This window comes from Candidatus Aminicenantes bacterium, from assembly GCA_026393855.1.
In the GTDB taxonomy this organism is placed as follows: domain Bacteria; phylum Acidobacteriota; class Aminicenantia; order Aminicenantales; family UBA4085; genus UBA4085.
The window spans coordinates 1-46,443 of record JAPKZJ010000100.1 but is presented as its reverse complement, the minus strand read 5'-3'; the positions used below and the strand labels follow the sequence as shown (position 1 = coordinate 46,443).

The 46,443-nt window shown below is 65.1% G+C and carries 34 protein-coding genes and 1 tRNA gene; 15 read left to right on the top strand and 20 right to left on the bottom strand.

Annotation, left to right across the window (positions count from 1 at the left end; genetic code table 11):
- Window positions 1-663: hypothetical protein (locus tag NTZ26_12520; protein MCX6561323.1), on the top strand; the 663-nt coding region annotated here is incomplete at its 5' end.
- Window positions 664-694: 31 nt separating this feature from the next.
- The gene (locus tag NTZ26_12515) at window positions 695-2,653 is read left to right on the top strand and encodes a RiPP maturation radical SAM C-methyltransferase (protein ID MCX6561322.1); all 1,959 of its coding nucleotides are present in this window, start codon (window positions 695-697) and stop codon (window positions 2,651-2,653) included.
- A 421-nt stretch (window positions 2,654-3,074) separates the two neighbouring features.
- Here the strand turns inward: NTZ26_12515 and NTZ26_12510 are convergent, their stop codons facing one another.
- The 8 genes from NTZ26_12510 to NTZ26_12475 form a co-directional block, all read right to left on the bottom strand.
- Entirely contained in the window at window positions 3,075-4,877 is a 1,803-nt protein-coding gene (locus tag NTZ26_12510) for a PAS domain S-box protein (GenBank protein MCX6561321.1), read from the bottom strand.
- Window positions 4,878-5,270: 393 nt separating this feature from the next.
- Window positions 5,271-6,626, bottom strand: a complete 1,356-nt coding sequence (locus NTZ26_12505; GenBank protein ID MCX6561320.1) for a serine hydrolase — start codon at window positions 6,624-6,626, stop codon at window positions 5,271-5,273.
- Window positions 6,627-6,718: 92 nt separating this feature from the next.
- Entirely contained in the window at window positions 6,719-9,460 is a 2,742-nt protein-coding gene (locus tag NTZ26_12500; GenBank protein MCX6561319.1) for a glycosyl hydrolase, read from the bottom strand.
- Between the two features lie 72 nt (window positions 9,461-9,532).
- Window positions 9,533-12,016: a zinc-dependent metalloprotease gene (locus NTZ26_12495; GenBank protein MCX6561318.1), complete on the bottom strand. Its 2,484-nt coding sequence runs from the start codon at window positions 12,014-12,016 to the stop codon at window positions 9,533-9,535.
- Window positions 12,017-12,143: 127 nt separating this feature from the next.
- Entirely contained in the window at window positions 12,144-13,118 is a 975-nt protein-coding gene (locus tag NTZ26_12490; GenBank protein ID MCX6561317.1) for an aldo/keto reductase, read from the bottom strand.
- A 16-nt stretch (window positions 13,119-13,134) separates the two neighbouring features.
- The gene (locus NTZ26_12485) at window positions 13,135-14,586 is read right to left on the bottom strand and encodes a C45 family autoproteolytic acyltransferase/hydrolase (protein ID MCX6561316.1); all 1,452 of its coding nucleotides are present in this window, start codon (window positions 14,584-14,586) and stop codon (window positions 13,135-13,137) included.
- Between the two features lie 169 nt (window positions 14,587-14,755).
- Window positions 14,756-14,926, bottom strand: coding sequence for a hypothetical protein (locus NTZ26_12480; GenBank protein ID MCX6561315.1), 171 nt, complete (start codon window positions 14,924-14,926; stop codon window positions 14,756-14,758).
- Window positions 14,923-15,801, bottom strand: coding sequence for an SPFH domain-containing protein (locus NTZ26_12475; GenBank protein MCX6561314.1), 879 nt, complete (start codon window positions 15,799-15,801; stop codon window positions 14,923-14,925). Before NTZ26_12475 ends, NTZ26_12480 begins: the two co-directional genes overlap by 4 nt.
- Window positions 15,802-15,934: 133 nt before the next feature.
- On the opposite strand from NTZ26_12475, the gene NTZ26_12470 reads away from it, so the two are divergent.
- The 3 genes from NTZ26_12470 to NTZ26_12460 all read left to right on the top strand — a co-directional run bounded on the left by NTZ26_12470 (window position 15,935) and on the right by NTZ26_12460 (window position 19,861).
- Window positions 15,935-16,025 (top strand) — tRNA-Ser (locus NTZ26_12470).
- Window positions 16,026-16,295: 270 nt separating this feature from the next.
- Entirely contained in the window at window positions 16,296-16,574 is a 279-nt protein-coding gene (locus NTZ26_12465) for a hypothetical protein (protein MCX6561313.1), read from the top strand.
- Window positions 16,575-16,681: 107 nt separating this feature from the next.
- The gene (locus NTZ26_12460; protein ID MCX6561312.1) at window positions 16,682-19,861 is read left to right on the top strand and encodes a glycosyl hydrolase; all 3,180 of its coding nucleotides are present in this window, start codon (window positions 16,682-16,684) and stop codon (window positions 19,859-19,861) included.
- Between the two features lie 105 nt (window positions 19,862-19,966).
- Here NTZ26_12460 and NTZ26_12455 read toward each other — a convergent pair whose 3' ends face one another.
- The 3 genes from NTZ26_12455 to NTZ26_12445 form a co-directional block, all read right to left on the bottom strand.
- Window positions 19,967-21,052, bottom strand: a complete 1,086-nt coding sequence (locus tag NTZ26_12455; protein MCX6561311.1) for a hypothetical protein — start codon at window positions 21,050-21,052, stop codon at window positions 19,967-19,969.
- 437 nt (window positions 21,053-21,489) lie between these two features.
- A complete protein-coding gene (locus tag NTZ26_12450) occupies window positions 21,490-24,087 on the bottom strand; it encodes a dienelactone hydrolase family protein (protein MCX6561310.1) in 2,598 nt (865 codons plus the stop codon).
- Between the two features lie 106 nt (window positions 24,088-24,193).
- The gene (locus NTZ26_12445; protein MCX6561309.1) at window positions 24,194-24,940 is read right to left on the bottom strand and encodes a thioesterase; all 747 of its coding nucleotides are present in this window, start codon (window positions 24,938-24,940) and stop codon (window positions 24,194-24,196) included.
- A gap of 271 nt (window positions 24,941-25,211) precedes the next feature.
- Here NTZ26_12445 and NTZ26_12440 point away from each other — a divergent pair, with 271 nt between their 5' ends.
- The 7 genes from NTZ26_12440 (at window position 25,212) to NTZ26_12410 (ending at window position 33,786) form a co-directional block, all read left to right on the top strand.
- Window positions 25,212-26,729, top strand: a complete 1,518-nt coding sequence (locus NTZ26_12440) for a DUF1846 domain-containing protein (GenBank protein MCX6561308.1) — start codon at window positions 25,212-25,214, stop codon at window positions 26,727-26,729.
- A gap of 4 nt (window positions 26,730-26,733) precedes the next feature.
- Entirely contained in the window at window positions 26,734-27,354 is a 621-nt protein-coding gene (locus tag NTZ26_12435; GenBank protein ID MCX6561307.1) for a YIP1 family protein, read from the top strand.
- 38 nt (window positions 27,355-27,392) lie between these two features.
- A complete protein-coding gene (locus tag NTZ26_12430) occupies window positions 27,393-29,408 on the top strand; it encodes a hypothetical protein (protein ID MCX6561306.1) in 2,016 nt (671 codons plus the stop codon).
- Window positions 29,409-29,411: 3 nt separating this feature from the next.
- Window positions 29,412-30,794: an MFS transporter gene (locus NTZ26_12425; GenBank protein ID MCX6561305.1), complete on the top strand. Its 1,383-nt coding sequence runs from the start codon at window positions 29,412-29,414 to the stop codon at window positions 30,792-30,794.
- Window positions 30,795-30,838: 44 nt separating this feature from the next.
- Entirely contained in the window at window positions 30,839-31,348 is a 510-nt protein-coding gene (locus NTZ26_12420; protein MCX6561304.1) for a cupin domain-containing protein, read from the top strand.
- Window positions 31,349-31,351: 3 nt separating this feature from the next.
- Window positions 31,352-32,515, top strand: coding sequence for an MBL fold metallo-hydrolase (locus NTZ26_12415; protein MCX6561303.1), 1,164 nt, complete (start codon window positions 31,352-31,354; stop codon window positions 32,513-32,515).
- 92 nt (window positions 32,516-32,607) lie between these two features.
- Window positions 32,608-33,786, top strand: coding sequence for an FprA family A-type flavoprotein (locus tag NTZ26_12410; protein ID MCX6561302.1), 1,179 nt, complete (start codon window positions 32,608-32,610; stop codon window positions 33,784-33,786).
- Window positions 33,787-33,792: 6 nt separating this feature from the next.
- On the opposite strand, the gene NTZ26_12405 is transcribed toward NTZ26_12410, so the two are convergent.
- Together NTZ26_12405 and NTZ26_12400 are read right to left on the bottom strand one after the other, a co-directional pair.
- Complete coding sequence (locus tag NTZ26_12405) at window positions 33,793-34,779, bottom strand: hypothetical protein (GenBank protein MCX6561301.1); 987 nt, start codon at window positions 34,777-34,779, stop codon at window positions 33,793-33,795.
- 19 nt (window positions 34,780-34,798) lie between these two features.
- The gene (locus NTZ26_12400) at window positions 34,799-35,854 is read right to left on the bottom strand and encodes a hypothetical protein (protein ID MCX6561300.1); all 1,056 of its coding nucleotides are present in this window, start codon (window positions 35,852-35,854) and stop codon (window positions 34,799-34,801) included.
- A gap of 132 nt (window positions 35,855-35,986) precedes the next feature.
- Here NTZ26_12400 and NTZ26_12395 point away from each other — a divergent pair, with 132 nt between their 5' ends.
- Window positions 35,987-36,844, top strand: a complete 858-nt coding sequence (locus tag NTZ26_12395) for a hypothetical protein (GenBank protein MCX6561299.1) — start codon at window positions 35,987-35,989, stop codon at window positions 36,842-36,844.
- An 8-nt stretch (window positions 36,845-36,852) separates the two neighbouring features.
- Window positions 36,853-38,031, top strand: a complete 1,179-nt coding sequence (locus NTZ26_12390) for a sialidase family protein (protein ID MCX6561298.1) — start codon at window positions 36,853-36,855, stop codon at window positions 38,029-38,031.
- Here the strand turns inward: NTZ26_12390 and mutY are convergent.
- Entirely contained in the window at window positions 37,964-39,073 is a 1,110-nt protein-coding gene (gene mutY / locus NTZ26_12385) for an A/G-specific adenine glycosylase (protein ID MCX6561297.1), read from the bottom strand. The two genes, NTZ26_12390 and mutY, sit on opposite strands and share 68 nt — an antisense overlap.
- A gap of 1 nt (window position 39,074) precedes the next feature.
- Complete coding sequence (locus tag NTZ26_12380) at window positions 39,075-39,959, bottom strand: hypothetical protein (protein ID MCX6561296.1); 885 nt, start codon at window positions 39,957-39,959, stop codon at window positions 39,075-39,077.
- Window positions 39,960-40,010: 51 nt separating this feature from the next.
- On the opposite strand from NTZ26_12380, the gene NTZ26_12375 reads away from it, so the two are divergent.
- On the top strand, window positions 40,011-40,895 hold the full coding sequence (locus tag NTZ26_12375; protein MCX6561295.1) for a hypothetical protein: 885 nt from the start codon (window positions 40,011-40,013) through the stop codon (window positions 40,893-40,895).
- A gap of 18 nt (window positions 40,896-40,913) precedes the next feature.
- Here NTZ26_12375 and NTZ26_12370 read toward each other — a convergent pair whose 3' ends face one another.
- The 5 genes from NTZ26_12370 to NTZ26_12350 form a co-directional block, all read right to left on the bottom strand.
- A complete protein-coding gene (locus NTZ26_12370) occupies window positions 40,914-41,807 on the bottom strand; it encodes a hypothetical protein (protein ID MCX6561294.1) in 894 nt (297 codons plus the stop codon).
- A 12-nt stretch (window positions 41,808-41,819) separates the two neighbouring features.
- Window positions 41,820-43,199, bottom strand: a complete 1,380-nt coding sequence (locus NTZ26_12365) for a DUF4340 domain-containing protein (protein ID MCX6561293.1) — start codon at window positions 43,197-43,199, stop codon at window positions 41,820-41,822.
- Entirely contained in the window at window positions 43,196-44,746 is a 1,551-nt protein-coding gene (locus NTZ26_12360) for a Gldg family protein (protein MCX6561292.1), read from the bottom strand. Before NTZ26_12360 ends, NTZ26_12365 begins: the two co-directional genes overlap by 4 nt.
- 3 nt (window positions 44,747-44,749) lie before the next feature.
- Complete coding sequence (locus NTZ26_12355) at window positions 44,750-45,517, bottom strand: ABC transporter permease (protein MCX6561291.1); 768 nt, start codon at window positions 45,515-45,517, stop codon at window positions 44,750-44,752.
- Window positions 45,514-46,443, bottom strand: a 930-nt coding sequence (locus NTZ26_12350) for an ABC transporter ATP-binding protein (protein ID MCX6561290.1), incomplete at its 5' end; no start/stop codon positions are given. The genes NTZ26_12350 and NTZ26_12355, both read right to left, overlap by 4 nt.

Below are 46,443 nucleotides of genomic sequence, written 5' to 3'. Positions count from 1 at the left end.
AAGGCCGGCGACTATCGGCGTCCGCTCCGTCTCATCCCCCTGATATCGCATCTTCAGCCGCCTTACGAAGCCAGGCCCATCCGCCTCGACCGCTTCAGCCCTCATCTCGCCCGCCCCGCGGACTTCGGTCTGCGCAACCTCCGCCCTTCGCCCTTCTATCGGCATGTCTACCCGGGCTTGGACGAACAGGCCCTCCAAGAGCTGGCCTATTATTTCGTCGGCGAATTCGCGGCGCAGGACGATCTCGAGGCCCGCTCCCGGGACCTCCTCCTGGCCGTTCGGGACTGGACCGAGCAGGCCGGGCGATCCGCCTTGTTTTCGCTGGAGGAAGGGGAACGGCTTTTGATCTGCGATTTCCGCCCCTGCGCCCGCAAGCCCCTCTTTATCCTGACCGGTTCCCAGCGCCGGATCTATGAGGCCTGTGATCAGATCCGGAGCGGCGCGTACCTGCGGAAGCTTCTGTCCGCCGATCGGGGACGGGAGGCGAAAGACGAGGACCTGGTCTCGCTCGCGGCCCCTCTGCTGGAGCACGGCTTGATGATCGAGGAGAACGGCCGGTATCTCAGCCTGGCCGTCCCGCTGGGCTTCGAGTATTTCCCCCCCGAGCCCGTCTGGCCCCGCATGGCGGAGGTCTCCGATCTCTTTCCCGTTCTCCAGCCTTGACTCCGTCCCTGCGATGGCATAATTTCCCGACATGCCCCGAGTGAACGACCCCATCGACAACTTCTTTCCCGATATCGCTCCCGCGCCCGTGGCCCTAGTCAACATGCCGCTCTTCGCTGTGGATCGCCCCGCGCTGGGCATCAGCCTGCTCAAGGCCGACCTCGCCAGGCATGACATCCCTTGCGCCAACCTCTATCTAAACATTCCTTTTGCCGAGAGAATCGGCCTGGAGACCTGCGGCGAGCTCGACCTCCTGGCGCGGGATGCCGCGGCGGGCGATTGGATGTTTGTGGAATCGCTGTGGGGGCGGGACGAGGCGAGGGACTCCGGCTATCTTCGCCGGATCGCCGAGAGCCGGGTTCAGGAGGATACGGGAGACTACCAGCGGAAGGACGGAATCGAAATCGAGCAGATGCTGGCGATGTGCCGCCGAGAGGCGACCCTATTCATCGAGGACTGCCTGGAAAGAGTCTCTTGGCAGGAGTATCGAATCGTCGGGTTTTCTTGCCAATGCCAACAGCTGATCTCTTCGCTCGGCTTGGCCCGGCGCCTAAAGGAAAAATACCCCGGAATCTTCGTCGCTTTCGGCGGGGGAAACTGCCGGGGCGATATGGGGGTGGCCTTATTCAAGGCTTTCCCGTTCATCGATGCGGTCTGCCTGGGAGAAGGGGAAGATGTGTTCGCGGCTCTCGCGACCGCCATCCTCGAGAAGCGATCTCCGGGAGATATTCCGGGCATCCTGCATCGGGAGACGGCCGATCCCGCGGCCGTGACGGCAGCCACGATCGCCGATCTCGACGGGCTTCCATACCCGGATGGCGACGATTTCTTCGCCCAGCGCGAGCATTATCCGAATCCCGAAATCGGCAAGCTCCATCTGGTTGTCGAAACCTCGCGCGGTTGCTGGTGGGGCCAGAAATCCCAGTGCGCTTTCTGCGGGCTCAACGTCAACGCCCTGGCTTATCGCCAGAAATCGGCGCCCCGGGCGCTCGAGGAGTTCGCCTCGATGCTCGACCGGTACGGCTTCCGAACCCGCAGCCTGCGGGCTGCCGACACCATTCTGCCCAAGAGCTTTCCGGAGACGTTCTTCCCCCTGCTCGAGCGGTCCGGATTGCAGCCGGAGATCTTCTACTATGTCCGATCCGACCTGACGAAGGACCAGGTCCGGGCGGCCCGGCGGGCGGGCCTGCGGGAGATCCAGCCCGGTATCGAGAGCCTCAGCCGGGCCGCGCTCAAGCGCATGAGGAAGGGCGTCACACCGCTCCAGAACGTCCGACTCCTGAAATGGTGCAAACAATTCGGGGTCTTCCCGATCTGGTACTATCTCTACGGCATGCCCGGCGAGCGGCCGGAGGAATACCTGGAAGGCCTCCGGATTCTCAAGGCGATTTCCCATCTGACCCCCCCGGCCAGGGTCAGCCGGGTTCGGATCGACCGCTACAGCCTCTTCCAGATGCGGCCAACCGACTTCGGGCTGCGCAACTTGCGGCCTTCCCCCCTCTATCGCTTCATCTATTCGGGTTTGGACGAGAGCGCGATCCGGAATCTGGCCTATTATTTCGACGCCGACGACGATACCGATCCGTCCATCGCCCCTCTGACGGCAAGGCTTCTCGAAGCCATCGGGCAATGGACTCAAGCCGCGGCCGGTTCCGCCCTCATCTCTCTCGACGAACCGGACCGGCTCGTCATCTGCGATTTCCGGCCCGGAGCCGCGACCTCGGTCCATGTCCTAACCGGCTTGCAGCGCCGGGCTTACGAAGCCTGCGAAGAGATCCGGACTCGATCCGATCTTCGGAGGCTGCTGGGCGCGGAAACCGGGGGAGAGATGGCTGAGGAAGCCCTGCCAGCGGTCCTTCAGCCGCTTCTGGACGCTGATCTCCTCATCGAGGAGAAGGACCAGATCCTCAGCCTGGCCGTTCCGCTGGGGTTCGAGTACTTCCCGCCGGAGGCGCTCTGGTCGCGTTTCTCCGAGATTCCGGAGACTTGATCAAGGTCTATACATGAAAATCCTTCGCGTCGTTTCAAAGGCCATAATTGGCTGATCAAGGACCCCAATAGCGGGCTGGACGTCTATCGATCCGACAATCTCGACACGTGGACTTATCAGGGGAAGATCCTGGATAAGTCCGGAACTCGGAACAGCGACGGGACCATCGGCAAGCATGCCGACGTCGTCGTCTGCGGGGAGAAGGCCTACATCATCTACTTCACGCACCCGTTCACGGAGAAGGCGCCCGAGCGCGACGGCGTTTCGCCTTTCTCGAACCGGCACACCGCCCTTCAGGCGGCGGAGTTGGAGGTCATCGACGGCCGGCTGGTCTGCGACCGCGACAAGCCGTTCCGGATGCGATTGACGCCCCCGGCGGTGCCGCGCTAGCCTCCGTTCTTTTCGTTGGGCACCGGAGCTTTCAGACTCTGCGGGAGTAGGCTTTATCGTTGAATACCAGCCGGAACCTCGCTCCCGGCTGGTTGGCGACGTCCAGGGCGCCGTCCAATTGGGCCGTGAGATCGCGGACGATCTGCATTCCCAAGGCCTCGACCGTCATGATGTCGAAGCCGTAGGGCAACCCGATACCGTCGTCGGCCACCGTGATCTCGACCGTGCGGTCGGGAGAGCGGCGCAGGCCGATCGTGATCGTCCCGGTGCGGCCGTCCGGAAAGGCATGGAGGAGCGCGTTGGTGAGCAGCTCGTTGACCAGGAGGCCGCACGGCCCGGCCGCGGTCGTGTCAATCAGGCATTCGTCGCCCTCTATGTTCAGGGCGATTCGCCGTTCGTCGATGTCCAGAGCCCGGAAGAGGGAGTGGGCCAGATCCAGGCAATAGGCCCGGAATTCGATGTCCGTCGCGTACTTCGACCGAGACAGCTTGTCGTGAACAATGGCCATGGCCCGAATCCGGGCCTGGCAATCCTGCAACACCTTGATCACTGCCGGGTCGGGAATGGATGCGGCGTGTCTGCCGACGAGGCTGGAGGCGACCTGCAGGCAGTTCTTGACCCGGTGATGGACTTCGCGGAGAAGGATCTCCTTCTCGAGGAGAGAGGCGTGGAGGTCGGTCTCCAAACTCTTTCGCGTGCCGACGTCGATGATCAGGCCAAGGGCGGCCGGCAAACCGTTCCATTCGTACCGGGCGCTGAAGACCTCGACCGGAAATATACGGCCGTCCACGGCCAGCGCGCGGAACTCGTACCGCCGTTGGTCCTCCTCGCCGGAGACGCGGGCGGCAAGGCTTGTGTCCACCAGGGCGTAGTCATCGGGGTGGACGAAGGACGATAGAGGGAGGGATCCGACGATCTGCTCCGGCGAGGCCCCGAACATGCGGCCGAACTCGGGATTGACATAGCGGAAAAACCCGTTTTGAAAAATATAGACGCCCGCCCGCATGTGCTCGGCCAGGTTTTTGAAAGCGCTTTCGGAATGGAGAAGCTTTTGCTCGATCTCTTTCCGCGCCGTGATGTCCCGGACGACCCCGAATGCGTAGTCCACCCGGCCGGGGGGCGAGATGACGGGGAAAAGCCGCAAGTCGAACCAGGCGAATCCGTTGTCCAGAAGATGGGGAAACTCGATCTGGAAAGGCATAGCGGACCGGAGCGCGACGTCGACCAAGTTCCGCTGCGAAGACTCGAGGGCCGGGAAGATCGCGGCGAGACTCGCGTCTTCAGCCGGAGGAATTTTGATTCCGAGGGACGCGGCGACATCGTTGAGAAAGGCGATCCGGCCGTCTAGGTCGAGCGTGAAGAGGATGTCGGGGATGGCCTCGGCCAGGACGCGGCATTGTTCTTCGCTCCGATGCCAAAGGCGATCGGCCTGCATATGGGCGTTGCGCTCCCGGACCAGGCGGGAACTGGAATCCAGATCGAGGCGCTGGTGGCGCTGTAAGGCGAGTCCGGCGAAAAAGCAGGGCAGCCAGCCGGCGATGAAGAGCGCGGTCGCGGAGGGCGCGGACGACAGGGGGAGGCGGGCGATAAGGATCGCTGCGTTGAGCACGAAGACGAGCGACAGAGCGAGGTGTACGGGGGGAGAGAGATAAAGGGCGGATAGGATCAGGGGACCGAGCAGGGCGATAAAGAGGACCGGCGTGTCGAGCGAGAAGGAGAGAATCGCGACGTCGACGAGGGCGATCGCGCCTATGTAAGGCAGCAGGCTGAGGAGGGGCCGATATCGCCTCTTGGCCTCGGCCTTGCCGAGCCAATAGAAAGACAGCTCGTTCATCATGAACCCTCCGCCGACCGGGAAAGGGATCCTTCCCGGCCCCTATCTACATGTTAGAGCCGTGATCCGCCTCGGTCTATCGCCTCTAGTGGTCAATCCGGGGGTGAGCGTGGAAGGGGGAAAGGGGATAGGGACTTGAAGGGGGAGCCCCCCTTTGGCTTCGCCGGATCGGCAGCCGTCTTGCCCGGCGTATCTGATAGACATTAAATAAGTTCAGACCTGTGCGACCGATTCTTGGATTCTCGCTTCCTCGAGACATTGTTCATGGAAAGGAGGAGGGAGGGGATAGGGGTGATGAATACTCCGCCGGCTTACGTTGGCCCGGTTGTTCCCGAGGATCAAGCGGTGTCTATCGCCAGGCGCAAGCCCGACTTCAAGGGGCGTTGAATCCGATCAGCGCCTGGGCAGCCAGGTCCGTATCTGGCGGGCGACATCCGCGGCGGCGGGGGGATCGAGGTTGGCCAGGACGACGATGATGTAGCCGCTTCGGGCGTCCCATTCGAGAGCCGCGTTGAGGCCGGGTGCACCGCCGGCGATCCCCATCCCGCCGCCCCGCTCGTTTCCGAGGCGGCCTTCCTTCAAGGCCGTCGCGTAATTCAGCATGTCGCGCAGGGTCGAATATCCGCCGCCGGCCGAACTGCCCCGGCCGGGCAGAGAGTCGTAATTGGATCGCAGCGGGCCGCCTTCCTTGGTGTAGCCGAGGGCTCGATCGGCGACGGTTTCGTCCTTGGCGAACGATCCGGAGTCGACCATGCCTGCCGGCTTGTAGATGCGCTCCCGGATGAAATCGTAATAGTCCATCCCCGCGGCCTTGGCGACGATCAGGCCCAGCACGACGAATCCCCCGTTGGAATACAGATTGCGCTCGCCGGGCTTGAAGGCCAGCGGCTGATCGGCGAAGAGGGGGAGATAATCGGCCAGCGTCAGAATCTTCTTTTTATCCACCTTCTCGTAGCGCTCGCCGAAAAAGTCACCGATGCCGGACGTCATAGCTAGGAGATGGCGGACCGTAACTTGGGCGGCCGCTTCTTTGTTCGGGTATTCGGGGAGGAATTTGCCGATCGTGTCGTCGAGGGACAGCTTGCCTTCCGCTACGAGCATCTTTACAGCGGTCTCGGTGAAGGATTTGTTGATCGATCCGATGTTGAATTTCGTGCCGGTTCGATTGGGGATTTTCTTCTCCCGATCGGCCAGGCCGACCGCGGATTCGAACAGCGTCTTGCCGTCATGGGCGATCAGGACGGCGCCGGAGAACTCGTCCCGGGCCGCCAGCCCCTCGAGATGCGCTTTGGCCGTGGCGACCAGGGCGGCGTCATCGGGCTTGGGATCGGCCGCGATCTCTTCTTCGCCCAGGTCCATGACCTTGATTCCCAATAATCCGAAGGGCTCCTTGGGGGCGAATTCAAAGTCCATCTGGACGAGCGGGCCGTTGGAACATTTGACCATGGCGCTGATCAAGTCGGGCTTGGCCTCGATGATCTTCTGAAGCTCGAGCTTCCCCAGCCGCTGGAGCATCTGCCGATAGCGGCCGAGGCGGGCGTCAAGAGGCGTCTCCTTGAGGCCGTCCGCGTCGGCGTGGGCAGTGAAGAACGCCTGCATAGCCGCCTCTCCGGCATTGAAGGCCTTGAAATAGGCCTCGACGTGGCGGCCGGCCGGCGTCGCCGGGATCGGCGGGGGCGTCTGCGCGGCGACGGCGATCGAGGCCGCGAGTATGAATAAGGCCGGGGCGATCAAGCGGATTCTGCTCATGGGTTGACCTCGCGATGGAGTTGGATGCCCATTCTAACCCGGAACGGGGCGAATCCGTTGCGTGGGCCGGATTCCCCCAAAAGGGCGAGTCGTCAGCGCTTGTCGTAGACGATCAGACGGACGGGACCGATCAACCCCGAAGGAGCCGGGCCGCCGGCGGATTTTTTCTCTTCCGGCGCGGCGAAACGGTTTCCATATTCCTTCCTCAAGGGCTCGAGGTCCTGATCGGGGAGCCCCAGAAACCGATTGAGGGGCAAGTTGGCTACAGTGACCTCGAGCCGATTACGGCCCGGTCGTAGCGCCGCGGTGATATCGACCTCGAGCGGCGGGTTGAAAAGAACTCCGAGCGGGATCCCGTTCAACCGGATCTCCGCCGCTTCCCGGATCTGGTCGAAGGCCAGCCGCGCGCGCTCCGGCAGCGGACCCTCCCAGATGAAATCCGCGGCGTAGGCCCCCAGCCCCGAGAAAAACTTTCCGGCCGGTATCTCTGTCCAGGAGACGAGGTCTGATAGCTGGATTGACGGAGGGGCCTCCGGCCCGTCGAATTGGAGAGTCCATTCGGTCTTGATCGGCACGATCCTGTCGGGAGGGGGCGGCTGGGCCGATCGGGGGGCCAGCGCATTCGAGGTCTTTCCTCCGGCGACGAGGAACAAAGAACCGCGTGCCGACAGGTGGATTTCCATGGCCTTGCCTTTCGGGTCGGTGCTGCGGATTTCGGAGCGAAACGCGTCCCATACTTCGATCGGACGCGTCTCGCCCGGCCAATCGACCGTAAAGGCGGCGTCCTCGGCTCCGACATTGGCCAGAAAATAGATATCCCGCTCCCCGGCTCGTCTGTGGACGAAGCCGACGTCAAGGGGCTTGTCGCTGAAGCGAATTTGGGGAACAATTGCGGTTGCCAGGATCTCTCCCGCTCCCTTATCTTCGGTCACCAGGACGGCGCGCCCGCGGCCGCAGGCGTGCCATACTCCCGGCTGGGGCGACTCGCCGAACAGATCGGACAGAAGCCGGCGCAGACGTGGCAGTCCCTGGACTCCCCGCAGGCCGGGGATCCGGCCGGGGAGTCTGCGGGTCGCCACTACGGTCCCCCCGGCGCGGCAGAAGGCGGCGACGCGTTCCAGAGCTTCGAGGTCGAGGCGTTCGAGATTCGGCAGGACGAGGGCTTCGAATTCGGCCCGGCCGACGACGAGGCGGCGGTCCTTGACCGCGCCCAGGCGCTCAACGGCCCAGAAATCGATCCCGTCGTATTCGAACCCCGCCGAGACGATGCCGTCCAGGAGGTCGGAATGGTGTCGAAGCGCGTTGCGCAGCCCGAATTCGCTGGTCGGGGCGCCGGTCACAAGCTTATCCTTGAGGGCGAAATCCAGCAGCATCCGGTCGGCCGAGCCGTCGGAAAGGATGTCTTCGATTGGGAGATAGACGGCGACCTTACGCACCGGCTCGCCCTGGCGGAGCAGCCATTGGCAGCGGTTGAGATAGTCCCCGAGCGCGGGAAAGAACGCCCATTGAGGATTTCCCGGGCCCAGCGTGGGGCCGTAGTAGGGCATCCAGCCGGGCGTTCCGGCGACAGCAGGAGAATAGGGGAAATCCACGCCCGTCAGATCGTTGGCCCCGGCGAGGAAGGTCATGTCGCTGACGACTTTGAGGTCGCTCAGACTGTCGCCCAGACGATTGGGTATCCCCGACCAAGTCCAGGCTTCGGCGCCGACTACGTTGTGCCCCGCGATCCTGGCCATCGAGGATACATAGCGCTGGACGCAATACCCGCGCCATTCGTAATGTTCCCCAGTCGGGAGGGAGATCGCCCCGCCGGCTGTCATGGGGTTGGGCGGCGTTCCGTAAGGCTCCATTTCGAGAACAGCCCCGCGCCGATCGCACCAGCGGCCCAACGGAACGATGAAGCGCTCTTCGACCAGCTCGGCCAGCGTCCGCCAGAAATCGTGACGCAGGTCCCGGCGGGCCGGCGCGGCCTCGTCGAATAGCTCGGGCAGCCGCGGAATCAGGTCGTAGCCCCGCCGTCGCTTGAATTCTTTGGGTAGATCGGGCGCCCAGTTCGAGCGGTAGACCTCGAGGCTGTCGCAACCGAAGCCGCGGATCAATCCGGGCGCGGCGTCGAACAGCGGCTGAGCGACTTTGGCCAGCCAGCGCTCCAGGGCGGCCTGGTCGTAATGGCTCAACACTTGGCCCTCGCCGCCGAAGGACGCCCGCTTGACCTGTTGGCCGGTCGGGCCGGAAATGAAAGCGATGATGTCGACGGTGAGCGGGTCAGGCAGGCGCTTCGCGCGGACGGCGGCAGTGATGTCCTTGCGGCCTTGGAACGCGGCGACGATCGATTCGCCGGGCGCGAGACTCACCAGCTCTTTTGGCGGCGGCGTGCCTTTCGTGCCGAGGACTCGGCGAAGGCGCAGCGCGGCGTCGCGCGGCTCGACGGCGGGGCCTCCGAAAGGCCAGCCCGTTCCGCCGTTGACGGAAAAAGTGAGGCCCAGCGCCGCGGCTTTTCGGGCGGCGTATCCGAAGGTCCGAAGGAATTCGGGCGAGCCGAATCTCTGGTTGAAGACGCCGCGGGCCGCGTCGTCCAATTCGACGGGGTAGAGAAAGTAGACGGTCACTCCGCCCACTCCGGAGCTCTTGATGAAAGCCAATTGGCGGTCGATCTCGGGTTCGGTCCAGGCCGGGCCAAAGACGCGCCAGTAGAGCCGCATCCGGGATTCGACCGGGACTTGGCGGAAGCCGGCTGCTAAATCGGGAGACTGGATCACGGCGGGAGTGGGGGCGGGTGCGGCGAGGCTGGTCGTCAGAAGGGCGAGCGCGGCCAGGATGGGAACAATTCGCATGACAGACCTCGCAAGGGAGCGAATCCCCCCGCCCGCGCGAGGCGGGCGGGGGGCAGTTGGACGGCAGTCGCGTTACTTTTTGGGATCGAGGGACTGGGTGATCAGATCCAGCAGGTCGGCTGCATGGATCTTGGTGGCGGCATCCGTCGACTTATTATTACGAAGGAGGTTCAGGATGGTCCGCAGCTCGGCCCGGAAGGCGCCGCGGCTGTCGTCTTTCAAGGCCGTGACGGCCGCTGCCGCCGCCGGGGGAGCCAGGCGGGCGCACAGCAGATCGACATAGGCTCTTTGGAGATTGCGCCGGTAGGGATCGACCTTGGCGGACATGTCGCCCATGAACTCGGTCAGAATGCCGCCTCGAAGGTCGGCCAGCATCTGGACCGTCGTGTAGGCCTGATCGCCGAGGATGGCCTCGTGCTCCTGGAGGCGCAGGAGGCGCGCCGAGCCGAGGATGCCGTTGAGCGCGGCCTGCTGGAGGGCCAGGACGCGGGCTTGTCCGCTCGTCGGCTCCAGCTTGCGCAGGACGTCGGTCGGCAAAAGCCAATCCGGGGTCTTGAAGACGTTGGCGTTCAGGAAGGCGACGGCCTCGGCCTGGCGGGCCTTGGCGATCGGCGTGAACCGCACGCCGGGGGCCGTGCCGGCCTTGGGCACGCTGTCGTAGCCGCCGATGATGTTGGCCACGTGGCCGACTTCGAGCCGGGCCTGGTCCCAGATGGCCTGGTACATATGGTCGAACTGCCGGTAATCCTCGAGCGGCTTGAGCGTCGCTCCCGGCAGCATGGCGATCACCCGCTGCAGGTTTTTGAACCCGAGAGTCGTGGCTTTGACGGCGTCGATATCGCCCACGGCCTCGGTTTCTTCGCCGGGGTCGGTACCGCGGGTGCCGGCCGTGCTGAAGCGCAGGTAGGGGGTCGTGTCCTGCACCTTGATCCATTCGTTTAAAGTCGGCTTTTCTGCGTCCGGGGTCTTAGCCGTCGGAATCGGCGTGTAGCCCCACTTGATGATGAAGTTGTCGTAGGGGCCGATCTTGGGGATGAGATCTTTGGGATCGATCTTGTCCTCGGGCTGGGCCACGTAGTTGAACCGGGCGTAGTCCATCAGGGTCGGCACATGGCTGTTCTTCTTGACCCAATTTTTGTCCCGGATCTGTTCGATGGTGTAAAGAGCCGAGGCCTTGAAGTTGTGGGGCAGGCCCAGCGAGTGGCCGACCTCATGGGTGATGATGTAGAGGAGGATGTCGCCCATCACTTCGTCGGGCATCGGCAGGGTCTTGACGCGGGGGTCGAGCGGGCCCGACTGGACCCAATACCAATCGCGGGCCAGCTGCTGGACGTTGTGGTAAATCTCGACGTCGGCCTCGAGGATCTCGCCGCTCCGGGGGTCGGAAACGTGCGGGCCCATGGCGTTGGCCGTGGTCGAGGGCACCCAGCGGACGACCGAATAGCGGGCGTCGTCGGCCGACCAGTCGGGGTCTTCCTGCGGCGTCGGCGCTTCCTTGGCTACGATGGCCTTCAGGAAACCGGCTTCCTCAAAGGCGGGCTGCCAGGCTTCGATGCCCTTCTTGACGTAAGGGACCCACTTCTTGGGCGTGGCCGGGTCGACATAAAAGACGATCGGCTTGACCGGTTCGCTCTTGGCCGCGGCCGGGTTCTTCTTCTCCAGCCGCCAGCGGGCGATGTAATCCACGACCGTGGTCTCGTGGTCGGGACGGCTGTAATCGGTGTGGCTCTGGGAGAAATAAGGGGCCCGGTTATCGAGCAGTCGGCCCATCATCTGCTTTTCGGGCAGCTTGACGAAGGAGTAGTGCACGACCGCCGTCGGACTGGGAGGAGACGGCATCATGTCGGCGAACTGGGGCGGGAACCCGGCCGGAAGCTGGGCCGGCTTGGGGTTGAACGTTTGGAGGGCTTCGACGTTCAGGTTTAGCGGGAAGACCCGGACTTTATCCAGGAAGGTGCGGGAGGCGTCGATGTTCAGGCCGCCCAGCGTCTTCTTGACCGGGATTTCGTTGACGTCGGAGGTGAAGAGCTTCGTGGCGTCGATGACCGGGGAGCCGTCCGCGGCCAGGGCCTCGACATTGAAAGCCATCATGATCGTGGCCGTGTTCATGGCGTCGACGGCCTTCTTGATCGGGTCGTTGGGGTCGGCGATGTTGGCGTAGGAAACAACTCGCAGCAGAACCTTGTTCTCTCGCAGCTCCCAGCGGACAACCATGTCGTCGACTTCCTGGCCGGGGTAGCTCGAGGCGGCGGGGCTCTTCTTGATCTGGACGACCAGCAGGAAGTCCTTGCCCAGCTCGCCCGTGGGGATCTCGAGCAGGAGTTTGCCCTTGGACGTGTGGGCCTTGAAAACGCCGATTTGGGTCTTGAACTCCGGAGTGACGACCTTGTCGTAGGGCTTGGGCTCGCTATCCTGGGGCTTGGCCGGAGGCGTCTCCGGCTTGACCGGAGCGGCCTGCGCCTGCGGCTTGGCCGGGTCTTCTTTTTGCGGCTTTTCCTGGGCCATGGCGGGTATGATGAGGGCCAGGGAAAGCAGGACGATAAAACATCGTTTCATCCGAAACCTCCTTGAAAACGATCGAAGGAAGAATATACCATTTTCGGGCGACAGGCCCAATCGAGAGAGGACGGCGCGGGCCGAGGGGCGATCCGGTCAGCCGGCCGGGCCGCCCGGGCGGCGTCGCTTATTCGTCCCGCAGCGGCCGCGAGATCTCGTCCAGGCAGGCCAGCTCGGCCGAGCCGAGAGTGAAAGTCATCGACTTAGTGTTGGACTCGGCCTGGGTTCTTTTCGTGGCGCCCGGGATGACGACCACGGCGTCGCCGCTGAAGCTGAACAGCCAGTTCAAGGCGACCTGGGCCGGTGTGGCCCCGTGCCGCGAGGCGACGTCCTTCAGGGCATCGATCAGCTCGCGGCTCTTCGCCAGGGCTTTGTGACGATAGAAGCCCCGCCACTTGCGCATGCCGGCGAGGGCCTTGAGCTGGCCGGGGTCGTCGTGGAAGCGGCCGGTCAGGACACCCTGCTCGAGCGGGGAATAGGCGATGATCGAGATGCCCAGCTCCTTGGCTGCGTCGAGCACGCCGCTTGTCTCGATCTTGCGGTGCATCAGGCTGTAATGGACTTGATTCGAGACGAGGGGGATGCCTTCTTCGGCCAGGACGCGGTGAGCCTCCCGCATTCGCCCGGCGCCGAAGTTGGAGACGCCGACATAGCGGATCTTCTTCGCCTTGACCAGGGCGGCCATGGCCCGGACCTGCTTTTCGGTCGAGGACAGCGAGGTCGGGTTGTGGATCTGGTAGAGATCGATCGGGAAGGGGGCCAGGCACTCGATACGCTCCGCGATCGTCTCGCCGATGCTCTTGGCCCGGCGCAGAACCGGCATCCACTTGGTGGCCACGATCACGTCGCTCGGGAGCCGCCCCGCTTTCTGCAGAACTCTTGAGAGCTGTTTCTCGGAGGCGCCGTTGCCGTAGGCCTCCGCCGTATCGAACCAGTTGATGCCCCCGTCGAGCGAGGCGGCGACGATGGCTTCGATCTCCTCCTCGGGCAGGGCGGGCCAATACTTCATCAGGCCTCGGCCCTGGCTGAACTGCCAGCAGCCCAGCCCGACCGGGGTGACCATCAGATCGGATTTTCCGAGCCGGCGCAGAGGGATCGTCATGGGGTTTTCCTCGGGCTTACTTCTTGGCTTCAAACAGCGTCCAGGGATTGGCCTTCATGTCCTTGAGATAAGGAATCTGCCAGGCCCACTCGGGCCGCGCCTTGACGAATTCGGCGGCGACGAAATCGCGGCCGCAGGGATGGCCCATCCGGCCCCAGAGCTTGAGCCCCTTGGCCAGGGCTCCCGTCGTGACCTTGCCCTGCACCGCGCCGCCGGGGTAGTGGGGCGCCCAGGAGAATTCCGGCAAGCCCTTGGCGTCTCCCTCGACGTGTCCGCAGAGGACGTTGGCGTTGTCGGCTGCGGCCCCCGTCGAGGCGTCGATGTGATCGCCCATAAAGGCCATGGCCTTGTCGGCGTCGATCGTCCCCTTGTTCTCCTTCATCAATTGTTCCCAACGGGTCCGCCGGACGCAGACCGACTGCTTGGTGTTCTTGGGGTCGAACGTCGTCTCTTCGGCAATAACCTGCTCACCGACCGGGAAGTTGGCCCCGACATAATAGCCGTCCTTCGTCCGCCAGACGCGATGGCTCTTAAGGCCGACCTCGACCCGGGCGATCTCGCCGGCGTTGAGGTCGCCGACCAGCCAGTCGTTGGCGTAGGCGCCGTTGCTGTCCGTTGTCATGAATTTGACGAAATCATCGATCGAAGCCCCGTATTGGGCGGCCTTGCGGGCTCGAGCGAATTCGGGGGTGCCATCCTCGCGAAAGCCCTTATACTGGGCCATGGTCGTCTCGGTGTAGAGCAGGCCGGCCCCGTTGACGACGAAATCGTCGCCGCTGTGGATATAGCCGGGCATGGCGTCCATAAGTATGCGTTGACCTTGAGATGGAACGATGTCCAGAACGACGTTCCAGCGCTGGCCCAGGATATACTCGGTCCAATTGTTGTGGGCCATCACGACGCCGCCGTCCTTGGTGTAGCCGCCGACGGCCACGAAGGCGCTGCAGTAGGCCGGGGCCTTGTTGTCGCCCGCCCCGGGCTTGGCCTTTTCGTCCAGCCAAGGGATGTAATACCAGGCCAGCTCGATCCAGCCGTTGAGGGCTGTGATGTCGATCCGGTCGTAGCCGAGCTCGGGCCGGCGGGCTTTCAAGCCTTCGGCGATACCTTCGATCTCGTCCTTGTATTCCTGGTCCAGCTTGGGCCAGAACATCCGCTCGGCCGCCTCCCGGAAGAAGGCCCAGTCCCGGTTGGCCGCCTTGGGGAAGTAGAAGGCCATGGTCTTTAGCAAATCGTCGATTTCCGCGGCCAAGTGCCAGCCGTGCTGGAACCCGATCTCGCGGGGCGTTCCCCGAAGATGGACGAAGACCCAGCCGCCGAGGTCCTCGCGCGAGGAGGCTTGCAGCCGGGGATCGGCGGCGCCGGCGGCGGCCGGAGCGGGCGGGGCGGCTTTCGGTCCGCAGGCCGCGAACGACAGGGCGGCGGCGAGCAGGATGGCGACGATTACGAAGCGGCGGCGGGTTAGCGGCATGGCGTCCTCCGGTCGGAAGTGTCGGCAATGGAAAAAACTATATCCCACTGCCGGGTGGGAGACAACCCCTCAAACGTGGGATGAATCGACCGTCACAGAAAAGCCCATAGGACGATCAGAGCGGCGAAAGCCGCCACGACGGCGGCGATGAGGACGAACAGCTTGGCGATCATTTCGGCGCGACCTCCTCGCGCTTGAGACGGCCCGTTTTCCGGACCGCCTCTTTCAGGACGAACTCCATCTGGGCGTTGACGCTGCGCAGCTCGTCCGCGGCCCATTTCTCCAGGGCCGCGTGGACGTCGGCGTCAAGCCGCAGAAGGAACTTCTTCTTCTCGATCAAGAATACAGCGTCCCCGTGTTGATGATCGGCTGGACCTCGGACTCCGAGACCAGGGCCACCAGCAGGTTGTTGACCATGGCGGCCTTCTTCTCATCGTCCAGGTGGACGACATTCTTGGCTTCCAGATGCTCCAGGGCCATCTCGACCATGCCGACGGCGCCGTCGACGATCTGGCGGCGGGCGGCGATGATGGCCTCGGCCGCCTGGCGGCGGAGCATGACCTGGGCGATCTCGGGCGCATAGGCCAGGTGGGAGATGCGGGCTTCGACCACGCGGACGCCGGAGATGTCGAGCCGCTCCTGGACCTGCTCGCGGAGCTTGGCGGCGATCTCCTCGGTGTTGGCCCGCAGCGACTCCTGGTCCTTCTCGTGCGAGTCGTAGGCGTAGTGGGTGGCCAGCTGGCGCACGGCCGTCTCGCTCTGGATGGCCACGAAGTTCTTGTAGTTGTCGACGTTGAAGACGGCCTTGGCCGTGTCGACGACGTGCCAGACGATGACGGCCGCGATCTCGATCGGGTTGCCGCGGGCGTCGTTGACCTTGATCTTCTGGCTGTCGAGGTTGACGATCCGCAAAGTCACCCGCTTCTTGATGGTGAATGGGTTGGCCCAGTGGAATCCTGGCCGGTGCGCCGTGCCGACGTACTTGCCGACGAAGGTGAAGACCTTGGATTCGTTGGGGTGGATGATGAAAAAGCCCGGGATGAGCAGGCCGCCGGTCAACAACAGCAAGATGGCCGCTCCCAGCGTAGGTGTAAAAGTCTGATCGGGCTTGACGCCGATGAGGATCGAAAACGCGCCCGCGAACAGGGCGACGATGACGACCACCATCGCCCAGCCGTTGACCTGGAAGACGCTCTTTTCCTGGATGTTGATCATGGCTCACTCCTTGTATATCAAAGTGATATCACTATGATATTGTTATTGTCAAGCGATTTATTTCCGCGCGGCCGGCGGCCGGGCTTTGGAGGCGGAATGAAAAATGGTAGAATAACCCGGCCAACCGTACCGCGGAGAGGTGCTGGAGTGGTCTAACAGGAGCGCCTGCTAAGCGCTTGTCCTGGTTTACCCCGGGACCGCGGGTTCGAATCCCGCCCTCTCCGTTCCTTTCCCAGAGCGCTGTCCACTCCCCCCTATTTTCATAGGGGGGCAGGGGGGTAAATACCAATAAAAATAGATTGGGAGCGCTCTGGGCAATGAGGGCAACGACAATCAGAACGCATTGCTGCGTGCGATAATCATCGTTCTTTCGTCTACGGGGAGCAGGGGGGTAGATTCCAATGATTCTTTGGCGGGGAACGCGCGGGGCAATCTTCCTGTTCGAACAGCCGGGGGGATTCTCTCTTCCCTCTAGAAAATGCTATCCTAATCCCATGAAAGAGAGCTACTTCAAAAACGGCCCAAAGGCGACTTCGCAGAAGGGTGATCGGCTGACCTACTTCTACAAGTCGGGCCCCATCAAGGCCCAAGGCAAGTTCGTCGACGGCATGATGCAGGGGAAGTGGGTCTTCAACCACGAGGACGGCAGCCTCTGGCAGATCGGACATTTCAAGGACAACCTGAAACACGGCGAGTGGATCCGATACGGCAAGAACGGAAAGGTCGAGTACCGGGAGCGCTTCGTCCTGGGCAAGATCGTCAAGAAGAAGTAAGCCTGGGCTGGAGCCGCGATCGGATGCTCGCGCCGACATCAAAGCCCCCTTGCGCCGGGCGCAGTTTGTTATAAGATACTCCCAATGTCCCAACGAGGAGTCCGTCCATGACGCTTCGCCGCCCGTCCCTTCCCGGTCTGATCCTGCTCTCGATCGCCGCCGCCCTGATCGCCTTGGCGGCTTGCGCCGAAAAGCCTGCGCCCCTGCCGGCCGGCCTGCCCAAGCCGCCCACACGCCTGGCCGACCTGCAGCCGCTCTTCGCCGACCCCCCGGCCGAATACCGCAGCGCCCCGCTGTGGGTCTGGAACGATCGCGTGACCGAGGCGGAGATCGACGAGCAATTGGCCGACTTCAAAGCCAAAGGCATCGGCGGCGTGTTCGTCCACCCGCGCCCCGGCCTGATCACTCCTTACCTCACGCCGGAATGGATCGGCCTCTTCCAGCACGCGGTCGAGAAGGGCAAGTCCCTGGGGATGAAGATCTGGATCTACGACGAGAACTCCTATCCCTCCGGATTCGCCGGCGGGCACGTTCCCGCGGCCATGCCCGACGCCGCCCGGTCCGGGCTGCGGATGACCAAGATGGAGGCGCTTCCGGCCGCTTTCGAGAGCGAGCCGGTCGTCGTCCTGCGCCGCACGGACGCGGGCTTCGAGGACATCACGGCCCGGCTGAAGACCGAGAAGTTCGGCCCGGGCGCCTACATCGTCTATGACATCAACGCCCAGAAACCCAGCCCCTGGTTCGGCGGATATACCTATGTCGATATCATGCGGCCTGACGTCACGGCCAAGTTTCTCGAGCTGACCCTCGACCCTTATAAGGCCGCCTTCGGGGCCGAGTTCGGGGCCGCGGTGCCCGGCTCCTTCCAGGACGAGGCCGAGATCAGCCCGGCCGGCGGCCAGGGCATGACCGTCCTCAACTGGACGCCGCGGCTCTTCGCCGCCTTCCAGGCCAAGTTCGGCTACGACTTGCGGCCGAGCCTACCTTCGCTGACGGACGACGTCGGCGATTTCAAGGCCGTCCGCCACGACTTCTACGCCCTGCTCCTGGACCTCTTCATCGAGGGCTGGGCCAAGCCCTACTTCGAGTATGCCCAGAAGAACAACCTGGCTTTCACCGGCCATTATTGGGAGCACGAATGGCCGCGGCCGGTCAGCAGCCCGGACAACCTGGCTATGGCCGCCTGGTCCCACATGCCCGGCATCGACATCCTGATGAACGACTTCCAGCGCGACACCCACGCCCAATTCGGCAACGCCCGGGCCGTCAAGGAAATCCGCAGCGCCGCCAACCAGATGGGTCTGCCGCGGACGATGTCCGAAACCTACGGCGCCGGCGGTTGGGATCTGACCTTCTTCGACCAGAAGCGGATCGCCGACTGGGAGCTGGCCCTAGGCGTCAACTTCATCAATCAGCATCTTTCCTACGTCACCATCATGGGCGCCCGCAAGCGCGATCACCCGCAGTCGTTCTCCTACCACGAGCCTTGGTGGGGCGACTATAAGATGATGGGGGATTACTTGGGCCGACTGTCGCTGGTTGTCTCCTCCGGCCGGCAGGACAACCGGATCCTGGTCCTGGAGCCGACTACAACCGCCTGGATGCATCATAAGCCCGGCGGGGATACCGACGCCATCAAGGCCATCGGCAAGGACTTCCAGGCCTTCGTTGACGAGCTCGAAGCGGCCCAGGTCGAATACGACCTGGGGAGCGAGGATACTCTGCGGGCTCACGGCCGGGTCGACGGCAAGACCCTGCGGATCGGGCCGCAAACCTATGATGTCGTCGTCCTCCCACCCGGGTTGGAAAACCTGGAAAGGCCCTCCGTCGATCTGCTCGGGAAGCTCCTGGCCAAGGGCGGACGCGTTCTGGCTCTTGTCCCGGCGCCTGCTTTTGTCGCCGGCCGTCCCGACAAGGCCGTGGCCGACCTGGCTGCCAAGCATGCCGAACAATGGATGACGGCGACACCCGCCGAGGCGCCGGCCAAGCTGGCCGAAATCCTGGCCCCGGCCCTGCGTTTCACCGTCGCAGGCGCGCCTGCCGCCATGCCCAACATGCTCTTCCACCACCGTCGGACCTTCGCCGACGGGGAGCTCGTCTTCCTGGCCAACATCGATCCGGCGGCGGGAATCGCCGGCGAGCTTGCGGGGCCCGGCAAGTCCGTGAGCCGCTGGGACCCTCTGACCGGCAAGATCGAACCGTATCCCAGCCAAGCAGCGGACAATAGCCTAAAGGCGGCTTTTAACCTTCCCCCGGGCGGCAGCTTGGTCCTGGTGCTCTCGCCCGAACCCGCAACGCCCGTGCCGGCTCCCGCCAACCTGGAATGGGCGGACGCCGCTCCCGGCGCCAAGACCGTGATCGCCCGGGCGGGCGGCAACATTCTGACCCTGGATTACTGCGACCTGACCGTGGGCGGCAAGACTGAGAAGGATCTCTACTTCTACGACGCCCAGCTTAAAACCTACCGAGCCCACGGCCTGGACCGCAACCCCTGGGACAGCGCCGTCCAGTACAAGACCAACATCCTGGACAAGGACAAGTTCGCGGCCGATTCGGGCTTCGAGGCGACGTTCCATTTCCGGGTAGCGCCCGGCGTCGCTCCGGCCGCGCTTGTCGCCGTGATCGAACGGCCCGGCCTCTTCCATGTCTCCTGCAACGGCAAGCCCGTCGAGCCCAAGCCCGGCGAGTGGTGGCTGGACAAGGCCTTCGGGGTCTTCCCCCTGACCGTCAAGCCGGGTGATAACACGATCACGCTCAAGGCGGCGCCGTTCACCATTCACAGCGAGCTCGAACCGATCTATTTGGTGGGCGATTTCGCCGTCAAGGGCGAAGCCAAGGGATTCCAGGTCGTGCCGCCGGCAGCCCTGTCGTTGGGGCCCTGGAGCGGGCAGGGGATGCCCATGGAAAGCGGCCGGGTGGATTACTCCAAAACGATCGACGTGCCGGCCGAGGGACCGGGGGCCGCCCGCTACCGCGTGGCCCTGGGCGCCTGGCTGGGCGCGGAAGCTGAAATTCGGGTCAACGGCAAGAAGGCCGGCCTGATCGCCTTCGCCCCCTTCGAGCTGGACATCACCGGATCGCTTCAGCCGGGGCGAAACGAAGTCACCGTGGCCGTCATCGGGACGCTCAAGAACACCCTGGGACCCTTCCACAACAATCCCCAGCTCGGCCGGGCCTGGCCGGGATCGTTCCAGCAGGGCGCTAAAGGCGGCCGTCCGGCCGGCAAGGACTACTCCGTCGTCGGCTACGGGCTGTTTGAGGATTTCAAGGTCCAGAAGACGCGCTGAGCGCCCGGGCAGAAGGGATCGCCAAAATCCCTTCGGATTGTCGTCCCGAGTCCCGCCGAAGGCGGGGCGTGGGGATCTCTCTTCGGCGAATCGTAAACGATGGGTTTAAAAGCGCGCCGCGAAACGAAGCCGTAGATCGAAAACGGTCTCGAATATCGCCCGCACCTGTGCGTCCGTGACCCGGTCGTCCATGTTGATGCAGCAAACTCCGGTCCGCCGCGGATCCCCCGCCGCCTCCATGCGTTCTTCGATCGCCCGCCGGATCTCGGTCTCGCTCCACCCGACGATCTCGACCGGGCTTAGCCGGATGTTGAGGAAGGTGTCCGGCAGCCGCTCGCGCAGGAGCTTCAGATCCCCGCCCCACCCCACGTCTAGAAAATCCAGATGGGGCAGGGCGACGAACGAGCCCGCGAAGCGATGCGGATCGGCGCCGCAGTAATGGACGCCGAAGGGCCGCTTCCGTCTGCTCCAATCCTCGTCGAGCGGGAAGAGGAAGTCCCGGTAATGAGCGACGGAGATCATCGTCAGGGCGCATTCGGAATGCAGAAAGACCGGCGCCGCGAGATGGCGCACCGTCCGGTTGACGGAGATCGAGGTCGTTCCTGATTCCCGTTCCAGAAGAGCCGTGAATCGTTCGATGACCTGCCCGATGCGGCGGAAATACCCGTGAACTTCTGCGGGGCGATCGACCATATCCAGGAAGATCGCCTGGCCGCGCAGGTCCAAGGCGAGATTGAGAACGCCGGCCCAGTTGACGTCGCCCGAAACATAGCCGAAGCGGGCTTTGAGCTCCCGGATAAGCCTCTCGAACCGCAAGTAGGCCGGGCTCGCGAAAGCGGCTTCGACATCGAGGGTCAGGTCCGGTTGTTCCGCCGGGACGACCAGCGGAGGGCCGTCTTCGGGATATACGACCCGGCAGCCCAACATCTCGGATAGCAGGAATCCGGCCGCATTGTGGACGGCCCCGATCGACGGGACGTCGCGGCGGTGATCTTCGCCCAGCCCGAGGTCTCCGAAGCGCTCGAACAAGACCATTTCCATCCGCCGTTCGTCTTCCACCCGGCGGACGGGGTGATAGTAGAAATCCGGGTCGAACGAAAGGCCCGCGTACCTGTGCCACCACGAAGGATGGAAGACGACCTCGACGGGCAGGAGCCCGTCCTTCGGGCTCCTCCTTTTTATTTGGTTCATCTCCCATCTCCGGGAAACGCGGCCAGGGGTATCGGCCCGGCGGCTTCGGCCTCGCCTCGCCACATGCAGCCGAAGGCGCTGACCGACTCCCTCCTTTGAAGGAGGGGATGGGGAGGTGATATCAATAAAATTAAAAGTGTCAGGTGCCTTCGGAAGATAAGAATTCCATCGGCGCCTCCGCGCTTCGCAGTCCTCGTCGGGACGTCGCTTCGACGGTCCCCGCGAGGGCGGAACTGCGCATTCCAGATCGCCCGGTCTTGGCGGCATCCCCACTCCATTTCGATTCCGATAGATGGTCGCGTGCTCAATCAGCCCTCGGCGCCCGGCTAGAGCCAGGTTCCCTCAGAGAGTTGTGGAAAAAGGCGCCGGCCTCGCGATTTCGCCGTTGGCCGATACCCCTGTCCACGCATTTTTCCCGGAGATAGGAGATGATCCTTTTATTTCCCGGCCCAATCGAGCAGGGAGGAAAGCCAGTCCGGCTCGGGCCGGCCCAGGAAGCTCCAGACGGTCTCGGCCCGGATCGCCTTCCGCAGCGATTTGAGCGGCGGAGCGTAATTGGCCCGGGGCTGGATAGCCAGCGGGGGGACGTCGTCGCGGAAGGCGTCGGCGTAGGTTTCCAGCGTGGCCAATCCCGCCGCAAAACCGATGCGCGGCTCGATCAGGGCGGCGGCCATCGCGGCTTGGCCGGCCGCGGGGCCGCGCCCGACCACGGCGACCGGAATCCCCGCCGGCGCGAAGGCGGCCGCGGCCCGGGCGATGTCCCAGCCCATGCCGAACGCCGGCGCCTGGCCGAGGTAGGTCGTGTAGCGCAGCTCGATCCCCTTGACCTCCCCGATGCCGCGCGGATCGACGGCCAGGCAGGAGATCCCCGCTTTGATCAGGCGGCCGATCGGAAATTCGTCGACCGCGGCGGCTTTGCCTTTCTCCCCGACCAGGACGACGAGAGCCTTCGGCCTTCCCTCGGCCGGCCAAAGAAGGGCCGGGAGCGTAAGCCCCGGCTCGGAGTCGAAGACGGCTCGGATCTTGCCCCCGTTTTCATCCAGCCGCTTGGGTTCGGTTGGTACAGCCGTTGGAAGGCCGCCGTTCAATCGGATATAGGCCATGGGCGACTTGTCTTTGGGGGAGCGGTCGAACATGCCCCTGGCGATATCCCGCATGGTCGTGGCTTTGGCGGGCGGAACGGCCAGGACGAACAGCTCGGGCGAATTCGGGGGCTCGGTCTCAAAAGCCGGTTCAGGGACCGGGGCGCCGTCGCCGACGCCGCGGAGATATTTGTCGAAGAAGCCGAGCGCAGTCTCGCGCATCGGCCGGCTGTAGTCGTGGCCGCCCGGAAACATCCGCAGCCAGGCGTCCTCGGACTTGCCGAAAAGCCCCCATAGCCGGCGAAGCTTCTCGTCGGTGAGCCGCATGCCGGCCGCCGGGAATTCGACATCCTCCTCGGCCCCGATGATCAGGATGGGCGCGGGAGCTCGCACGGCGATGACGTCGGCCCGGTCGCCCAGCCCGAGTGAGCCGGGGACGTGGTTGCAGAGGCAGCCGTTGTTGGGGTTGATCTCGAGGCTGCTGGCATAGACGACACTGGCGGCGCAGGTGAAGCGCGGCTCGGCGGCGAAGGCCCACATCGTGGCCAGGCCTCCGCCCGACGCCCCGGTCAGCCCGATCCGGGTCATGTCCGCCTCGGGCCGGGTGGCCAGATAGTCCAGCGTCCGGACGAGGTCCCAGACGTAGACGCTGGTCGCGTTCTGGGAGCCAAGGATCAGGCGCAGATCATCGTGCGTGCCGGCCTCGCGGCGCTCGATGCGCTTGTCGCCCTCGAAGCTGAATCCGGGCGAATCGACGACGATGGCCAGGTAGCCGTGGAGGACCTGGCCGATCAGCCGCGATTGCACCGTCGGCTCGTTCTTCTTATAGCCCCAGTGCCCATGCGGGTTGACGATGACGGGCAGCTTGCGCCCGGCGGCGCCGTCGGGGACATAGAGGTGGGCGGTGACGGAAAATCCGGGCCGGCTTTCGAAGACGACCTTCTCGATGCGATAGCCCCGCCGCGGCAGGACGCCGGTGACCCGGGCCTTGAGCGGGGTGCGCTTGGGCAGGGGATCGAGGCCGAGATCCTTCAAGAGCTCGGGCCGGGCGGCCGCCCGCCTCTTCTCGAATTCCTCTCTCGTGGCCGGCGCGGGTAAAGCCGCCGCCGCCTTGACCTTCTTTTCCAGGAAGGCGTTGGCCATCTGATCGCCGCGCAAGCCCAGCGAGCCCAGAAGGTCGTCGTCGTCCAATCGGGCCGGGAAGGGCTTGTCGGCGCTTTCGCCCTGTTTGGCCGCGATGACCTGGCCCAGGGTCAGGAAGGGGATGCCGCGGGCGGCCATGAAATCGGTCACGGCCGTCGAGGCCTCGTCGGCGCCTCCCGTCCCGGCGTCGACGACCACGACCGGCTTGTCCCGTCCCCCCGAGGTCAGGACGATCTCGAGGGCGGCGGAAGCCGCTGGAATCTGCAGGCGGTCAAGAAGCCTGGCTTGAAGAAGAATGACCCGGCCGCGGCTTAGGGTCAGTTCGGCCGCCGCGCCGTTCGCCGCGATATCCCAGCCCGAGCTCGGCAGGAAGCTCTGCTGCAGGATTTCGGCATCCTCGATCTTCGGCAGGCAAAGGAATCCGGCCGGGTCGAACATCCTCTCGCGGCGGTTTTCGACGCGCAGCGGCGCGGGCAGCCAATCCAAGCCGGAACGATCCAGGGCGTATTCCTGGTCGAGGACAACAAGGGTCATGCCCCGGCGCACGGGGTCGAGGAGCTTCCGCAGGACCGGGACGTTGAAACGCCCGCGGAGGCTCCCGGCGTGCGAAGAGACGAGAAGAAGTCCATGCTCGTCGGGCGAGAGGATGGCCGGATCGAGATAGGACAGGGCTTCGCCGAGAGCCGGTGCGGCGGGTGGGGCGGGGACGACGGCGGGGGAGGCCTGGGCCTGCCCGGCGGACATCCCGACGGCGCCGATCGCGGCGAGGACGAGGAGCGGGAGGGCGAGGAATCGTCCGGCTTTGGTCATGGGATCAGTCCTCCATGGCGGACAGGGTTTATTCGAGCCGGGGCAATTATATGCGGCCGGAGGCCCCAGGGCAACGGCAGGTCTTCGAAAGGTCGGCCGGGCGCGCTTAAAGCTCGGACCAGGAAGTCCGCAGGAGAGTCAGCTCCTTGTCGTCGGCGGCCCGGGACAGCCGATGCAGGAAGCGGACGGGCTCGCCGCCCTCGAGCTGTTCGATCCGGCTCAGGAGGCGGTCGCCGTAAAAGGCCTCGCCGCGGAAGTTGACCTCGAGCGAGGCCGGGCGGCGATGGAACAGGATCTCGTCGGGGACCGTCTCCATGGCCCGGTGCATGTAGACGGACGCCGTGACATGGCGGTTGAGGTCGATGTCGGAGAAAAAGACGGGAAATTCCTTGCGCCCGTCCTCCCGGCCCAAGGCGGGGAGGGCGGCGAAGTCGTCGTCCAGGGCGCGCTTTTCGAGTAAAGGGAATCCTTCCAGGTGCTCGGCCGTCCTGGCCGGGCGCCGGGTCTTGAGGTCGACGATGAGCCAGGATGACGTGGCCAGGGCCAGGGGACCGTCCGCGTCGGTGATGACGTAATCGCGGACCGCGTAGAGGGGCTGGCGGCCCGACGGCCAGGTCTCGATCACAACGTCCCTGCCCCATACCGGGTAGCGCCGAAACTCGATATGGAAACGCGATAGGACCCAGGTCAAGCCCTTGCGGAACAGGTCGGTCACGGCCAAGCCCCCCAGCCCGGCATGTTCGCCGGCGGCCTCCAGGATATAGTCGATGAACGAAATGGGGTGGATGAGGCCGCTGCCGTCGATGTCGATGTTCCGAACGTTGAATGTTTTTCGGTGAATCGTCTCGACCATCACTTGCCTCCCGAATTTGGGGTGCCGATCCCGCTCGATTTTGGGCGCCGGGCCAACTCGTGGAGAGAGGGGTTGCCGCGCTCCCGGGAGTCGCTCGCAACGACGGAGAGGGAATCCCAACCGTTCCGGCGACGAGGCCACAGTATACGGGATGGCGACGCGGCGGGCAATCGGCCGCGGCGCCGTCGGGCGGCGTTGACCCCTTCTCCCGCCTCGGCTAGAATGGGTCCGCTTCAAGCCGGCTTTTACCGGCCGGAAGCAGGAGGCTAATTTGCCGGCACGCATCGGGTTCGACAACGACAAGTATCTCCGTGAACAGACCGCCGCCATCCTCGAGCGCGTGGCCCAATTCGAAAACAAGCTCTACCTCGAATTCGGCGGCAAAGTTCTGTTCGATATGCATGCCTCCCGGGTCCTGCCCGGCTTCGATCCCAACGTCAAGATGCGCCTCCTGCAGAAGCTGAAAGACCAGGCCGACATCCTGCTCTGCATCTTTGCCGGCGATATCGAGCGCAAGAAGATCCGGGCCGACTTCGGGATCACCTACGACGTCGACGCCCTCAAGCTCATCGACGACCTGGCCGAGTGGGGGGTGGAAGTCAACGGGGTGGTCATCACCCGCTTCGAGAACCAGCCTTCGGCCCGCGTCTTCAAGAACAAGCTGGAGCGGCGCGGCCTGCGGGTCTACACCCACGGCTTCACCAAGGGCTACCCGACCGACGTGGACATGATCGTCAGCGACGCGGGCTACGGCGCCAACGAGCCCATCGAGACGCATAAGCCGCTGGTCGTCGTCACCGGCCCCGGGCCCGGCAGCGGCAAGCTGGCCACCTGCCTGTCCCAGCTCTACCACGACTGGCGGCGGGGGATGAAGTCGGGCTACGCCAAGTTCGAGACATTCCCGATCTGGAACCTGCCCCTCAAGCATCCCGTCAACGTGGCCTACGAGGCGGCCACCGCCGACCTGCGCGACTTCAACCTGGTCGATCCGTTCCACCTGGAGGCCCACGGCCAGGTGGCCATCAACTACAATCGCGACGTCGAGGTCTTCCCCGTCCTGCGCCGCATCCTGGAGAAGATCACCGGCGGCGAGGCGATGTACAAGTCGCCCACCGACATGGGGGTCAACCGGGCCGGGTTCGGCATCATCGACGACGCGGCGGTCCGCGAGGCCGCCCTGCAGGAGCTCATCCGGCGGTTCTTCCGTTACCAGTGCGAATACGCCATGGGCCTGTGCGACAAGGAGACGGTCGAGCGGGCCGAGCTGATCATGCGGGAGATGAAGACCCGGCCCGAGGACCGCAAGGTCGTGGAGCCGGCCCGGCGGGCGGCCGCGGAAGCCCAGGCTTCGGGCAAGGGCCACAAGGGCGTGTTCGTCGGAGCGGCCCTGGAGCTCCCCGACGGCTCGATCGTCACGGGCAAGAACTCGCCCCTCATGCACGCCGGGTCGAGCCTGGTCCTGAACGCCATCAAGCGGCTGGCCGGCGTCCCCGACGCCATGCCCCTGATCTCGACATCCGTCCTGGACGCCGTATCCCGGCTCAAGGAAAACATTCTCGGGGCCAAGAACGCCAACCTTGACGTCGAGGAGGTCCTGATCGGGCTGAGCATCACCGCCGCCGCCAACCCCACGGCCCAGATGGCCCTGGAAAAGCTCAAGGATCTGCGCGGCGCGGATGTCCACATGACCCACATCCCGACGCCCGGCGACGAGTCCGGGCTGCGCCGGCTCGGCTTGAGCCTGACCAGCGACCCGAACTTCGCGGGCAAGAATCTGTTCACGGCCTGACGCCATGACCACCGGAGCCATGATCATCGGCATCGCCGCCCGGCCCGGGCGGACTTTTCGGACCCTGGCGACCGAGCCTCGCGGCTTGGCTTCGGGCGCCCGGACTCTCCTCGCCGTCGGCGCTCTCTATGCCCTGACCTCAGCCGGACTGGCAGCTGCCGGGGCCTTGATCACCGCTCCGCCTTGCCTCGTATTCTCGCCCGACAACTATTACGCCCTGCAAGCTTTTTTCGCTCTGCCCGTGTTCTTTTTGGCCTGGCTGGCCGCCGCCGGCGCCGCCTATTTGCTCAGCCGGCGCCGCAGCCAGGGGACATTCGAGGGGATGCTGGCGGTCCTAGCTCCGGCTCTGGCCGTTCCGCTGATCGTAATCTGGTTCTTCGCCGCCGCCTTGGCCGTCTTTCTGGCCTTGGGCGGTTCCCAGGAGGAGATCATGGCTCTCACGACCGGGCCCGGGATCGAGCAGGCCGTCGCCTTCGGATACCCGATCTTGGCCGCCGCCTGGCTGATCGTCTTGAGCGTCCTGGCCGTGCGATCGGCCCGGCGGGTGGGATGGATCCGCGCCGCCGGCGCCGGCCTGGCCGCCGGATTCATTTTTCTGGGCTTCCTCATCGTCTTCATACGCTGAACGGCGAACGCGCCGACGCCGCTTCGATCGGGGAGAACATGATCGACGTCAAAGAACACTATTACGACGACGACCCCGCCATCGGGCCCGCCGATGTCCGTACCCGGCTTCGGGAGGCCGGCTATTTTTTCCTGGGCAACGGCCGCATTCAGGCGGCTGTCCAGTTCTCTCCGGCCGGGGAGGGATCTGCGCTGGGGCTTCTGATCATGGACCCCGAACGCCTCGGGAAGAAGCGCGAAGCGTTGACCATGGATCCGGAGGCGGGCTTGACGGGGACGATGCTGGAAATCGAGGCCGACGGCAAGCGCTTTCGCCCGGCTGCGGCGGGGCTGCGAGTCGCCTGGGAGGATCGCGACGGGATCCCGGCCGTGCGCGCGGTCTGGAAGACCGGCGGCTTGCAGGCGGTCGAGTCGTTCTTTTGCCCCGATCCCGAAGCTCCCATGCTGATCCGCGAAATCTCCGTCCGGGGGCTGTCCCGCCGCCGCGGCGTGCCCCGGATTCGGACCGGCGTCCCCGGCTCGATGATCGTCGCGGTCCCCACGCTTCGGGCCGACGGCACGGCCCGCGCGGTTTTGAGCTACAGCCTGGATGAGGCCCGGACCGGCATCCGGATGGCCGTCCTGGACGATCCTCCGGATGAAGCGCCCGCCCGGGCTTATTGGAAATCCCTGGCCTCCATCTCGTTCGGCGAGGCGCGGCTGGACCGGTTCTTCCGGGCCGCCAAGCATCAGCTCCCCGCCCTGGTTTCCGCTTCGGGCCGGGTGGACGGCAGCCTCTGGCAGTACAACCGCGAGTGGCTTCGCGACCAGGCGGTCGTCGCCGCGGCCTTGGCCATGATCGGCGAGCGCCGGCGGGCTCGGACTATGTTTGCCCGGCTGTTGGACCGCTTCGTGACGCCGGAAGGCGATACGGTCGATTCCAGCGTTCGCCGCGATCCCGACGAGGTCGAGCTCGACCAGAACGGCTTTCTGTTGCTGGGCTTGAAACAGTACGCCCTCTGGACCGGGGACCTGGATCTCATCCGGAGCCGCTGGGCCAAGATCAAGGCCGCGGCCGAGTTCCCGCTCCTCCCGGTCTTTCGCCACGCCCCGTCGGGCCTGCTTACAAATCGGCGGGAGTTCTGGGAGCGGCACCGCGCTCACGGGATCGAGCCGGGCATCGAGCTCATCCACCAGGCCGCCACAGCGGCCGGGCTGGAAGCGGGTGCCGTCCTGGCCCGGCTGACCGGCCGGGGCGAGGAGGCCGCCCGCTGGATGGCCGAAAGCGCCCGCCTTCGCAAGGCCATGCTCGAAGACCGCGTCTTCCGGATGGTCGACAATCGCGGCTTCATCAAGCGGCGCGGACTGGATGGGAAAACTCAGGAGACGATCGTCCCCTTGCCGGACGCGGGACTGCCTGCCGCCGTCCCGCTGGCCGCCGAACCGGTCCACTATCTCAACCCGGACACTTCGGCCGCCCTGCCGATCGTCTTCGGCCTGGTGCCTCCGGAATCCCCGCTGGCCGCGCTGACTCTCGCCTCGCTGGAAACTCTTTGGGATCAGGCCTGGACGGGGGGCGGCTACGGCCGTTACCATTTCACTTCCGAGCCCGACTCCGCGGGGCCGTGGCCGTTCCCGTCGCTGTTCATCGCCCGGGCCTCGGTCGAGACCGGCGATTTCGCGACCGTCCAGCGCGTCCTGGCCTGGATGGACTCGGTCCCCGGCGCCGCCGCCGGATCGTGGTTCGAGTTCTACGGCCGCCGGTTGTCGCCGCCTTTCCCCCAGGTCGGCATCATTCCCTGGACCTGGGCCGAGCTCATCCACTTGTTCGTCCATCATATGCTCGGAGTGCGGCCCGAAGAGGACGGCTTGACGGTCCGGCCGCGCCTGTGGCCTGGCCTGGGGCCGGTGCGGGCCGACTTGGGCTTCCGGGGCGCCCGTTTGGAGCTGGAGATGGCCCCCCAACCCGAAGACCGGCCGACTCATATCGAAACGGACGGCACGATCATCCGCCGGACCGGCGGCGAAGCCCGGCTGGCCTATCCCGAATCGAACCTCCGGATCAAATCTTATTAATCGATGAAGAAAGACATCCGGCCCTCGATCGTCCTGATCGCTTCCGTCCTGGCCGCGTTCCTGGCTCCGTTCCTTTCGGCCGCCCTGAACATCGCCCTGCCCGCGATCGGCCGGGATTTCAGCATCGACGCCGTCCTCCTGGGCTGGACTGCGACCTCCTATATACTGGCGGCGGCCGTCTTCCTGATCCCCTTCGGCAAGATCGCCGATATCGGCGGGCGCAAAAGGATTTTTCTGGCCGGCGCCGTCTTGAACGCCCTCTCCTCGGGACTTTGCGCGGCGGCGGGTTCGGCCGGTGTCCTGATCGCGGCCCGGGTCCTGCAGGGCGTGGGGGCGGCGATGATCTTCTGCACCGGGGTGGCCATCCTGACGGCCGCCTACCCGCCGCATCTGCGCGGCCGGGTCCTGGGGATCAACGTCGCATTCACTTACACCGGACTTTCGATGGGGCCGGTCCTGGGCGGAATCCTGACCCAGCAGCTCGGCTGGCGGTCGATCTTCGCCGTCTCCGGATTGTTGTCTCTCATCCTCGTCCTCGTCGCCGTCCGTCTGCCCGACGACCGGAAGAAGGCCGAAGGCCCGGCCTTCGACACGGCCGGTTCGGTCCTGCTGGGCGCATCGCTCGTGGCGATGATGCTGGGCTTCTCCCGCCTGCCGCGGGCCGAGGGCGCAGTCCTACTGCTGGCCGCCGCGGCCGGGATGGCCGGTTTCCTGGCTTGGGAGCGGCGGGCCGCATCGCCCGTTCTCGATCTGAGTCTGTTTCGCGGCCGCCCCGTCTTTGCTTTTTCCAATCTGGCGGCGTTGATCCATTATTGCGCCACCTCCGCGGCGGGCTTTCTGCTTAGCCTGTACCTGCAGTATCTCAAGGGGCTGACGCCCCAGCAGGCGGGCTTGATCCTCATCGCCCAGCCGGCGGTCATGGCCCTCTTCTCGCCGCTCGCCGGCCGCTTGTCCGACCGGATCGAGCCGCGGCTTCTGGCCTCGGCCGGGATGAGCATTTCGGCGGCGGGCCTGTTCTCGCTGGCCTTCCTGTCGGCTTCCACCGCCGTCGTATTCGTCGGCGGAGTGCTGGTCGTTCTGGGGGCCGGCTTCGCTCTCTTTTCTTCGCCCAACACCAACGCGGTCATGAGTGCCGTGGGCCCCAAGGATTACGGCCTGGCTTCGGCCATGCTGGGGACGATGCGTTTAACCGGGCAGATGTTGAGCATGGCGGCGGCGATGCTTTTGTTCGTTCTCTTCATCGGCCGGATCGCGATCACCCCGCCCGTCTACGGGCGCTTCCTGTCCGCCGCCCGGACCGGGTTCTTCCTGTTCGGCCTGTTGTGCGTGGGGGGGATTTTCGCTTCCCTGGCCCGCGGCCGGATGCACGGCCGAGCCGGGGACTGATTTTCCGGCCGGGCCGGGGTACAATGGCGGCAAGGAGTCCTATCATGAACGACGACGGCGCGGAAGCTTGGGCCAGGCGGCTCGACCTGGAGCCCCATCCCGAGGGAGGTTTTTACCGCGAGATCTACCGATCCGACGAGATCATCGCCCGGCCGGCGCTGCCTTCGCGCTTTCCCGGGGCTCGGCCCTTTTCAACCTCGATCTATTTCCTTCTCTCGGCCGGCCAGGTGTCCCGCCTGCACCGGCTGCGTTCCGACGAGATCTGGCATCTCTACGAAGGGGGACCGGCCGTCCTTCACATCCTGGACCCGGAGTGGGGCTACCGCCGGCTGGTCCTGGGCCGGGACCCGGAGAAGCAGGAAGCCCACCAGCACGTCCTGCGGATGGGCTGGTGGTTCGGGGCCGAGCTGGCCCCGGAGGCGCCGTTCGTCCTGGCCGGTTGCACGCTGGCGCCGGGCTTCGAATTCGCCGACTTCGAGCTGGGCCGTCGCGAAGTCCTGCGGGCCGCGTTTCCGGCCCAGGCCGCGATCATCGATCGTCTGGCTTTGGCGTAGGGGATGATGGCGTCCCGATACCTCCGTTTGAGCGGCCGGGCCGTCAGCGCGGCCGTTCTGGGCGTTTCGGCCATCCTTGCGAGCCCGCCGGCCATGGGATCTTTTTCGGCGGCCGTGATCGATCAGAAGCCGATCCCGTCTTCGTTCGCGCTCCGGCGGCTCAGCCCGCGCGTCTTGACGCTTTTCGGCGGGCCGGGCTCGGTCAAGGTCCACTCGGTCGTCGTCGCTTCGCGGCGCGGGCTGGTCGTCGTCGACGCCAATATCTCGCCGCGGCTGGCGGAGGAGATGAAAGCCATCGCGGCCCGGGAGCTGGGCCGGTCGGATTTCCGTTATGTCATCCTGACCCACGCCGACGGGGATCACGCCTGGGGCGGGGCGGCCTTTCCGGGCGCGGAGATCATCGCCCAGCGCGGCGCCCGGGAGAGGCTGAAGGCGGTCGCGGCCGATCCGGCTAAGGCCTTGGCCGAAGAGCTGGCCTATTCCTGCGAGAGGATCGCCGAATGGAGGCGAAGCCTGGCGGCTCTGCCCGCAGGGGCTTCCGATGCGGCGACCTATCGGACGATCATCGCCCGGGAGGAAGCCCTGGTCCGCGACTACGAGACGGGATTCTCCGTCGTCCCGCCGACAATCGGCTTCGATGATCGCCTGACCCTCGATCTCGGCGACCTGACGGCCGAGCTCGTGTTTTTCGGAGCGGCCCACAGCGGCGACGACATCCTAGTCTATTTCCCGGAAGAGAAGCTCCTCCTGACCGGTGACCTGGGCTTCGACTTCTCGCTCGGCTCGCCGCGCGAGGACGCCCCGCAGCCCGACCGGGTTTTCGACGTCCCCCGTTGGCTGCGGGCGCTGGACACCGTGCTCTCCGATCCCCACGGCTTGGAATACGTGATTTCGGCCCATCGCCGGGAGATCGGGTCGGGGAAGGACCTGGCCCGGCGACGGGCCTACCTGGGGGCGTCTTGGGACAGGGTTCTCGAAGCCCGGGCCAAGGGCGAGACGCTGGAGAGCGTCCTCGAGCGATCGGGCTTGGATGCGTTTTTCCCCGAAGCGATGGCCTGGCCGCTGACCTGGAGCGGGATGCCCACGGACGAGGAGCGCCGGGCCCGGCATCGCAGCCTGCTGCGCCTGTTCTGGCGCGAGGCCGGCCGGGCGGCCCGACTTGACTAAAGCCGTATGACCCCATATATTAAGTAGGAAATGGGCCGGACGGGACGGGCCGCCTCCCGCCGAAGGATTCGGATAAAAAGGAGTTTCCCGCGATGAAGCCTCGCTCCCTGATCGATCGAGTTTATGCCGTCGGCGCCGTGGATTGGGATCGCCGCCTGTTCGACGCCCTGATCCCGCTGCCCGACGGGACGAGCTATAACGCCTACTATGTCCAGGGGTCCGAGAAGACCGCCCTACTCGATTCCGTCGATCCGGCTAAAGCCGGCGTGTTGATGGGTTATCTGGACCGGCTTCCACCCGTCGACATCATCGTGGCCCATCACGCCGAGCAGGACCATTCGGGCACGCTTCCGGCCTTGCTGGCCCGCTTTCCGCAGGCCAAGCTGGTCTGTTCACCCAAAGCCAAAGGCCTCCTCATCGACCACCTCGGATTGCCCGAGGATCGGATCACGACCGTCGAGGACGGAGCGACCCTGTCGCTGGGCGACAAGACCCTCGAATTCATCCATACGCCCTGGGTTCACTGGCCCGAGACGATGTGCACCTATCTGCGCGAGAACAAGATTCTTTTTTCCTGCGATTTCTTCGGCTCCCACCTGGCCCAGTCGGGCCTCTTCGTCGACGACGAGGAGAAGCTCTATGAGTCGGCCAAGAGATACTTCGCCGAGATCATGATGCCCTTCCGGACGGCCATCCAGAAGAACCTCGACCGCCTGCGGGATATCCCGATCGACATGATCGCTCCCAGCCACGGCCCCGTTCACAAGCGGCCGCAGACGATCCTCCTGGCCTATCGCGACTGGGTCAAGGATACGCCCAAGAACGGCGTCGCCATCGCCTATGTCTCGATGCATGGGAGCACCGAGACGATGGTCGAGCGCCTGGTCGAAGGACTGGATGCCCGCGGCGTCTCGGCCTGCCGATTCAACATGGCCGACGCCGACATCGGCCAGCTCGCCGTGCGGCTGGTGGATGCGGCGACCATCGTCCTGGCCGGCCCGGCTGTCCATGTCGGGCTCCACCCCCGCCTGGCTTTTGCCGCCATCCTGGCCAACGCCCTCCGGCCCAAGGCCAAGCTGGCCGCCTTCATCGGGAGTTATGGCTGGGGACAGAAAATGGTCGAGCAGTTGACCGGCTTTCTGCCCAACCTGAAAGTCGAGATGCTGCCCCCAATTCTTTTTAAGGGGCGGCCGCGCGAAGAAGACCTGAAAGCGGTCGATGCCTTGGCCGAGACGATCGCGGCCAAGCACAAGGAATGGGGCTTATTCTGATCCCGGCTAGTTATGGCCGGGCCTCTCCGCGACGGCGCGGAAAAACGCCCAGATGGCGGCCGTGGCGTCGAGCGTCTCGACGCGCGGGCCGATGAACCGCTCCGGCAGCAGGGTTTCCCGGCCGCCGGGCCAGCCGTGGCCCTGGCCCTCGATGAAAATCACCTCCAGAAAAGCGGCGGCGGTCGGATCTCCGTAAACCACCCGCCGCAGTCCGTTTCCTTCCGAAAGCGTCTGCGGGACCGGCGTCACGCCCAGGGCGGAAGCCCACGTCTCGAGGGTACGGGCGATCGGCGGATTGACCTTCTTGCCCCACGGAGTGCTCATCTCTCCGCCTTCGATCCGGACCAGGGGGTCATCCATGCCGACGATATAAAGGGTGGGCATCGGTTTGGCCGGGTGCGGCGACTCGATCCAGCAATGGCCGGCAACCGCGGCGAAAGCCGCCAGCCGGTCCGCCATCTCCGCTCCCAGCCGGAAGACCAGGCCGGCTCCGTTGGAATGTCCGGCGGCGAAGATACGGCTCGCGTCGATTTTGTAATGGCGCCCGATTTCGTTGATCGCCGCTCGCACGAAGGCTACGTCGTCCACCGCCGCGCGCGGAGTCCCGGCGCGTAATTGGCCGTCGTTCCAGAGTCGCGGATTGAGCAGAAACTGGGCCGGGCGGTTGGGGCGGGCCGGCAGCCCGTCCGGAGCGGCGGCCAGGAAGCCCTCCCGCTCGGCTGCCGCCGCCCAGCCGTTGCCGTCGAGATATCGATCGCCCGATCCGCCCGCACCGTGGAAAATCATGACCAGCGGCCACCCGCGGCCGGGGTCATAGGCGGACGGGATGTGGAGGTGGAGGACGCGCTCAAATCCGCCAACGCGCAACCGGATTTCGACCCGGCCTTTGGCGGGAGCCGGAGGAGGAGCGGAGTCGATGCTCCCTGGTCCAGCGGGTCGGATCATTCCGAGCGTCATCGCCAGTGCTGCTGCCGCGAACAATCTTCCGGGCATGATCGCTTCCTCGCGGGGCTCATGTGGAAAAATCCTCGACCCGGCCGAACGCCTTGACGGCCTCGAACACGACGGCCGGCGCCAGGACTGATTCGTCCCGGGGCGAGTCCACGATCCGGTACTCGAAGAAGGCGCCGGCCCCTTCGTACCAGGGCGGTCCCGCGGGCCGGCCGAGCTCGGCCCGGCGGGCCTGCTCCAGGGCGTTTAGCATCCCGCCCAGCCCGCGCAGGTTGACGCCCGCGGCCGGGTCAACGCCGATGATGAAGCGGGAATCGCCGTACAGGCTCATGACGAAGCTGAAGCCCTTGCCGCCCGGGGCATATGCGCGGTCCCGGCGGGCCCACTCTTTGAGCAGGAAACAATGCGGGCGGGCCACGCTCAAGCCGTCGACCGTCCGCCGGCCGGAGCCATCCGGGAGCGGCAGCGAGATGCCGAACTTGGGGGATCGGGCGGCGTCGGCCAGGTAGTTCTGAAAATCCTCCCCGATTTTGCGGACGGCCCGCTCGTAGCGGTCGATGCCCTGGAACAGGCGGGGGTTTTCCATGAGCTCGGCCCCTTCCTCGGCCCGGGCGTGGAGGTGGCGCATGAACTTGAGCCCTTCCTCAGTCCGTTCCCGGTTGATCGTCTCCTCGCTCTTGCCGGCTCCGGCAAAGAGCCCCCGCAAGACCGCATAGGGCGTCGCCGCGAGGTCGAGAGCCGGCGGCAGGGCCGAGGAATCCACGATCATGGTGTAGGCGGCCAGCGCCCGCATGGCCGGGTCGATCTCGCCTCGCTCGATCAGCCGGCGGGCCAGGAAGATAGCGGCCAGGGCGTCGAAATCAGGCAGCTTGTGGGTAACGAAGGTCAGCGTCCCCTCCGGCTCGCGCCCTCCGGGGCGGATGTGATCGAGGACGAGCTCGGGATGCTTGACGACGAGCGAGGCGGCGCATTCGGCTTCGGCCTCGGGATGGTGGTGGTCGAGCACGCCGGGGGCCAAGCGCATGCCCACGTCGACGACGACCCGGCCGGGTGTGGTCTCAAAGGGTGTGCCGTAGTCGGCGAACTGGTATTCTATATTCAGCCCGGGGTCATTCATGGCGGATTGCAACCCACCTGAATAACTTATTCCCGCCAAGCCGTCAAGGCCCGCGGCGGCCGACACTTGTGATTCACCGGCTGAGGGCGTTATACTATGCGGGTTCTTTCAGCAATCATTAGGAGGTAACTCATGAAAAACGCAAAATTCCTGGTCTTGATCCTGGCCGTCTTCGCCCTGGCGGCGCTGGCCGCGGACAAGCCGGCCGCCCAGGGGCCCGTGACCCTGGCCTATCAATTCGCGTCCGGGAAGATCCTCTCCTACCAGGAGACGGGCAGCCAGACCCAGGCCATGGACATCATGGGCCAGACCATGACGACGACCGTCACTTCCAGCCTGGACTTCACCCTCACGCCCAAGGGCGCCAAGGGCCAGGACTTCGAAATCGGCGTCGTCATCGACGCCGCCAAGTCCGACGTCCAGTCGCCGCAGGGTCCCATGTCCCCCGACATGACCCCGACCATCGGCAAGGGCTTCGCCATGATCCTTTCCCCGCTGGGCAAGGAGATCGACGTCGCCGGGGCCAAGGCGCTCAAGTTCGACTCCCCGAACGGCGGCCAGCGCGATGTGAGCTCGTCGTTCCAGGCTTTCTTCCCCGATCTGCCCGACAAGCCGGTCAAGGTCGGCGACACCTGGCCGAGCGAGGACACGGTCGTCCAGCAGGAAGGCGCCGGCGAGACCACGATGCATGTGGTCCACACCAATACCCTGGATGGGTTCGAGACGGTGGACGGCTATGAGTGCGCCCGCATCAAGGTCTCCTCGACCGGTACCATCGGGGGCACCCTCGAACAGCAGGGCATGAGCCTGACCCTGGCCATCAAGTCCGTTGGCCAGAGCACCTGGTACTTTGCGGTCAAGGAAGGCGTTTACGTCAAGTCCGAAAATAAAGGCAGCCTGAACGGCAACATCGAAGTCGGCGCCCCCGCCAACATGAGCATCGGCATGACGGGGGAGACTGGCGGAACGACCCGCCTGATCAAGAAATAACCGCCCCCATGAGCGGGCGAACGGCGCGGTTTAGGTTGACGGGCGCCGCGCTGCTGGCGATGTTCGTCGCGGCGGCCGGGGGCGGCGCCGCTGGCCGGCCTGAGGCGTCCGTCCGTCTGATCGATCTTGACAAGGACGCCAGCCGCCAGGTCGTGGTGGACATCGAAAAAGGCCAGTATCTCGGGCATCCCACGACCTGCCTCCTCGAGGATGGGCGGACCATCCTCTGCGTCTACCCTAAGGGGCACGGCAAAGGTCCGATCGTCTACAAAAAGAGCTTCGACGGCGGCCGGACCTGGAGCGACCGCCAACCCACGCCGGATAGCTGGGCGACGAGCCTGGAAACACCCACGATTCACCGTGTCGTCCGGCCCGACGGGGCCAGGCGTCTGATCCTGTTCTCGGGCCTCTATCCCGCTCGGATGGCCCGTTCGGAGGACGACGGCCGGACCTGGTCCGAGCTGGCGCCGATCGGCGAGTGGGGCGGCATCGTCGTCATGGGCAGTGTTGCGGCCGTTGGGCCCCAGCGCGGGCGCTATATGGCCCTCTTCCACGATGATGGACGATTCCTGGCCAAGGAGGCGGCCGTCGAGAAGCCGCCCGTCATGACCCTGCTCAAGACCTTTTCCGAAGACGGCGGCCTGTCCTGGTCGCGGCCGGAGACGATCTTCCGTTCGAGCGAAATCCATCTTTGCGAGCCCGGCTTGGTCCGTTCCCCGGACGGGAAGCGGCTGGCCGTTCTGCTGCGGGAGAATCTGCGGCGCCGGAACTCCCAGATCATCTTCTCGGAAGACGAAGGCAGGACTTGGAGCGCGCCGCGCGACCTGCCCGACGCTTTAAACGGCGACCGGCACACCGGCAAGTATGCGCCGGACGGGCGGCTGGTCGTGTCCTTCCGGTCCATCTCGCCCCAAGGCAAGACCTCTCCCTACGAAGGCGATTGGGCGGCCTGGGTCGGGACCTTCGACGATCTCGTCGCCGGCCGTCCCGGCCAATACCTTGTCCGGTTGAAAGACAACCTCGTCTTGGCCGACTGCGCTTATCCCGGCGTCGAGATTCTGCCCGACGGCACTTTTGTCGCTACGACCTACGGCCACTGGCGGCCGGATGAGGAGCCGTTCATTCTGAGCGTCCGGTTCCGGCTGGCCGAGCTCGACGAGCTGGGCCGGACCGCCGGCTCTCGATAATCTTTTCCACGATGCGGGCGCTGCCGGAGGGGACCGGGTATTTCCGCAGATCGGCCGGCCGGACCCATCGCCAGCTCCGATCGGGCGCCGGATCGGTCCGCAAGCCGCATGTGAACGCGTGGAGGGTCACCCGAAACCGAGTGTAAGAGTGGTCGACCGTCATGAACGGCCGGACCGCCTTTGGCCCGGCCCCGATCTCCTCCGCGAGCTCGCGGGCCAGGGCGGCCGGAAGCGATTCGCCCGGGCGCACCTTGCCGCCGGGAAATTCCCAGAGCCCCCCCAAGAGCCCCTCGGACGGCCTCTGTTGGATGAGGATCCTGCCGTCCCGCTCGATGATTCCAACTACCGCCGTGAGCTTTCTGGTGCTGCGCCGGACGGGCGCCGGGATGACTTCCTGCCGGCCGGCGGCGAAGGCCAGGCAATCGAGTCGGACCGGGCAGCGCAGGCAGGCCGGATTCATCGGACGGCAGATCAGGGCGCCCAGCTCCATCAAAGCCTGATTGAAGTCGCCGGGCCGCCGGGCCGGGACGAGCGGCGCCAGACGCTCGAGCAGGGCGGGATCGTTGCGGGCCGCGGCGGACCCCGCCAGCTCGAAGATCCGCATCAGGACGCGGCGGACATTGGCGTCGACCAGGGGAATCCGGCGGCCGAAAGCGATGCTGGCCACAGCGGCGGTCGTGTATTGGCCGAATCCGGGCAGGGCCCGAAGATCCGCCTCGGTTTCCGGAAGGCGTCCCCCGTGGCGCTCGACCACAATCTTGGCGGCGGCGCGGAGATTGCGGGCCCGCTGGTAATAGCCCAATCCTTGCCAGGCTTTCAGGATTCGGCTCAAAGGCGCCCGGGCCAGAGATTCGATGTCCGGGAATCTCTTGAGCCAGCGCTGGTAATAGGGGATAACGGCGCCGACCGTCGTCTGCTGAAGCATGATCTCGGAAACCCAGACGGCATAGGGGTCCGTAGCGCCGCGCCAAGGCAGGTCGCGCTTGTTGCGGCCATACCAGCCGAGGAGCCCGCGGACGAATCCCTGCTCAGCCGCAGCCATGTCAAAGGCCTAAGGCGAGGCCGCAGGCCAGCTCGAAACGCCCTAGCGGGAGGGTCAAGGCGGGAAGGGCCACGGCCCGGCGGATGGCGGCGAGCGTCTGCTCGTCGGCCGGGATCAGCCCATAATACTCGTCGGCCGCTGCGATCTCCGGCACGGCTTCGTAGGCGCCGGCGGAGGCGAATCCCGCCCGCAGAAGAAGCGAGAGCGCGGTCGAAAGCCGCACTTCGGCTTCCACACCGGCCGTCCAGCCGATTCGGGTCTGGGGCGGGAGATCCAGCCGCAGGAGATACTCGCGGAAGAACTGCGCGCCGTGGCTGCTGCCCATGTATTCGGTGTAGCCGAGGGCGCCCGTACTTCCGGAGGCGAAGAAAAGCCGGGGCCCGGCCAGAAACGAAAGATCGACGCCTCGCGCGATCGGCCAGCGTAGAGACACCTCCAGCCCGATCGACACGTCCTGCCGGGAGCCGAAGGTCGGAGCCCAGGCCGTGGTTTTCGTAAGCGACGTCCGGACGGGATCGAGGAGCGGCCACCAGTTGGTGTATTTGAAGAGCATCGCATAGGGGCCGTTTTCTCCGCCCAAGGGCGATCGGTCCCAAGCGTAGCTCAACCGGAGGCCGAAGGCGCGGCCGAGCGGAAGGAAGAAGCCCGCTTCCAGGGAAGGCCCGAGGGCCGGCTCCACCCGCAGCGTCTGACCGGCCGTGGAGCCGGGGATGTCGTAGCCGGGATGCGGATCATAGGAAAAAGAGTAGTCGGCCCCGCCGCCGGGCAGGCCGAAGCCCGCGGTCAGAAAGAAACGGGCTCGCCGCGTCTGCGTTTCCGTGGCTGCGGGCAGAGAAGCCGGGGCCAGGGCGGCCCCAAGGAGAAGGAGGAGAACGGCTTTCTTCATTGTCTTCCTTGCGTCGAGCAATTATAATGCCGATGGATCAAGGAAAGGTCAATGCCGAAATTCCCCTGCCGCCCGTGGCTCCTCATCGCCGCGCTCGCCTGCCTGGTTGCCGCCCCGCCGGCCGCGGCCGGCGCCGAGCGCATCTCCCTCCGCGTGTCGAACGGCTGGTCGCTCGTCGCGCCCCGGGAGTACAACGATTTTATGCTCGATTTCCCCCGTTCCTACGACGCCATCGTGGGCGTCGGGATCTCCCGCGAGACGACCCGGACCATCCGCTGGGCGCAGGAGTTCGAGCTGACCGTCGACATCCCCCTGCGCTCGGGCCTGATCGTGTCCGCTTCCGCGGGCCTCCTCGGCGCTTCGAGCGAAGGCAACCTCTTCGCCGTGGAGTGGGGGACGGTGACCGAAGAGTTTACGCGCGACGACCGGGTCCGGGCCGTCGTCGCGCGGCTCGGCCTGACTTATGTCATTCCCCTGACCGGCAAACTCAGCCTCAGGCCGCACGCCGGGCTGGACGGCTATTGGTCGTCCTTCGAAGACGCGGGAACGCGGACGGAAACGTACGCCGTCGGCGGATCCGACCAGATTCAAGCCTGGACGGCCGACACCCATGCCTTCAACCTGGGCTGGACGGCGGGCGTGGCGTTGGATTGGGCTGTCTTCGGCCGGCTCGGCCTGATCTTGGACGCGGGCTACCGGAGGGCCAAGCTGTCGGGCTTCACCGGCCGCTACGAGGAGACCTATTACGGCGAGCCGCAGGGCGCCCGCGACTTCACGCTTCTCTATTTCGAGGAATACGTCGATTATTTGCAGACCACGTACAAGCGATTCAACCTGCCCGGCGGCTGGAGCGGCGGCGTAATCACCGTCGTCCACGATGCCGTGATCGATCTCTCCGGCTTCTTTCTCAAGATCGGCCTGCGCGTCTCGTTCTGATCGCGAGGCCGCCGATCGTCACAAGACGATAGCGAATCCGGCCCCGAAGAGAAAAGGCGAGGGCGTGAGGACGACCGCCTGGGGGACGATGCGGGCTTTTATGCGGCTGAGGATGTCCGCCGCCGCGGTCTGTAGCCCGTTCGAATCGTAAGCGGCCGTTATCTCGGGGATGCCTTCATAGGAACCGCTGCGGACCGTGGCGTTCAGGATGAGCGATAGGTGCCGGCCAAAGCGGACGGCCAGCTCCGCTCCTCCGGTGAGGCCTAGACGAACCCGGGCCGGGAGTCGGAGCCGGACGAAATAGCTGTGGAAGAACAAGGCTCCGTACCGCTCGTAATAAAGATCGGTATAGCCCAGGGATTGGATGTCTCCGCCGGACAGGGAAAGCAGCGGGCCGCCGGTCAGATTCAAGCGTATGCCCGGACCCAAGGGGAGGCGGACGACGAGCTCCAAGCCGGCCGCAGCTCTTTGGAGCGCGCCGGCGGTTTCCGGCCAGGCTTGATTGACCGTATAGGTCCCGTCGACATATCCGGACCAAGGCGTCCAGGAGGTGTATTTATAGACCATCTCAAAGGGCGTATTGGCGCCGCCGATCGGGCTGTGGTCATAGCCGACGGAAAGCCGCAAGCCGATGGTCCGGCCGAAAAAGCCCGTCACGCCGGCGACGAATCCCGATCCGGACAGGGGGTCGAACCGAAGCGTTTGTCGGGCATACGAGCCGGGGATGGCGTATCCCGGATGGGGATCGTAGCCGTGTTCGATGGTGGTCCCGGTCCCGGCAGGCGCGAGCGAGCCGCGGATGAAGAATTCAAGCCGGGGCAGGCTGCTATCCTGAGCCGCGGCCCGAGGAACGGCGAACGCCAGCGGCAACAGAAGCGCCGCAGTCGCGAGGCGATGACGAAGCAGGTTCATGGGTATGAAGTCCTATTTCTTCTCCGGCGCGGCGGGCGGCAGCGCCGCCCAATCCTTCTTTTCCTTTGGGAACTCGTCCAGGAACGAGGCGTCGGCCTTGACCAGCCAGGCGAAGCGGGCGTTCTTGACGACGGCCTGTTTTTTCTCTGCGTCGACCTTGCCCACGGCGAGGCGGACCGTCTTCTCGACCGGCTTTTCCGATGCCGTGTCCTTGGTCCGGATCGCGATCTCGGCCCCGGGATTGTCCAGGCCGTATTCGGCCGGGCCTTTGGGGGCGTCGATATACTCGGCCGCCTCGAGCCCCTCGATCTTGCGCAGGAAGGTTTCGACCTTGGAGCCGTCCGCTTCCTCCTTCTCGGCCGGATCGAAGAACCAATTGGCGTTGGCGGCTTTGTGGACCGTGATCGCCAAGCCGCCCTTTTTGAGCATGAGCTGGTCGGCCTGCCAAGCGCCGAAGACAGCGACCTTGCTCTCGCGAAGGTCGGCCGGCTTGCGCTCCAGATCGAACAGGATGTCGGCCTCGGGCACGATGATCTTGGTCGACTGCGAGGTCGTGGCGTAGGTCTTGTCTTCGGCTTTATGGAAGGAGAAGACGAGCTCCCGGCTCTCCGCGGGCAGGCTTAAGGAGATCGTGTACTCCGGGACCTCCAGGCCGCGGGCTTTCAGCTCCTGCGGCGTCTTGGCCTCGGCCGCGAACTCCTTGGCCCGCAGGCCGGCCAGCGACTCGAGGAGGCTCGTCATCTGGCTTTCCCGAGCCAAGACTTTGAGCGGAGAGGTGAAGAACCATTCGCCGTCCGTTTTGCGGGCCTCCCAGCGGGAATCCTTGGCCCGCAGCTTGACCGCGGCCACATCCTTGGCCTCGAAGCGGAAGACGTCTTTTTGCCGGAAATCGAACAGCTTCTTGTCCAATGGGGTCTTGAGAGTGCTGGGCAGCAAGACGATGCGCGGGTCGCCGACCTTCTGGGCGTAGAAAGTGGCGTCGAGCTTGTTCTCGGGGCCGAGCAGGATCTTGACCGGCTCGGCCTGGCCCTTGACCCGCAGGCTGATCTCCCGCTGGGGGATGTCGTATTTCTTGGGATCGCCGCCAGCGGCCTCGACGATCCGCTCGATCCGAAGGTCCGCCAGGGCGGAGACCAGGGCCTCGACTTCGACGGTGTCGGCTTTGGCCTCCATCGGTTCGGCGATCATCCACTCGCCCTTGTCGTTCTTGCGGAAGGACAGGATCTCGGGGCCTTGTTTCAGCGATACGAATTCGACGTCGGCCGCGGCCAGCGAGACGAGCTTGGCCTCGGGCCCGGCCCCCGCTTCCCGGGGCTTTTTCTCGAAGAACAGGACGAAGACCAAAAGGCCGGCGAAGACGACAGCCAGGATTGCGGTGGTCTTGAGCTTCACAGCGCCCTCCTGCGGAACCAGATGCTCAGCCCGAAGGCAAGGACGAAGAGCGGCAAAAGCACTACCGAGAACCAGAAGATCGTCCGTCCCTGCCCCGGGGTCAATTGAAGGGTTCGGGGATTCTGGGTCTTGGGCTGGATGGAGATGAGGTCCGCCTCCTCGGTCAGCCAGTTGGCGGCGTTAAGAAACAGGTTGCCGTTGCCGTAGGCGTCGAAGTAGCGGTTGGCGGCGAAATCGGAGTCGCCAAAAACGACTAAGCGGCCTTCCGGGCCGGCCTTCCCGGCCGCGTCGGTCGAGGGCTTGAGCGTCGCCAGTCCGGCGATGGGGATGGGGCCGCGGCGATCGGCCTTGGCGTCGAAGGCGATCTCTTTCAGGGTCATCTTGGGCTTCAGGGCGAAGCCCTTCTTGGCGTAGGCGTTGTCGCTTGTCTTGCCCAGGACCTGGGATGTCGCCACGCCTTCGGGCTTGGGCTCGATGATGTCGACGGAGCGGGCCAGGGGGTAGACGGTGGCGTATCGGAAATTGCGGGTGATGGCGTGCTCGGCCAGCTCGCTCATGACCGGCATCAGGTAATCGCCTCCCAGGATCGAGGGGCGGTCGAAAAGGAGGTCGTTCTCCAGCCTGAACCCGAATCCGACCAGGAAGGCAGGCAGTCCGGGCGCCACCTGGGGGTCGACGAGGAAAAGGACGCGCCCGCCGGATTTGAGGTAAGCCCCTATGGCGTCGAGCTCGGCTGGCGCCAGGTCCTTCTGCGGTCCGGGCACTACGAGCAGGGCGCATCCCGCCGTCAGGACTTCGGGCCGGGCCAGGGTCTGTTTCTTGACCTGGTAGCCCAGCTTGGCCAGCTCGTCTTTGGCGAAGGAGATCCCGTTCTCGTCGGTTGCCTCGGTCGATTTCTCGCCGTGGCCCTCGAGGAAAAGAATAGTCTTGGATTTGGCCCGGGTCACCTTGATCATGGCGTTGGTCACGGCCTCTTCGGTCGTCTCGGTGATGCGGGTATCCTTGTCGCCGGACTCGAAGATGGCCGTGCCGTCCTGAGTGACTTCGTATCGCTTGACCAGGCCGGGATTCTTGTCGGGGTCGATGAACTCGTATTTCACCCGCGGCGAGTGATAGGCGTAGATTTTGAGCAGGTCCTCCAAGCGGGCCCGCCCGTAGTTGCCCTCGCGGAAGAAGGCCTTGACCTGGACGTCCTGCTTGAGAGCCTTGGCCACGGTGATGGACTGGTCGGACAGGCTGTGGACCTTGGCCTCGGTGAAGTCGAAGCGCTTGTGGTGGCGGGCGCCGATGTAATTGATCAGGGTCAGGATGGCCAGGGTCAGAATGATCATCAGGGCCAAGTTGGATGAGTAGAGGAAGGCGCGCCGCTTGAGGCCCTGCTTGAGGTCGCCTGCGTGAAGGACGAAATACCCGACCAGGGCGGCCAGGCCCAGGGCGGCCAGGAGCGCGGCCAGGAGCCCGCTCTGCGGCCAGAACTTGAGGGCCACCAAGGCCAGCCCGAAAAGCCCCAGGCCGATCGAATTGAGGTGAGCTTTCAGCTTATCCATGGCTTATCTCCAGCGACGGGACTGGATGACCGAATGGGTCAGGAACAGCCCGAAGAAGGCGAAGCTGGCGTAATAGATGAGGTCGGCCGTGTCCAGGATGCCCTGGGTGGCGTTGTCGAAGTGCTGGAAGAAGGAGACGTAGTTGAGCACGTCCTTCCAGAACCCGGCGGCCGAGCTTGAGGCCCAGTTCAGGATCCAAAACAGCAGCAGCGCCCCGAAAGTCAGGATGGCGGCCACGATCTGGTTCTCGGTCAAGGAGGAGAAGAAGATGCCGATGGCCAAGAAGGCCCCTCCCATCAGCAGGAGCCCCAGGTAGCCGTTGAGGATCGGGAGGAGCTCGGGGTTGCCGTAGAGGAAGGGGAAGACGGCCAGGATGCCGGTCAAGGCCAGCATGGCCGCCAGGACGAGGAAGGAGGCCAGGAACTTGCCGGCGATGACCTGGCCCACGGTGATCGGCGAGGTCATCAGCAGCTCCTCGGTCCCGATCTTCTTCTCTTCGGCGAAGAGCCGCATGGTCAGAAGCGGCAGCATCAACAGCAGGATGATGCTCATGTTGTTGAAGAGCGGTCCGAAGACCATCTGGTTGATGTTCATCTGCTGGGCGTAGGCGGGATTCTGGGCGGCCTGCATCGACTGGGCGTTGAACCACCACATCAGGCTGTAGAAGAAGAACCCGACCAGGACCAGGAAGACGGTCATGACGACATAGGCGATGGGCGAGGTGAAATAGGCCCGCAGCTCTTTCTTGGCGATGACCCAGACGGCTTTCATTGGTCCACCCCTCCGGAGACGATCTTGAGGTAGAGGTCCTCGATGTTCATGGTGATCGGCCGCATCTCCAGCAGGCCGAAGCCCTTCTCCACGACCAGCCGGACGACCTCGTCGCGGAGGTCGGCGCCGGGCTTCCATTCGATCCGCAGGCCGTCGTCTTCGCGGGCCGCCATTTCCACTCCAGGCAGGGCGCGCAACGCGGCCGCCGCCTCGTCCACGGACCGGCGGAGCTTGAGGGCGACGCCGTCCTTGTGCTCGACCGAGGCGGTCAGCTCGGCCAGCGAGCCCGAGGCCTTCAGCCGGCCCTCGTTGATGATGACCACCCCGTCGCAGGTCTGGGTGACCTCGGCCAGGATGTGGGTCGAGAGGATGATCGTCCGTTCGCCCTTGAGCGATTGGATGAGGCCCCTGATCTCGCGAATCTGGGCCGGGTCGAGCCCGATCGTCGGCTCGTCCAGGATCAGGACCTGGGGATCGTGGACCAAGGCCTGGGCGATGCCGACCCGCTGCTTGAACCCGCGCGAGATGTTCTTGATCAGCCGGCCTTTAACGGACTCCAGCGCCGCGGCCTTGATGGCCCGGGCCACGGCGTCCTTTTTCTTGCCGGGCGGGACCTTCTTGAGGTCGGCGATGAACCCGAGGTACTCAGTCACCGTCTGGTCCGGGTAGAGCGGCAGGATCTCGGGCAAGTAGCCGAGGATCCGCTTGACCTTGTCGGCTTGGCTGAAGACGTCGAAGCCGCCGACCGAGGCCTTGCCGTCTGTGGCCGGGAGGAAGCCCGTCAGGATGCGCATGGTGGTCGTCTTGCCGGCCGCGTTCGGTCCGAGCAGGCCCCAGATGCAGCCTTTCTCGACCGTGAAGCTCAGATCCCGGACGGCGACAAGATCACCGTATTTCTTGACCAGATGCTCAACTGCGATCATGCA

Excerpts from the sequence above, each read along its gene's own strand:
- NTZ26_12375 (MCX6561295.1), top strand. The coding sequence starts at position 40,011 with ATGCCGAAATTCCCCTGCCGCCCGTGGCTCCTCATCGCCGCGCTCGCC.
- NTZ26_12405 (MCX6561301.1), bottom strand. The coding sequence starts at position 34,779 with ATGCCCGGAAGATTGTTCGCGGCAGCAGCACTGGCGATGACGCTCGGA.
- NTZ26_12485 (MCX6561316.1), bottom strand. The coding sequence starts at position 14,586 with ATGCCGCTAACCCGCCGCCGCTTCGTAATCGTCGCCATCCTGCTCGCC.
- NTZ26_12460 (MCX6561312.1), top strand. The coding sequence starts at position 16,682 with ATGACGCTTCGCCGCCCGTCCCTTCCCGGTCTGATCCTGCTCTCGATC.
- NTZ26_12450 (MCX6561310.1), bottom strand. The coding sequence starts at position 24,087 with ATGACCAAAGCCGGACGATTCCTCGCCCTCCCGCTCCTCGTCCTCGCC.
- NTZ26_12370 (MCX6561294.1), bottom strand. The coding sequence starts at position 41,807 with ATGAACCTGCTTCGTCATCGCCTCGCGACTGCGGCGCTTCTGTTGCCG.
- NTZ26_12355 (MCX6561291.1), bottom strand. The coding sequence starts at position 45,517 with ATGAAAGCCGTCTGGGTCATCGCCAAGAAAGAGCTGCGGGCCTATTTC.
- NTZ26_12495 (MCX6561318.1), bottom strand. The coding sequence starts at position 12,016 with ATGAAACGATGTTTTATCGTCCTGCTTTCCCTGGCCCTCATCATACCC.
- NTZ26_12395 (MCX6561299.1), top strand. The coding sequence starts at position 35,987 with ATGAAAAACGCAAAATTCCTGGTCTTGATCCTGGCCGTCTTCGCCCTG.
- NTZ26_12505 (MCX6561320.1), bottom strand. The coding sequence starts at position 6,626 with ATGAGCAGAATCCGCTTGATCGCCCCGGCCTTATTCATACTCGCGGCC.
- NTZ26_12445 (MCX6561309.1), bottom strand. The coding sequence starts at position 24,940 with ATGGTCGAGACGATTCACCGAAAAACATTCAACGTTCGGAACATCGAC.
- NTZ26_12510 (MCX6561321.1), bottom strand. The coding sequence starts at position 4,877 with ATGAACGAGCTGTCTTTCTATTGGCTCGGCAAGGCCGAGGCCAAGAGG.
- NTZ26_12490 (MCX6561317.1), bottom strand. The coding sequence starts at position 13,118 with ATGACGATCCCTCTGCGCCGGCTCGGAAAATCCGATCTGATGGTCACC.
- NTZ26_12410 (MCX6561302.1), top strand. The coding sequence starts at position 32,608 with ATGAAGCCTCGCTCCCTGATCGATCGAGTTTATGCCGTCGGCGCCGTG.
- NTZ26_12430 (MCX6561306.1), top strand. The coding sequence starts at position 27,393 with ATGATCGACGTCAAAGAACACTATTACGACGACGACCCCGCCATCGGG.
- NTZ26_12420 (MCX6561304.1), top strand. The coding sequence starts at position 30,839 with ATGAACGACGACGGCGCGGAAGCTTGGGCCAGGCGGCTCGACCTGGAG.
- NTZ26_12515 (MCX6561322.1), top strand. The coding sequence starts at position 695 with ATGCCCCGAGTGAACGACCCCATCGACAACTTCTTTCCCGATATCGCT.
- NTZ26_12425 (MCX6561305.1), top strand. The coding sequence starts at position 29,412 with ATGAAGAAAGACATCCGGCCCTCGATCGTCCTGATCGCTTCCGTCCTG.
- NTZ26_12465 (MCX6561313.1), top strand. The coding sequence starts at position 16,296 with ATGAAAGAGAGCTACTTCAAAAACGGCCCAAAGGCGACTTCGCAGAAG.
- NTZ26_12390 (MCX6561298.1), top strand. The coding sequence starts at position 36,853 with ATGAGCGGGCGAACGGCGCGGTTTAGGTTGACGGGCGCCGCGCTGCTG.
- NTZ26_12435 (MCX6561307.1), top strand. The coding sequence starts at position 26,734 with ATGACCACCGGAGCCATGATCATCGGCATCGCCGCCCGGCCCGGGCGG.
- NTZ26_12455 (MCX6561311.1), bottom strand. The coding sequence starts at position 21,052 with ATGAACCAAATAAAAAGGAGGAGCCCGAAGGACGGGCTCCTGCCCGTC.
- NTZ26_12415 (MCX6561303.1), top strand. The coding sequence starts at position 31,352 with ATGATGGCGTCCCGATACCTCCGTTTGAGCGGCCGGGCCGTCAGCGCG.
- NTZ26_12475 (MCX6561314.1), bottom strand. The coding sequence starts at position 15,801 with ATGATCAACATCCAGGAAAAGAGCGTCTTCCAGGTCAACGGCTGGGCG.
- NTZ26_12500 (MCX6561319.1), bottom strand. The coding sequence starts at position 9,460 with ATGCGAATTGTTCCCATCCTGGCCGCGCTCGCCCTTCTGACGACCAGC.
- mutY (MCX6561297.1), bottom strand. The coding sequence starts at position 39,073 with ATGGCTGCGGCTGAGCAGGGATTCGTCCGCGGGCTCCTCGGCTGGTAT.
- NTZ26_12400 (MCX6561300.1), bottom strand. The coding sequence starts at position 35,854 with ATGAATGACCCCGGGCTGAATATAGAATACCAGTTCGCCGACTACGGC.
- NTZ26_12360 (MCX6561292.1), bottom strand. The coding sequence starts at position 44,746 with ATGGATAAGCTGAAAGCTCACCTCAATTCGATCGGCCTGGGGCTTTTC.
- NTZ26_12380 (MCX6561296.1), bottom strand. The coding sequence starts at position 39,959 with ATGAAGAAAGCCGTTCTCCTCCTTCTCCTTGGGGCCGCCCTGGCCCCG.